50 protein-coding genes, 1 tRNA gene and 1 pseudogene (1 of these 52 running past the window's edge) are annotated in these 57,671 nt (G+C 71.7%); 23 read left to right on the plus strand and 29 right to left on the minus strand.

Features of this window, described 5'->3' with window-relative positions:
• Window positions 1-102 precede the first annotated feature (102 nt).
• Genes L1785_RS02545 through L1785_RS02555 form a run of 3 tightly spaced genes read right to left on the minus strand, consistent with a single transcriptional unit; the run spans window position 103 to window position 2,360 of the window.
• Window positions 103-993, minus strand: coding sequence for a bifunctional helix-turn-helix transcriptional regulator/GNAT family N-acetyltransferase (locus L1785_RS02545; RefSeq protein WP_236087564.1), 891 nt, complete (start codon window positions 991-993; stop codon window positions 103-105).
• A gap of 57 nt (window positions 994-1,050) precedes the next feature.
• Window positions 1,051-1,374 carry a nuclear transport factor 2 family protein gene (locus tag L1785_RS02550; protein WP_236087565.1) on the minus strand — a complete coding sequence of 108 codons (324 nt, stop codon included), beginning with the start codon at window positions 1,372-1,374 and terminating at the stop codon, window positions 1,051-1,053.
• A gap of 8 nt (window positions 1,375-1,382) precedes the next feature.
• The gene (locus L1785_RS02555) at window positions 1,383-2,360 is read right to left on the minus strand and encodes a L,D-transpeptidase family protein (RefSeq protein WP_236087566.1); all 978 of its coding nucleotides are present in this window, start codon (window positions 2,358-2,360) and stop codon (window positions 1,383-1,385) included.
• 141 nt (window positions 2,361-2,501) lie between these two features.
• Here L1785_RS02555 and L1785_RS02560 point away from each other — a divergent pair, with 141 nt between their 5' ends.
• Window positions 2,502-3,452, plus strand: a complete 951-nt coding sequence (locus tag L1785_RS02560; protein WP_236087567.1) for a DUF2637 domain-containing protein — start codon at window positions 2,502-2,504, stop codon at window positions 3,450-3,452.
• Between the two features lie 44 nt (window positions 3,453-3,496).
• Here the strand turns inward: L1785_RS02560 and L1785_RS02565 are convergent, their stop codons facing one another.
• Window positions 3,497-4,747, minus strand: coding sequence for an MFS transporter (locus L1785_RS02565; RefSeq protein ID WP_236087568.1), 1,251 nt, complete (start codon window positions 4,745-4,747; stop codon window positions 3,497-3,499).
• Between the two features lie 737 nt (window positions 4,748-5,484).
• Here L1785_RS02565 and L1785_RS02570 point away from each other — a divergent pair.
• Both L1785_RS02570 and L1785_RS02575 read left to right on the plus strand, forming a co-directional pair.
• Window positions 5,485-9,564 carry a PDDEXK-like endonuclease domain-containing protein gene (locus L1785_RS02570; protein WP_236087569.1) on the plus strand — a complete coding sequence of 1,360 codons (4,080 nt, stop codon included), beginning with the start codon at window positions 5,485-5,487 and terminating at the stop codon, window positions 9,562-9,564.
• Between the two features lie 58 nt (window positions 9,565-9,622).
• Window positions 9,623-9,895 carry a hypothetical protein gene (locus L1785_RS02575; protein ID WP_236087570.1) on the plus strand — a complete coding sequence of 91 codons (273 nt, stop codon included), beginning with the start codon at window positions 9,623-9,625 and terminating at the stop codon, window positions 9,893-9,895.
• A gap of 103 nt (window positions 9,896-9,998) precedes the next feature.
• Here the strand turns inward: L1785_RS02575 and mscL are convergent, their stop codons facing one another.
• The 3 genes from mscL to L1785_RS02590 form a co-directional block, all read right to left on the minus strand.
• The gene (gene mscL, locus L1785_RS02580; protein ID WP_236087571.1) at window positions 9,999-10,403 is read right to left on the minus strand and encodes a large conductance mechanosensitive channel protein MscL; all 405 of its coding nucleotides are present in this window, start codon (window positions 10,401-10,403) and stop codon (window positions 9,999-10,001) included.
• A 108-nt stretch (window positions 10,404-10,511) separates the two neighbouring features.
• Window positions 10,512-11,240: an SAF domain-containing protein gene (locus tag L1785_RS02585; protein WP_236087572.1), complete on the minus strand. Its 729-nt coding sequence runs from the start codon at window positions 11,238-11,240 to the stop codon at window positions 10,512-10,514.
• Window positions 11,241-11,372: 132 nt separating this feature from the next.
• On the minus strand, window positions 11,373-11,729 hold the full coding sequence (locus L1785_RS02590) for an FmdB family zinc ribbon protein (protein WP_236087573.1): 357 nt from the start codon (window positions 11,727-11,729) through the stop codon (window positions 11,373-11,375).
• 109 nt (window positions 11,730-11,838) lie between these two features.
• Here L1785_RS02590 and L1785_RS02595 point away from each other — a divergent pair, with 109 nt between their 5' ends.
• On the plus strand, window positions 11,839-14,517 hold the full coding sequence (locus L1785_RS02595) for a penicillin acylase family protein (protein WP_308113232.1): 2,679 nt from the start codon (window positions 11,839-11,841) through the stop codon (window positions 14,515-14,517).
• Window positions 14,518-14,540: 23 nt separating this feature from the next.
• Here L1785_RS02595 and L1785_RS02600 read toward each other — a convergent pair whose 3' ends face one another.
• Window positions 14,541-15,185, minus strand: coding sequence for a 5-formyltetrahydrofolate cyclo-ligase (locus tag L1785_RS02600; RefSeq protein WP_236087574.1), 645 nt, complete (start codon window positions 15,183-15,185; stop codon window positions 14,541-14,543).
• Between the two features lie 347 nt (window positions 15,186-15,532).
• Here L1785_RS02600 and L1785_RS02605 point away from each other — a divergent pair, with 347 nt between their 5' ends.
• The 7 genes from L1785_RS02605 (at window position 15,533) to L1785_RS02635 (ending at window position 20,071) form a co-directional block, all read left to right on the plus strand.
• Window positions 15,533-16,156, plus strand: a complete 624-nt coding sequence (locus L1785_RS02605) for a GNAT family N-acetyltransferase (RefSeq protein WP_308113233.1) — start codon at window positions 15,533-15,535, stop codon at window positions 16,154-16,156.
• 145 nt (window positions 16,157-16,301) lie between these two features.
• Window positions 16,302-17,390: a hypothetical protein gene (locus tag L1785_RS02610; RefSeq protein ID WP_236087575.1), complete on the plus strand. Its 1,089-nt coding sequence runs from the start codon at window positions 16,302-16,304 to the stop codon at window positions 17,388-17,390.
• Window positions 17,391-17,460: 70 nt separating this feature from the next.
• Window positions 17,461-17,533, plus strand: a tRNA-Ala gene (locus L1785_RS02615).
• Window positions 17,534-17,712: 179 nt separating this feature from the next.
• Window positions 17,713-17,973, plus strand: a complete 261-nt coding sequence (locus L1785_RS02620; protein ID WP_236087576.1) for a helix-turn-helix domain-containing protein — start codon at window positions 17,713-17,715, stop codon at window positions 17,971-17,973.
• Window positions 17,974-17,978: 5 nt separating this feature from the next.
• Complete coding sequence (locus tag L1785_RS02625; protein ID WP_236087577.1) at window positions 17,979-19,331, plus strand: tyrosine-type recombinase/integrase; 1,353 nt, start codon at window positions 17,979-17,981, stop codon at window positions 19,329-19,331.
• Window positions 19,332-19,436: 105 nt separating this feature from the next.
• Complete coding sequence (locus tag L1785_RS02630; protein WP_236087578.1) at window positions 19,437-19,652, plus strand: type II toxin-antitoxin system VapB family antitoxin; 216 nt, start codon at window positions 19,437-19,439, stop codon at window positions 19,650-19,652.
• Between the two features lie 2 nt (window positions 19,653-19,654).
• On the plus strand, window positions 19,655-20,071 hold the full coding sequence (locus L1785_RS02635; RefSeq protein WP_236087579.1) for a PIN domain nuclease: 417 nt from the start codon (window positions 19,655-19,657) through the stop codon (window positions 20,069-20,071).
• 288 nt (window positions 20,072-20,359) lie between these two features.
• Here L1785_RS02635 and L1785_RS02640 read toward each other — a convergent pair whose 3' ends face one another.
• On the minus strand, window positions 20,360-20,719 hold the full coding sequence (locus L1785_RS02640; protein WP_236087580.1) for a hypothetical protein: 360 nt from the start codon (window positions 20,717-20,719) through the stop codon (window positions 20,360-20,362).
• A gap of 100 nt (window positions 20,720-20,819) precedes the next feature.
• A pseudogene (locus L1785_RS23370) lies at window positions 20,820-21,551 on the minus strand (HAD family hydrolase); the annotation flags it as partial.
• A 119-nt stretch (window positions 21,552-21,670) separates the two neighbouring features.
• Between L1785_RS23370 and L1785_RS02650 the strand changes: the two are divergent.
• Window positions 21,671-22,654 (plus strand): hypothetical protein, encoded by a 984-nt coding sequence (locus L1785_RS02650; protein WP_236087582.1) that lies wholly within the window; start codon window positions 21,671-21,673, stop codon window positions 22,652-22,654.
• On the opposite strand, the gene L1785_RS02655 is transcribed toward L1785_RS02650, so the two are convergent.
• The 3 genes from L1785_RS02655 to L1785_RS02665 all read right to left on the minus strand — a co-directional run bounded on the left by L1785_RS02655 (window position 22,639) and on the right by L1785_RS02665 (window position 24,956).
• A complete protein-coding gene (locus L1785_RS02655) occupies window positions 22,639-23,556 on the minus strand; it encodes a 1-aminocyclopropane-1-carboxylate deaminase/D-cysteine desulfhydrase (RefSeq protein WP_236087583.1) in 918 nt (305 codons plus the stop codon). The genes L1785_RS02650 and L1785_RS02655 overlap by 16 nt on opposite strands.
• A gap of 360 nt (window positions 23,557-23,916) precedes the next feature.
• Window positions 23,917-24,486: a hypothetical protein gene (locus L1785_RS02660; protein ID WP_236087584.1), complete on the minus strand. Its 570-nt coding sequence runs from the start codon at window positions 24,484-24,486 to the stop codon at window positions 23,917-23,919.
• Window positions 24,483-24,956 carry a hypothetical protein gene (locus tag L1785_RS02665; protein ID WP_236087585.1) on the minus strand — a complete coding sequence of 158 codons (474 nt, stop codon included), beginning with the start codon at window positions 24,954-24,956 and terminating at the stop codon, window positions 24,483-24,485. The genes L1785_RS02660 and L1785_RS02665 overlap by 4 nt, the downstream gene beginning before the upstream one ends.
• Before the next feature lie 93 nt (window positions 24,957-25,049).
• Here L1785_RS02665 and mobF point away from each other — a divergent pair, with 93 nt between their 5' ends.
• On the plus strand, window positions 25,050-28,520 hold the full coding sequence (gene mobF, locus L1785_RS02670; protein WP_236087586.1) for a MobF family relaxase: 3,471 nt from the start codon (window positions 25,050-25,052) through the stop codon (window positions 28,518-28,520).
• Window positions 28,521-29,351: 831 nt separating this feature from the next.
• Here the strand turns inward: mobF and L1785_RS02675 are convergent.
• The 7 genes from L1785_RS02675 to thiO form a co-directional block, all read right to left on the minus strand.
• Window positions 29,352-30,515, minus strand: coding sequence for a hypothetical protein (locus L1785_RS02675; protein ID WP_236087587.1), 1,164 nt, complete (start codon window positions 30,513-30,515; stop codon window positions 29,352-29,354).
• Window positions 30,515-31,363, minus strand: a complete 849-nt coding sequence (locus L1785_RS02680) for a serine/threonine-protein kinase (RefSeq protein WP_236087588.1) — start codon at window positions 31,361-31,363, stop codon at window positions 30,515-30,517. Before L1785_RS02680 ends, L1785_RS02675 begins: the two co-directional genes overlap by 1 nt.
• Before the next feature lie 1,078 nt (window positions 31,364-32,441).
• Window positions 32,442-32,597 (minus strand): hypothetical protein, encoded by a 156-nt coding sequence (locus tag L1785_RS02685; RefSeq protein WP_236087589.1) that lies wholly within the window; start codon window positions 32,595-32,597, stop codon window positions 32,442-32,444.
• Window positions 32,598-32,835: 238 nt separating this feature from the next.
• Window positions 32,836-34,023 (minus strand): ThiF family adenylyltransferase, encoded by a 1,188-nt coding sequence (locus L1785_RS02690; RefSeq protein ID WP_236087590.1) that lies wholly within the window; start codon window positions 34,021-34,023, stop codon window positions 32,836-32,838.
• Between the two features lie 58 nt (window positions 34,024-34,081).
• A complete protein-coding gene (locus L1785_RS02695; RefSeq protein ID WP_236087591.1) occupies window positions 34,082-34,918 on the minus strand; it encodes a thiazole synthase in 837 nt (278 codons plus the stop codon).
• A 1-nt stretch (window position 34,919) separates the two neighbouring features.
• Window positions 34,920-35,171 carry a sulfur carrier protein ThiS gene (gene thiS, locus L1785_RS02700; protein WP_236087592.1) on the minus strand — a complete coding sequence of 84 codons (252 nt, stop codon included), beginning with the start codon at window positions 35,169-35,171 and terminating at the stop codon, window positions 34,920-34,922.
• Window positions 35,168-36,370, minus strand: coding sequence for a glycine oxidase ThiO (gene thiO, locus L1785_RS02705; RefSeq protein WP_236087593.1), 1,203 nt, complete (start codon window positions 36,368-36,370; stop codon window positions 35,168-35,170). The genes thiS and thiO overlap by 4 nt, the downstream gene beginning before the upstream one ends.
• 32 nt (window positions 36,371-36,402) lie before the next feature.
• On the opposite strand from thiO, the gene thiE reads away from it, so the two are divergent.
• Window positions 36,403-37,071: a thiamine phosphate synthase gene (thiE, locus tag L1785_RS02710; protein WP_236087594.1), complete on the plus strand. Its 669-nt coding sequence runs from the start codon at window positions 36,403-36,405 to the stop codon at window positions 37,069-37,071.
• 5 nt (window positions 37,072-37,076) lie between these two features.
• Here thiE and thiC read toward each other — a convergent pair whose 3' ends face one another.
• The 3 genes from thiC to L1785_RS02725 all read right to left on the minus strand — a co-directional run bounded on the left by thiC (window position 37,077) and on the right by L1785_RS02725 (window position 40,799).
• Complete coding sequence (gene thiC / locus L1785_RS02715; RefSeq protein ID WP_268914764.1) at window positions 37,077-38,855, minus strand: phosphomethylpyrimidine synthase ThiC; 1,779 nt, start codon at window positions 38,853-38,855, stop codon at window positions 37,077-37,079.
• A gap of 118 nt (window positions 38,856-38,973) precedes the next feature.
• Window positions 38,974-39,828, minus strand: a complete 855-nt coding sequence (gene thiD / locus L1785_RS02720) for a bifunctional hydroxymethylpyrimidine kinase/phosphomethylpyrimidine kinase (protein WP_236087595.1) — start codon at window positions 39,826-39,828, stop codon at window positions 38,974-38,976.
• Between the two features lie 431 nt (window positions 39,829-40,259).
• Window positions 40,260-40,799, minus strand: coding sequence for a hypothetical protein (locus L1785_RS02725; protein ID WP_236087596.1), 540 nt, complete (start codon window positions 40,797-40,799; stop codon window positions 40,260-40,262).
• A gap of 88 nt (window positions 40,800-40,887) precedes the next feature.
• Between L1785_RS02725 and L1785_RS02730 the strand changes: the two genes are divergently transcribed.
• Window positions 40,888-41,949 carry a C2 family cysteine protease gene (locus tag L1785_RS02730; RefSeq protein ID WP_236087597.1) on the plus strand — a complete coding sequence of 354 codons (1,062 nt, stop codon included), beginning with the start codon at window positions 40,888-40,890 and terminating at the stop codon, window positions 41,947-41,949.
• Between the two features lie 35 nt (window positions 41,950-41,984).
• Complete coding sequence (locus L1785_RS02735) at window positions 41,985-42,293, plus strand: hypothetical protein (protein WP_236087598.1); 309 nt, start codon at window positions 41,985-41,987, stop codon at window positions 42,291-42,293.
• Window positions 42,294-42,377: 84 nt separating this feature from the next.
• On the opposite strand, the gene L1785_RS02740 is transcribed toward L1785_RS02735, so the two are convergent.
• Window positions 42,378-42,842, minus strand: a complete 465-nt coding sequence (locus tag L1785_RS02740; protein ID WP_236087599.1) for an MFS transporter — start codon at window positions 42,840-42,842, stop codon at window positions 42,378-42,380.
• 146 nt (window positions 42,843-42,988) lie between these two features.
• Here L1785_RS02740 and L1785_RS02745 point away from each other — a divergent pair, with 146 nt between their 5' ends.
• Window positions 42,989-43,612: a TetR/AcrR family transcriptional regulator gene (locus tag L1785_RS02745; protein WP_236087600.1), complete on the plus strand. Its 624-nt coding sequence runs from the start codon at window positions 42,989-42,991 to the stop codon at window positions 43,610-43,612.
• Complete coding sequence (locus L1785_RS02750) at window positions 43,609-45,216, plus strand: CocE/NonD family hydrolase (RefSeq protein ID WP_236087601.1); 1,608 nt, start codon at window positions 43,609-43,611, stop codon at window positions 45,214-45,216. Before L1785_RS02745 ends, L1785_RS02750 begins: the two co-directional genes overlap by 4 nt.
• 321 nt (window positions 45,217-45,537) lie before the next feature.
• Here the strand turns inward: L1785_RS02750 and L1785_RS02755 are convergent, their stop codons facing one another.
• Window positions 45,538-46,323: a GbsR/MarR family transcriptional regulator gene (locus L1785_RS02755; protein ID WP_236087602.1), complete on the minus strand. Its 786-nt coding sequence runs from the start codon at window positions 46,321-46,323 to the stop codon at window positions 45,538-45,540.
• 237 nt (window positions 46,324-46,560) lie between these two features.
• Between L1785_RS02755 and L1785_RS02760 the strand changes: the two genes are divergently transcribed.
• From L1785_RS02760 to L1785_RS02780, 5 genes are all read left to right on the plus strand, one after another.
• Window positions 46,561-47,220, plus strand: coding sequence for a DUF4097 family beta strand repeat-containing protein (locus L1785_RS02760; protein ID WP_236087603.1), 660 nt, complete (start codon window positions 46,561-46,563; stop codon window positions 47,218-47,220).
• A gap of 44 nt (window positions 47,221-47,264) precedes the next feature.
• The gene (locus L1785_RS02765; protein ID WP_236087604.1) at window positions 47,265-48,092 is read left to right on the plus strand and encodes an ABC transporter ATP-binding protein; all 828 of its coding nucleotides are present in this window, start codon (window positions 47,265-47,267) and stop codon (window positions 48,090-48,092) included.
• Complete coding sequence (locus L1785_RS02770) at window positions 48,089-48,853, plus strand: ABC transporter permease (protein ID WP_236087605.1); 765 nt, start codon at window positions 48,089-48,091, stop codon at window positions 48,851-48,853. Before L1785_RS02765 ends, L1785_RS02770 begins: the two co-directional genes overlap by 4 nt.
• A gap of 403 nt (window positions 48,854-49,256) precedes the next feature.
• Entirely contained in the window at window positions 49,257-51,077 is a 1,821-nt protein-coding gene (locus L1785_RS02775; RefSeq protein WP_236087606.1) for a hypothetical protein, read from the plus strand.
• 56 nt (window positions 51,078-51,133) lie between these two features.
• Window positions 51,134-52,237, plus strand: a complete 1,104-nt coding sequence (locus tag L1785_RS02780; protein ID WP_236087607.1) for a winged helix DNA-binding domain-containing protein — start codon at window positions 51,134-51,136, stop codon at window positions 52,235-52,237.
• Window positions 52,238-52,412: 175 nt separating this feature from the next.
• Here the strand turns inward: L1785_RS02780 and L1785_RS02785 are convergent, their stop codons facing one another.
• The 4 genes from L1785_RS02785 to L1785_RS02800 all read right to left on the minus strand — a co-directional run.
• On the minus strand, window positions 52,413-53,186 hold the full coding sequence (locus tag L1785_RS02785; RefSeq protein ID WP_236087608.1) for a methyltransferase domain-containing protein: 774 nt from the start codon (window positions 53,184-53,186) through the stop codon (window positions 52,413-52,415).
• Window positions 53,183-53,773, minus strand: a complete 591-nt coding sequence (locus tag L1785_RS02790; RefSeq protein ID WP_236087609.1) for an OsmC family protein — start codon at window positions 53,771-53,773, stop codon at window positions 53,183-53,185. The genes L1785_RS02785 and L1785_RS02790 overlap by 4 nt, the downstream gene beginning before the upstream one ends.
• Window positions 53,774-53,873: 100 nt before the next feature.
• Window positions 53,874-57,029, minus strand: a complete 3,156-nt coding sequence (locus L1785_RS02795) for an ATP-binding protein (RefSeq protein ID WP_236087610.1) — start codon at window positions 57,027-57,029, stop codon at window positions 53,874-53,876.
• Window positions 57,030-57,182: 153 nt separating this feature from the next.
• Window positions 57,183-57,671 carry the final stretch of a PA domain-containing protein gene (locus tag L1785_RS02800; RefSeq protein WP_236087611.1) on the minus strand. Its footprint extends 1,371 nt past the window's final position, so only the last 489 of its 1,860 coding nucleotides appear in the window; the start codon falls outside the window, past its right edge; its stop codon occupies window positions 57,183-57,185.

The following is a 57,671-nucleotide window of genomic DNA, read 5'->3' on the forward strand; positions in this document are numbered from 1 at the left end:
CCCCCCCCCCCGCCCCCGCCCCCCCCCCCCCCCCCCCCCCCCCCCCCCCCCCCCCCCCCCCCCCCCCCCCCCCCCCCCCCCCGGCCCCGCCTCGTCGGCGGGTCAGGCGCCGTGCGTCTTCTCGAAGAAGTCCGTCGCGTACGGGTTGTCGTTGTAGCGCTCGATGCGGCGGTACCCGGCCCGCTCGTACATCGCGATCGCCTCGGTCAGCGTCTCGTTCGTGTCCAGCCGGACGACGCGGTGACCGAGGTCGTGCGAGACGCCCTCGAGGTGGCGCAGGAGGCGCGAGCCGAGCCCGGCGCCGCGCCAGCCGTCGTGGACCCACATCCGCTTGATCTCGCCGACGCCCTCGGCGACGGTCCGTACGCCGCCGCAGGCGACGGGTTCGCCGTCGCTGACGGCGACGACGAAGGCGCCGCCGGGCGGGCTCAGCTCGGAGGCGTCGGCGGGGGAGGGATCGCCGGGGGCGAAGCCGGCGGGGAAGCGGCGGTCGAGCTCGGCGACGTACCGGCCGACCGCGGCGCGCGCGGCCGCGGCGAGCGGGTCCACCGTCTCGATCGTGACGGTCGCGGCGCGGACCAGGAGGTCCGCCTCGGCGAGCGCGCGGGCCAGGCGCTCGCGCTGTCGCGCGGTGAGCGGCTCCACGAGGGCGCGGGCCCGCTCGTCGGACCGCGCCTCGAGCTCGGCCCAGCGCTCCCGGCCGGACACCGTGAGCTCGACCCGGCGACGGCGGCGGTCCTCCGGGTCGGGCGTGAGGGCGACGAGCCCGTCGGCCTCGAGGTGCCGCAGCAGCCTGCTCAGGTAGCCGGAGTCCAGGCCGATCCGCGCCCGCAGTGCCTGGACGGTCCCGGGTTCGGCGCCGATCTCGAACAGCAGGCGCATCGTCCCGAGCGGGGCTCCCATCCCGAGGAACGAGTCCTCGAGGGCGCCGATCCGCTGGGTGTAGCTGCGGTTGAAGCGGCGCACCACGGCGCTCTGCTCGGCTATCGACATTTCGCTGACTTTAGTCAGTTGTTCGACGCGGCGCCAGAGAGCCGGCCCAGGAGCGGCTCAGCCGATGACGAGGCTGGCGATGAGCCCGTCGCGCACCCGGAAGCGCATCGGTCCGGTCCCGTTGTACCCGTTCCCCGTCACGCGCAGCAGCACCGTGACGGTGTCCGGCACGTCGTCGACCGCCATCGAGACCACGTCGAAGTGGCTCTGCCGGCCGATGTTGTCGGTGTGGTCCCAGGACCGGACACCGTCGCGACCGTGGAACTCGCGGCCCCAGTCGTTCAGGTAGGCGTCCTCGGTGAACGCCGCGACGAACCGGTCGGTGTCGGCGGCGTTGGTCGCGTCCACGAACTCACGGACGGCGGCGGGCAGGTCGTGCATGACCCTCCTCAGGGGCGGACCAGGATCGGCGCGCCGACAGGGAGCGCTCGCATCGCCTCCAGGCCGGCCGCCGTGAGGCGCAGGCAGCCGTTGCTCACCTCGCGCCCCTGGCCCGGTCCCACGTGGAACGCCACCATGGCTCCGCCGCTGCCGAGGAAGGAGTCGATCGCCTCGCTCTGCAGCGACGTGTACACCGCCAGTCCGACCTGCGACTCCGCGATCGTCAGCACCTGGCCCAGCCCCGGCGGGGTCGGCGTGACCGGGGCGCCCACACCGGCCGGGATCGTCTCGGCCCCGCCGGACGGAGCGGTGACGGTGACGCTGCGATCGGAGAGGTCGACGACGGCGGAGCTCGGCTCGGGCGTGAGCGTCACGTCCGCGGAGCGCACCCAGCCCGCCGCGTGGTTCACGCGCGACGGATCCTGCGACGGGAGCGCGAGGCGGCCCTCGGGGAGGAGCACCTGCACCCAGTCGCCCTGCGACTGCGTCACCACCCAGCGCGCCGGGTCCGCGTAGTTGTGGTCGCGGAGCGCGAGGACCGGCGGGACGGTGTCGTCCGGCGCCGTCCAGACGGGGATCGCCACCGCGACGGGCGTCGCCGAGAGGCGCGGCAGCTCGGCCACGTCGGCAACCGTGGCCTGGGGGAGACCCGCCGGGAGCAGGTCGATCGGGCTCGGGAACGGGAGTGCGGTGAGGTCGTACTCGGCAGCGGCGGGGGCCTGGGCGGGTGCCGGGGCCGGACGTGGCCACGGGTCCGGGCGTACGGCCACCGCGGCCGGCGGCTCCGGCGCCTCCGGCGTGAGGGCTGCGCTCGACGGGTCGGGAGCGCGCCAGCTCAGGACTGCTGCGACGAGCAGGGCCATGCCCACGGATCCGGCCACGAGACCCGCGCGGCGCGAGGTTGGCGCGGGCGGAGCGACCGAGGACCGGTCCGCCGTGGCGGCCGGGGCCGGGTCGGCCGTGGCGGTCGTGCGGTGATGGAGCATGGCGGCCCCCCTCGGCTCCGGGCATCCGCCTTCCATCGTGCCCCGCCCGACCCAGGCCCGCGATCCCGTCTTCACGTCCGTGTCACACACGTCCGATATGTTCTGCCCCGTCACCAGCCCCAAGAACCAGGAGATGCCACCGTGGCCCGCGCAGCCCGGCTCGACCCGGACACCCTGCCTTCCCTGATCGTCGCCGTCATCCTCACGGGGACGCTCGGCGCCGTCAGCTTCACGCTGTCCTTCTCGGGACTGGTGGAGGTGGCCGCCTGGGCGTCCGTCCCCGACTACCTGGCGTGGACCGTCCCGGTCACCGTCGACGCGTCGATCCTCGTCTACACGCTGGCCGTGTTCATCTTCCGGGCGCGTGGTGAGTCCAACGTCGGCGCGTGGACCTGGCTCATCATGTTCACGCTCGTGTCCGTCGCCGCGAACGCGGCGCACGCCTGGGACGCGTCGGTACGCGACTGGCACGGCTACGCCGGCGCCGCCCTCTCCGGCCTCGCGCCCGTGTCGGTGCTGCTCACGACGCACACCCTGGGCGAGCTGATCGTCGCCAAGCCCGAGCAACGTGCGTCCTCCGCGCGCAGCCGGGTCGTGCGGGCGGCGGAGCGCTGGGACGCGGCAGAGCAGGTCGACGTGCCAGGTCTGGCGCCGTCCGGCACGATGGCCGCGCTCGAGACCGGGGACGACGGCCGCGAGCCGGCGCTCGCCGGGATGCCCGGGGCGGGACCGGGGGAGGCGTGGGACCTGCCGGAGACAGGCTCCGGCGTCGGGCAGCGGACTGCCGCGCTCGACGCAGCGCGCGCGACCACCGTGACGGCCCCTGTGCCGCCGGCGGTGGCCGCGGAGCAGGCCACGGCCGCCGTGCAGGCGAGCACGCCCCGGCCGCGCACCCCGCGACCTGACATGCGCCTCGGCAGCGACCTCGGCGAGCAGATCCTCGACCTGCGCGCCAAGGGGGAGACGCTCAACATGATCGCCGACACGCTCGGCGTCAGCCGCGCCACCGTGAGCCGGCGGCTGAAGGAGTACCACGAGACCGGGGCGATCCCTGTGGTGACGCCGGAGCAGATCGCGGCCGCGGCGCGCTGAGCCGCGGCGCGCTGAGCCTGCGGCGCGCGCTCGCCGCGGTGCGCTCAGGAAGCCGCGGGCTCCTCGTGGGGCGCCTCCGCGTGCGCCACGTTCGAGAGCTGCCGCCACACGAGCGCGAGCGTGATCCCGGCGCCGACGAACGCGAACCAGAACGGGGCCGTCAGGCCCCAGTGCTCGGCGATGATGCCGCCGAGCGCGTTGCCGGCGACCATCCCGCCGTAGACGCACATCATGTAGACGGAGCCGACCCGCCCCTGGAACTCGGTCGGCACGGCGCGCTGCCGCACCGTCGACGACACCGTGCCCCACACGAACGCGTAGGCGCCGAACTGGACCATGATGACCATCGCGACCCAGCCGACGGTCGTCAGGGCGAGTGCGAGGTGGGTCAGCACCTCGAGCAGGAGGCAGGCCCGCATCAGCGTGGCGAGCGAGAAGCGCCGGTGCAGTCGCCCGAACGAGGCCGTCCCGGCCAGACCGCCGATGGCCGCCGCCGTGGTCAGGAGCCCGTACCCGACCTCGCCGAGGTGGACGTGGTCGCGGGCGTAGAGGACGAGGATGCTCCACCCCGCCGCCCACGTGACGTTGAACGCGAGGATGACGACCGCGAGCGTCCGCACCGGGGCGTGCGACCAGATCCAGCGCAGGCCCTCGGCGATGTCCTGGCGCACGTGCGTGTCGACGGCCTCGCGGACGCCGCCCCGAGGCGTCGCGATCCGGCCGATCAGGACGGCTGCCAGGCTCACCGCCACGACCTGGACGAGGAACGGCCACGCCATGCCGAGCGTGAACAGGAACGCGCCGACCGGCGGGCCCACGAGCTGGTTCGCGGTGAGGAAGCCGGCCTGCAGGCGGGCCTGCCCGACCGCGAGGTCCTCCCTGCGCACGAGCATCGGCATGAGCGTGCCGGCGGCCGAGTCTGCGAAGACCTCCGCGACGCCGTAGAGGAACATCGCGGCCAGGACGACGCCGATGCTCACGTGCCCGGTGAGGATCACGACCGCAAGCACGGCGATCACCGTTGCGCGCAGCAGGTTCGTGACGATGACGAGGACGCGGCGGTCGAGCCGGTCGGCGATCGCGCCCGCCCACAGGCCGAACAGGAGCCAGGGGAGCTGCTGCAGCAGCGCGGCGAGGGCGACGAGGAACGGCGAGCTGGTCTGGGAGGCGACGAGCAGAGGGCCGGCGGCGAGCGCGATGCCGTCGCCGATGTTGCTCACCCAGGACGACCCGAGGAGCCAGCGGAACGAGCGGCCCATACGGGCGGGGGCGATGGTCTCCAGGAATGCACTCACAGTTGCTCGAGTCTATTGACGATGGCTGAGGCTCACACGGGATTTTCGGGCCGCGCGGGCGTGATGCATGACGCTCGGGCCGACCTGCTGTGACGGCCGCAGTGAGGCATTTCTTCGGATTTGCGGACCAACCGGTCAATGCTCTCCGGAGATGGTCTTTCCAGGGTTGCCCTTGGCGTGCCGTAGAGGGTCGGGGCAAGGCGCGAGCGGGTGATCTTCGAGTGTGCCGAGCGTCTCTCTCGTGGTCTGCGGGGGGTGCTGACGGGCGCGTTCGCCACCAGGCGCCGAACGCCGGGCGAGCCGACCGCTCGCAGGCCTCCGGCGTATCTCCGCAGGTCATCGAGGCGCACTCTGGTGCCGTTCCCGGGAAATCGATAACGATTTCGTGACTGGCATCCCAAGTACTGGACGATCGTCCGACTCTGTGTTGACGGGCGCCCCACGAGGGTGCAAACTCTCACCAGACGGTGCGCATCGCCCGCCCCCTGCGCGGTGCGCACCGTCATACCCCGTCGGGCTCCGGCCCGTCTGCGACGCCCTCTCGGACCCCCTGCCGAGAGGGCGTCCGCATTGGGGGTGGGAGCGCGCTCACTGTTGCCCGTGATCGGCCAAGACTGTTGCCCGCGGCCTCGTCCCGTTCCGTTCATGGTGTGTGCGGGAGACGCGAGGCGGCTTCCCCGGCGCGCCGTCGGCGCGCCGCGCCCGCTCACGCCGGGCATGGCGGTTAGCGTGATGCGGTGAACGCTGCACGACGTCAGACCGCAGCCGCCCCGGAGCTCTCGGCCGACCTGCCCGCGGAGCTCTCGGCCGCGCTGTCCGACCAGAACCCGCAGGCGGCCGGCGACCTGACCGCGGCAGAGGCCGCCGAGCCCCCGAAGGCCGGCCCTCTCGACGAGGCGATCACCGGGTGGCGCGCCTCTCTCGTCCGCCTCGCCGGGGGCTCGTCCCTCACCGACATCGGCCTGCTCGGCGAGGCCGTCATCGACCTCTCGGCCGCCCACCCGTCGGGCGTGGCCCAGCTCTTCGCCGGGCGCCCCACGCGCCTGTCCAACCTCGTGCGCGAGGCCGCAGCCCTGCCGACGGCCCGCCGTCGAGCCCGCGCGGTCGCCGCCCGCTCGGCTGAGCACGCGCAGCGCTACGGCGTCGCGCCCACCTACCTGGCCATCGGGGTCGCGACCTGGATCGAGCGCCCGGCGCCTGACGGCGCCCCCGGCGACGACATGGAGGCCCTGGCCCGCATCCTCGGCCCGACGGCGTCCGCCGCGCCTCACCCCGCCACCTCGGCCGACGCGGAGGCCGGGCCGGGCGACCACGGCGCCGATCCCGAGGGCGCGCTGACCGGTTCGGTCCCGGTCGTCACCCTGGCCGCGCCCCGCGAGGCGACGGCGTCCGCCCGGGCGACCGGGCCGGCGTCGGACAGCTCGGAGCCGCGTGTGGTGCGCGCGCCCGTGCTGCTGCGCCCCGTGACCATCACGCCCCGCGGCGACGGCGAGGCCGACTACGACCTGACGCTCGAGCCCGCCGCCGAGATCAACCCCGTCGTGGCGCGGACGCTGCGTGCCCACGGGGCGCTGCTCGACCCGGCCGCGCTGGCGAAGGCGACCTTCACGCTCGCCGGCTTCGACCCCACGGACGTCCTCGACCGGATCTCCGACCTCGGCCGTGCCGTCCTCGGCGAGTTCGACCTCGACCGCCGCGTGCTCGTCGGGACGTTCGTGCACCCGGGGCAGGTGCTGGTCGACGACCTCGACGAGCTGGCGCCCTCGCTCGGGCGGCACGAGGTCGTCGCGGCGCTCGGCGGCATCGAGGACGCCGTGCGGGGGCTCGACGCCCTCGAGCTGCCCGAGCTGCGTGTCGGCGACGCCGAGCCTGCGTACGAACGCGGCGTGGGCGACCTCGATCCGCACCAGAGGCACGTGGTCGACGCGCTCGCCACGGGCAGCCACCTGTTCGTGGACGCGCCCGTCGGGTCGGACGTGGCGGGCACGCTCGCGGCCGTCGTCGCCGAGGCGAACGCGTCCGGGCGGTCCGTGCTCTACGTGCCCGGCCACCGCCGGGCGGCCGACGCGCTCGCCGCGCGCCTCGCCGAGCTGGGGCTGGAGGGCCTGCTGCTCGACGTCGCACCGACACCCACCTGGCGGCAGACCGTCTCGCGCCGGCTGCTCGAGGCGATGGCGCCCGCGCACGAGGAGATCGACGTCGACGGCGTGGCGCGCGTCCGCGACGCGCTGATCGGCGCGCGCGCCCAGCTCGCCGGGTACATCGAGGCGCTGCACCTCGTCCGGGACCCGTGGCGGGTCTCCGCCTACGACGCCCTGCAGGCGCTCGCCCGCCTCACGTCCGAGCGGCCCGCTCCGGACACGACCGTCCGGCTGCCGTCGGAGACCCTCCTGTCCCTCACGACCTCGCGCCGCGAGGAGCTCGCCGCCGATCTCGGGCGGGCCGCGGGGCTCGGCGCCTTCACGCTGCGGGCGACGTCCACGCCCTGGTACGGCGCGTCGCTCGTCACCGACGGAGACGCGCGCGAGGCACTCGCGCGCGTCAACCGGCTGCGGGAGCAGACGGTGCCGGAGCTGCGCAAGCAGATCGAGTACGTCGCCGAGGTGACCGGCCTGGTCCGCGCCACGAGCGCCCGGCAGTGGGGCGAGCAGCTCGCGATGCTCGGCGGGATGCGGGGCACGCTCGACGTCTTCCAGCCGATGGTCTTCGAACGCACCGCCGCCGACATGGTCCAGGCCACCGCCTCGCGTCGCTGGCGCGCCGAGCAGAGCGTCGAGATGGGCTGGTTCGAGCGGCGCCGGTTGCGCCGCCGGGCGCGCGACATGGTCCGGCCAGGGGTGCGCGTGCCGGACATGCACGCGGCCCTCGTGGAGGTGCAGCGCCAGCGAGAGGTCTGGCAGGCACAGTGCCCGCGTGGCGGCTGGCCGACGCTGCCCGAGGGGCTCGCCGTCGTCGAGGAGACGCACGAGGCGGTCCGGATCGACCTCGAGGCGCTCGAGCCGGTGCTCGCGACCTCGCACGCCGGGGGCTCGCTCCTCGACCTGGATCTCGACGCCCTCGGCCAGCGGCTCGCTGCCCTCGCCGGGGATGCCGACGCACTGCAGACCCTGCCCGAGCGGACGTCCCTGCTGCGCCGGGTGCGCAGCTCGGGCCTGTCCGACCTCGTGGACGACCTCGCCGCCCGGCGGGTCGACGGCGCACTGGTCGGGGCGGAGCTCGAGCTCGCCTGGTGGAGCTCGGTGTTCGAGCAGGTCCTCGCCGTGGAGCCGTCGCTCGCCGGGCAGGACGGGGCCGGGCTCGATGCCCTCGCCCGGCGCTTCCGCGAGCTCGACCTGCGGCACGTCGCCGCGCTGGAGCCGCCCGTCCGGGCGGCCGTGCGGACGCACCTCGGGGCCTCGATGCGGGAGTTCCGCGAGTCCGCGGAGGAGCTGTTCAACGAGCTCGTCGAGGGCCGGCTCACGTCGCTGCGCGAGCTCGCGGAACAGCACGGGACCGTGCTCCGGCGCCTGCGCCCCACTGTGGTCTCGACCCCGACGCTCGTGCCGCACCTGCTTCCCGCGGCGCGGTGCATGGACCTCGTGATCCTCGACGCCGTGCAGCACGTCCCGGTCGAGGTCGTGGTCTCGGCGCTCTCGCGCGGGCGTCAGATCGTCGTGGTGGGTGACCCGCGGTCCGCCTCCGGCACTGCCGTGCGGGAGCTCGCCGGCCTCCTGCCCACGGTCTCGCTGCAGCCCGTGCCCGGTGCACGCGACTCGCACCTGACGGCCCTCCTCGCCGCCCACGGGTACGCCGGCGTGCTGCGCCCCGCGCCCTTGCCGCGCACGGAGGCGCTCGTGCACTTCTCCGTCGTCGACGGTACGGGGATGCCGGACGCCGACTCGGGGACGGTGGAGTCGACGCGGGCCGAGGTCGACCGGGTCGTCGACCTGGCGATCGAGCACGCGATCACGCGCCCCGACGAGACCTTCGGCATCGTCACCGTCACCGCCGTCCACGCGGACCGCATCCGCGAGGCGCTGCTCGCCGAGGTCCGGTCGAACCCGGCGCTCGCCCCGTTCTTCGCCGGGTCGCGGCCGGAGCCGGTCGTCGTCGCCGACGTGACCGGCGCGGCAGGCCTCCAGCGGGACACCATCGTGCTGTCGCTCGGGTTCGGGCGGACCCCGCACGGGCGCGTGCTGCACCGGTTCGGCGTGCTCGGCGAGGCCGGGGGCGACGCGATGCTGCTCGGCGCGCTCGGCGCGACGCGGCGGCGCCTGCACGTCGTGTCCTGCTTCCCCGCCGGCGACCTCGACCCCGAGCGCCTCCGGGGGCCCGGGCCGCAGTTCCTGTCCGAGGTGCTCGCGTTCGCCGAGGCCCGCTCCGGGCTCGCCGACCAGGTCGAGATCGGCAACGGCGTCGACGTGGCGCGCGCCCCCGACCGTCTCGTCATCGACCTCGGCGAGCGGCTGTGGCGGTCCGGCCTGGTCGTCGAGACCGACTACGGCGTCGGCGACGGCGACCGCATCCCGCTCGTCGTCGGACACCCCGACCTGCCCGGCGAGCTGCTCGTCGCCGTCCTCACCGACGACGCCGCGTACGTGGCCGAGCCGTCCATCCGGGTGCGGGACCGTCAGCTCGCCGAGCGGCTCGAGCGGCTCGGGTGGGTCGTGGCCCAGGTGTGGTCCGCGGCCGCGTTCCTCGACCCCGACGGCGAGGCCGAGCGGGTCCGGCGCGTGGTCCAGGCGGTCCGCGACGAGCGCGTCGGGATGGCCGGGGGCGTCGCGCCCGCGGCGGACGTCGTGGTCCCCGCGGTGCTGGACGACGGGCCGGAGGACTGAGCGTCGCCACCCTGACTCTCCGGGCGGGGCCCTGCGGCGGGCGCGGGACAATGGGTGCGTGAGCGACGAGACCGAGCCCGGGACGGAGCCGGGTGCTGCCGAGGTGGAGCCGGGCGTGGGCCGACGGCGGCGTGGGCCCCGGCGGGCCGTGCGCCGCGGGGCCGAGCAGGAGGCGGTGCTCGGCGTGAGCTCCGACGAGCGGCCGGACGGCTGGGGAGAGGCGCGCGACGGCTCCGGCGCGACGGACGCCCGGGGCGAGCGTCCGGCGTCCGGCAGCGGGTTCGGGTCGAACGACGAGCGGCTGCGCCAGGACGTGCCGCCGCACTGGTGACGGCCACGCCGGGCGTGCCGGAGCCGGCGGGTCTCCAGACGCGGAGAGGGCCGGGATCCACGATCCCGGCCCTCTGTCGACCCACGGCGTGGGCGACGTCCCGTCAGCGCCGCTGCTGCTCCTGCACCTGGGCGCGGAGCAGGTCGCGGATCTCCTGCAGGACCAGGACGTCCTCGGCGGGCGCCTTGGGCTCCGGCTCGGCGCCCTTCTTGCGCAGGGCCATGAGGCGGTTCACCGGCACCATGACGACGAAGTACAGCGCGGCGGCGACGAGGACGAAGTTCAGCACCGCGTCAAGGAACAGGCCGAGACTGAACTTGGCCTCGTTGATCGTGAAGTTGCCGACGCCCGAGAGATCCGGCGACGCGAACATCGCGGCGATCAGCGGGTTGATGATGCCATCCATCAGGCCCGTGACGATCCCGGTGAACGCGGCGCCGATGATCAGGCCGACCGCGAGGTCGAGAACGTTGCCGCGCGTGATGAAAGCCTTGAAGCCCTGAAGCATGGGTGTGAGTCCCCCTGGGGTCGTCGGTACGAGATCTGCGGGGCTAGGTTCCCACGCCTGCCCGGTAGGGAGGTATGCGGCAGGCGATCGGGGATCGCTCGCCCCGGTTCACGGGACCAGGACCGCCGTCACCGCGCCGCCCCACGCGACGCCGAGGCCGGCGACAGCCGAGAGTGCCGCTGCGTCGGCGGCAGGGACTGCCACGAGCGTGATGCCCGGGTCCTGCGCCTCACCCCCGCCGAGCAGCCCGCTCGCGGGCGCCGCAGCGGACCGTCCGGCGGGCACCGGGAGCACGAGAGCGCGCCGGGCGAGGTAGACCGGGCCCTCTCCCGCGCGCGGGTCGGCCGTGAGCAGGTCCACCCGGTCGCCGGGACGCAGCAGCCCGCCGACGGCGGCATCGGCGAGGCGCACGGGGACCACGACCGTGCCGGGCGGGACGGACGCGGCCACGCCGTCGGAGACCAGGCCGGTCAGGAGCGGCATTCCCGCGGGCAGGCCGACGGCGGCGACCCGGCCGAGCACGCCGCTCACGGACCGTGCCGCGCCCTCGGGGACGAGCGACTCGGCGACCGGGCGCGTCACGACGTCGTCGGCGGTCAGCTCGGCACCCGCGAGAACCGCGCGTGCGGTGACCACGACGTCGACCGTAGGAGGCGGGGGAGGGCGCAGGAGCTGCACCGTCGTCGTGGCCGCGAGCCCGCAGCACAGTGCGGCGGCGGCGTACCGCCAGTGCCAGGCGAGCCGCCGCAGCCGGCGTAGCCGTTCCCGGCGGGCGGCCATGAGCCGGGCGCGGTCGGGTGCCGCGGTGCGGGGGAGGAGCGCGTCGGGAAGCCTCATGCACCCGACGCTAGGGACCCGTGGGGTCGGGTGGACGCCCGCGGGGACCGCCTGTGCACGAGGACCGCGCAGCGGCGCCTGTGGTCACGGTCCGCCCGGCGCAACGCCGTCGGACGGCCGCACCCGGAAGGGTCAGGCCGAGGCGGCCTTGGAGCCGCCGGTCTTGGAGCCGCCGGACGAGGAGGACCCGGACGAGGTCGAGCCGGAGGAGGAGCCCGACGAGGAGGACGTCGAGGGCGCGGGGCTCGACGACGTGCCCGACGAGCCCGACGTGCTCGACGCGGACGCCCCGGTCGTGCTCGACGACTTGGCGCCGCGCGAGTCGTTCCGGTAGAAGCCGGAGCCCTTGAAGGTGACGCCCACGGACGCGAAGACCTTGCGCAGGCTGCCGCCACACTCCGGGCACTCGGTCAGTGTGTCGTCGGTGAAGGCCTGGTGGATGTCGAAGGCATGGCCGCAGTCGGCACACCGGTAGGCGTAGGTGGGCACGGGCACTCCTCAAGGGGGCTGGCACTCGGGATTTCCGACTGCCAATCATAACGGCCGAGAGGCCGGTGATAGTCCGGGAAGGTCTGACGACCGCGGTAGTCTCGCCTGCGTGTCGACCACCACACCGGACCAGTCCACGGCGCCCGACGAGGTGACCCCGCCCGAGCCTCCGGCGAAGCATCGCAGCAGGTTGCGCCGCATGGTTGTCGGCACGGCGGTGGTCGTGGTCCTCGTGCTCGTCGCGGGCACGACCTTCGGCGTGGTGACGGGCCGCCGGCCCCTGCCGCAGTACGACGGCGAGCTCACGCTCGACGGGCTCTCCGCCGAGGCGCACGTGTTCCGCGACGCCCAGGGCGTCCCGCAGGTGTACGCGGAGACCCCGGAGGACCTGTTCCGGGCGCAGGGCTACGTCCAGGCGCAGGACCGCTTCTTCGAGATGGACTACCGGCGGCACGTCACGGCCGGTCGCCTGTCGGAGCTGGTCGGGGACCAGGAGGCGGCGATCAACGCCGACATGGTCCTGCGGACGTTCGGCTGGCGCGAGGTCGCCGAGCAGGAGCTGAACCTCCTGGCGCCCGAGACGAGGTCGTACCTCGAGGCGTACGCGGACGGCGTGAACGCGTACCTCGAGGGCCGGCACCTCGGTGAGATCGCCGTGGAGTACACGGTCCTGGGCGTGAACGTGAACCTCGACGACCCCGAGCCGTGGGAGCCGGTGGACTCGCTCGCCTGGCTCAAGGCGATGGCCTGGGACCTGCGCGACAACTACGACGACGAGCTCGACCGCGCCCTGGCGTACAGCACGCTCAAGGACCCGGCGCTCGTCGACGAGCTGTTCCCCGCCTACGCGGCGGCCGGCAACGCGCCGATCGTCGACCCGGCCGAGCTGGAGCTCGCGGCGCCGCTCGAGGCGACCCAGACGTCGTCGGGCACGACGGCGGAGCTGCCCCCGGGGGACGACGCCGCCTTCGAGGACCCGCACCTGGCCGAAGCGCTCGAGGCCGCCCGGCAGGCGCTCGCCGCCGTCCCCGTGCAGATCGCGCGGGGTGAGGGCACGGGCTCGAACTCGTGGGCGATCGCCGGCGACCTGACCGAGTCCGGGGAGCCGCTCCTTGCGAACGACCCGCACCTCAAGCTGACGTCGCCCGGCGTGTGGGCCCAGGTGGGCCTGCACTGCACGGAGGTGGGGGAAGCGTGCCCGTTCGACGTGGCGGGCTTCTCCTTCGCCGGGTTCCCGGGAGTGATGATCGGGCACAACGCCGACCTCGCATGGGGTCTGACCAACATGGGCGCCGACGTCACAGACTTCTTCATCGAGCGCGTGCGCGACGACAACTGGCTGCGTGACGGAACCCCGGGCGCCGAGGTGTGGGAGCCGATCGAGACGCGGACGGAGACGATCCGCGTCGAGGGCAGCAGCCCGATCGACTTCGAGGTCCGGTCGACGGCCCACGGCCCGATCATCTCGTCGGTCATGGACGAGACCGAGATGGAGGCCGTGCGCCACGCGCCCACGGAGTACCAGACGGAGCTCGGTCAGTACGAGATCTCGCTCGCCTGGACGGCGCTCGAGCCGGGCCGGACGGCCGACGCCGTCTTCGCGCTCAACCTGGCCGCGACGCCCGAGGACGTCCAGGCCGCGGCCGCAGTCTTCGACGTCCCGGCCCAGAACATCGTGTTCGCCACCACCGACGGGCACATCGGATACCAGGCGCCGGGAAGCATCCCCGTGCGGGCCGACTTCCCTGCCACGCCGCGGCCTGACGGCACCTGGCCGCGTCCCGGCTGGGACGCGCGCTTCGACTGGACCGGCTACGTCGACCCCAGCCAGATGCCCCGGGTGCTCGACCCGGCCGAGGGCTTCATCGTGGCCGCCAACCAGGCGGTGCTGCCCAGCGGCACCGGGCCGTTCCTCACCAACGACTGGGACTACGGCTACCGGTCCCAGCGGATCCGCACCCTGATCCAGCAGCAGGTCGACGCCGGCCGGAAGTTCAGCGTCGACGACATGGCGAGCATCCAGACCGACGCCGACAGCCGGTACGCCGAGATGCTCGTGCCGGCCCTGCTCGACGTCGACCTTCCCGACGGCTACCAGTCCGACGGCCAGCGGCTCCTCGAGGACTGGGACGGCTCGATGGACGCCGACTCCGCCGCCGCTGCCTACTTCGCGGCCGTGTGGCGCAACCTGCTCAAGGAGACGTTCTGGGACGAGCTTCCGGAGAGCATGCGACCCGACGGCAGCAGCCAGTGGCTCACCGTCGTCCAGGGGATGCTGGGCAACGTGAGCGACCCGTTCTGGGACGACAAGTCCACCGTCGCCGTCGTGGAGAGCCGCGACGAGATCCTGTCCCGCGCGCTCGTCACGGCCCGTCAGGACCTCACTGTCGAGCTGGGCAAGGACGCCGAGGACTGGACCTGGGGCACCCTGCACCAGCTCCAGCCGCCGCACCCCCTGGGCGCGGGCGTGCCCGGCGCTCTCCAGCAGTTCTTGGAGCCGGCGTCGCGCAAGGTCGGCGGCAGCTCCTCCGTCGTGAACGCGACGTCCTGGGACGCCGGGACGGGCAGCTTCGCCGTCTCGAGCGGCCCGTCGATGCGGATGGTCGTCGACCTGGGCCACCTCGACCGCTCCACCTGGGTGACGGTGAGCGGCGTGTCCGCCCACCCGGCGTCCTCCCACTTCGAGGACCAGCTCGACGCGTGGGTCGATGGCGAGACGTTCGGCTGGCCCTTCTCGCCGACGGCCGTCGAGGGCACGGCGGAGGACGAGCTCACGCTGGTTCCCTGACGAGCCGGTCCAGACGCGCGGGGTCAGGGCAGCTGGCGCCAGTCGACGGTCGTCGCCACGGCGTCCACCAGGATGTCGTGCGTCTGGACGGGCAGGGGGCGCGTCGCGGCGTCGTACACCTCTTCCGGGAACACGACCGCGATGACCCGGGAGCCGGGCCGCAGGCCGGTCAGCACGCGGTCGTACCAGCCGCCGCCCTGGCCGAGCCGGACCCCGCGGGAGTCGACCGCGAGGGCCGGCACCACGACGACGTCGGCCAGCTTGATCGCGTCCGTGCCCAGCGTGGGGCCGCCCGGTTCCGGCGGCCGGCCCGGCGCGCGCTCGCGCAGGTCCTCCGGGCCCGTGTACTCAGCCCAGTCGCGCGCGAGGCCGGAGCCGAGCACCGGCAGCAAGACCCGCGCCCCGCGGCTCGCCAGGCGCTCCAGGAGCGGGCCGGTGCCGGGCTCGAAGGAGCGGGCGGCGTACGTGGCGACGCACGACGCGTCCCGGACCTCCGGGATCGAGGCGATCACGTCCGCGAAGGCCTCGGCCGCGTGGGCGCGCAGGCGCGCCGAACGGTTGCTGCGCTGGGCGCGGATCGCGCGCCGCAGCGCGTCCTTGGCGTCTGCCGCCTCCATCCCGGCCTTGACGGGGTACGGCTGGGTGATCGGGGTCCAGGCGCCGCTCATGGCCGCCATTCTTCCAAACTTTCCACCCGGCGAGCGCGGGCGTGCCGCGAAGGGGGGACAAGAGTGCGGATCAGGATGCCGATCCGGTCCGCTGGAGGACTACTGTGCCCTTCTGCGCATGTGCCGCGCGGAGCCGACGAAGGAAGTGGGGTGTCGCCGTGAGGCTGCTCGGCGCGTCGAGGACGTCCGACCGTGATAGACCCTCCATCGAGGGGGCGGCGCCGGGCGGGCCTGACAGGGGGCGAGAGATGACGTACCAGCCGTTCGGCTCGCCGTCGCCCGTTGGGCCGGAGACGCCGGACGAGTCGACGAGCTCGACGACCCGACGGTTTGCAAAGGGGTGGACCGTGGCCAAGCCCTGGCCGGTCACGCTGCGGGAGGACACGCCCTCGGGCGTCGTCGTGCTGCGGCCGCTGCGCCGCAAGGACAGCTCCACGTGGATGCGGCTGCGTTCCGAGAACGCGGCGTGGCTCGAGCCGTGGGAGGCGACGTCGCCGGGCACGGGCCACGGACAGCAGGGGACCGTCGCGACGTTCGGCGAGTATGTGCGGGCACTGTCCGCACAGGCGCGCGCAGGGACGACCCTGCCGTTCGCGGTGGAGCTCGACGGGGCGCTGGTCGGCCAGCTCACCGTCGCGTCGATCACCTACGGCTCGCTGTGCTCGGCGAGCATCGGCTACTGGATCGGCCGTGAGGCCGCCGGTCGCGGAGTCATCCCCACGGGCGTCGCGATGGCGGTCGACTACTGCTTCTTCGTGCTCGGCCTGCACCGCATGGAGGTCAACATCCGCCCGGAGAACGGCCCCAGCCTGCGTGTGGTCGAGAAGCTCGGCCTGCGCGACGAAGGCCTTCGCGAGCGGTTCCTGCACATCCAGGGTGCCTGGCGCGACCACCGCACCTTCGCCATCACCTCGGAGGAAGTTCCGGGCGGCCTGCTCGCCCGCTGGCAGGCGACGCGCGACGCGATCTGATCAGCAGGGCTCTCCCCGCCCGCCGGGCGGCCGGGGCGATGCACCCGGGGCGCGCGACCGGCGTCGGGCAAACGCGCGCGGGCGGCGGCGGACACGCCGGGGTGATGTCCCCTGAGGGCATGTGCGCGTCGCCTACCGTCGTGCTGTGGAATCGCCCGCGGGACTGACAGCCGTGGCGCTGTTCGTCCTCTGGCTGGGCTACGGCGTCCCGTATCTCGTGCGCCACCGGCACCGGCTCGCGGAGGCGCGGATCGGTGACCGATTCTCCTCGGGGCTGCGGGTGGTCGCCGTCGGTGGCACCGAGAAACTTATGGCAAATCGGGCGGATTCGACTACAGTTTCGGCCAAGATCGAGTCTGGGCAAGGGGGGGCGATGGCCGCCAGAACTCCGGTCAGCAGGGCGCAGACCGGCACGCCCCGCACGGGCGCCGCGGTCGAGGTCCGCCGCACTATGCACGTCCCCGACCGGCTGGTCCGGCTCGAGGCACGCGCGCGACGCGCGGCCCGGGCACGCCGACGACTCATCGTCACCCTGCTCCTGCTGCTGGCGAGCGCCGCCGCGTGGGCAGGCGTGGTACTCGACACGCTGCACTGGGGCGTCGCCTCGGTGCCGTCCGTGCTGCTCGTGCTCGTGCTCGCGCTCGGGCGTCGCGCCGCCGTCGCGGCCCGCCGCGCGGACGCGATGTGGGCGGCTGCACGGCGGGCCGCCCGGTCGCGCGCCACCGAGGCGCGCGTCCTCGCCGGCGGTGGCCCGCACGCGCCTCGGAACCGCCTGCGCGTCACCGGTGTGGCCGTCCACGGGTCCGACACGACCACGCAGGTGATCCCCCGCGTCGAGAAGAAGAAGCGCGACGTGCTCGACGAGATCCTCGAGCCGGAGCCCGAGCCCGTCAAGGTGGTCGAGGTCGACGAGCGCGGTGTCGTCCCGGCGCCGGTCGAGGAGCCGGGCGGCCTTGCGTGGAACCCCGTTCCCGTGCCGCTGCCCACCTACGTCACCAAGCCGCCGGCCCCGCGCCGCGAGCCGGTGCCGCTCACGGGTGGCACCCCCGTGGTGCCCGCCGCCTCGGCACCGGACGCAGCGCCGGGCTCGGCACCGGCCGAGGGTGCCGTGGCCGACGACGCGGCGCGCCGCGCCGAGGACGACCTGCTGCGCGGCGACGTGCCGCACACGCGGACCGAGACCCTGGCCCAGCCGCTCGAGGAGATCCTCGCGCGGCGCCGGGCCGCGGGGTGAGTCGCCGGCTCACCGGCGCGATCGATTTGCGGACCCCGGCCCCCGGGGTGCTAAGGTTTGAACCGCTCAAGGGGCCATGGCGCAGTTGGTAGCGCGTCTCGTTCGCAATGAGAAGGTCGGGGGTTCGAATCCCCCTGGCTCCACCCGGTGAAGGCCGCTGAACCGCACGAAAGTGCTGATCAGCGGCCTTCGGCATTCCCGCCGAGGCGCCCTGACGAAGGGCGAAATCATGGTTGTGCCACGGATCGTGCCACGCGTAGCGTGTGGGGCGCTGCGCGCGGTTGGGCTCGGACGCCAGGTGTGCCACGCGCACCTGACGGTCATGGAAGCCCGTGACGAGAACCCCAAGGCCCTCTCCCACACCCCGATGTGGACGGTGGACGAGCTCTGCGCGAAGCTCCACACCACCCCTCGGGTCATCCACGCCTGGCGGCGGCGCGGCACCGCGCCCAAGGCGTACAAGATCGGTCGGCACCTGCTATTCGAGGAGTCCGACGTCCTGGAGTGGCTCCGGTCCCACGAGTCGACGTCGACGGACGACGACGCGCGTCGTGCGGACGACGACGGCGGGTCGGGGTGGTGAGCGCGATGACGTCCACCCGACGGCTACGGCCTGGCCAGCACGGCGAGATCTTCGTCTACCGGACCGGCAAGCAGTGGCGCGCTAAGGTGCGCCTGCGGCTCCTGGACGGCTCCGACACCCAGGTCTCACGGGTACGGGCGACGGCGACGGAGGCGCGGCTCGCGGTCCAGGAGGGCGTCACCGAGCGACTGGGCGCGGCGCAGGGCTCGGTGGACCTGAAGCCGGACTCGAAGGTCGGGCTGGCGTGCCGCCAGTGGGTGACGGAGATGCGCTCCCGTACCCGATGGCCGAACGCGCCCGTGCTGCCGCAGACGGTCGACGAGTACGAGCGGCTGCTCGGCAACCACGTGGTCCCGCACCTCGGGAAGCGGCGGCTGAACGAGCTCACCCCCGCCGGGTGCCAAGCGTGGCTCGATGGGATCCTCGACCGGGGCCGGGCGGGCGGGAAGCACGACATGCTCGCGACGGCGGTCCAGGCGCGGAGCGCGCTCGTCGCGGTGCTGGACCGTGCGGTGATCCACGACGCCCTGCGGGACAACCCTGCGCGCAAGACGATCGCGCCAGCCAAGAAGAAGCCCGAACCGCGGGCGATGTCGGCTGTGGGCGTTGCCCGTCTGCGGGCTGCCGTGCGGGCGTGGGAGGAGTCGCGTCGCGGCAGGCCGGGGCCGAGACCGACCGGGCACCTGCCCGCGGTCATCGACGTGATGCTCGGGACCGGGATGTGCATCGGGGAGGTCATGGCGCTGCGATGGGGCCAGGTCAACCTGTCCCCGGACGGGCTGCCGACGATCGCCGTGGAGGCGACGATGGTCGACATCAAGGGTCAGGGAACGGTGCGCCAGCCGAGGCCGAAGTCGGAGGCGGGGGAGCGGACCATCATCATCCCGCCGTTCACCGCCGAGTCTCTGGCATCGATCCGTCCCGAGGTCACGACCGCTGAGACTCCGGTGTTCCCGTCGCGTCGGTTCCGGGACGAGCGCAACGTCCTCAAGCCGCAGACGCCTGCGAACGTCCGCCGGACGTTGCGCGAGGCGCTGGACGAGGCACAGATGACCGGCGAGGTGTACCCGCACCTGCTGCGCAAGACCGTCGGCACGGTCGTGGCGCGGAGGATGGGCGTGGCCGACGCGGCGTCGCTGCTGGGACACCGGATCGACGCCGGCGTCACCGGGCGGCACTACATCGAGAGGCTGCGCCTTGCGCCCGACACGTCGGCGGTGCTTCAGGCGATGGTGGAGATCGGCGACGAGGAGCTCGCGAAGGCGCTCGGTATCGAGGTGCCCGACGGCGGGGCGGTGGTCGCCCCGCGTGAGTCGGTGACGGTCGGGGCCGCAGACCAGGACGCGACGGGTTGGTGAGGACCAAGGGCTTGCGTGGTGCCGTGACACCACGCAAGCCCCTGCCGCTTGTCGGTGATATCTACTATCCTGGATCCTGATATCAACCAGTGGGAGGTGGTCGTGATGACTCGGACTGTGATCGACGTAGACGACGAGAAGCTCGCAGCGGCGGCAGAGATCTTCGGGACGACGACCAAGGTTGCGACGGTGAACGCCGCCCTGGAGGACGCGATCAAGCGGCGCAAGCGCCAGGCGTTCTTCGACAGGCTGGAGGCCGGCGGGATGCCGGACCTCACCGGACCGATCGAGCACGGCGACCGCTCCGCCGGAGCGGCCTGACGGTGGCGGAGCGGTTCCTCGTCGACAAGTCGGCATTCGCGCGGTTCGCCAAGCCCGCGGTCCGCACTGCGCTCCAGCCGCTCCACCTGGCCGGAGTTCTGGCGGTCTGCGGGGCGGTCGAGGTCGAGATCCTGTACTCGGCACGATCGAAGGCAGAGGCGCAGGAGATCCGCGACGAGCTGTCCGGCTTCGACTGGCTGCCCACACCGGACGAGGTGTGGGACCGGGCGCTGGAGATCCAGTCGGGACTGATCTCGGCGGGCACCTGGCGCGCGGTCTCCCTGCCGGACCTCGTGATCGCGGCCACGGCTGAGCGCCACGGGGTCACCGTGCTCCACTACGACGGGGACTTCGACATGATTGCGGCCGTCACGGGCCAGCGAACGCAATGGGTCGTACCTGCGGGCACAGCGGACTGATCGTACGAGGGGCTCAAGCCGTCCGGTCCCGGACCGCGTCCCGGACGCAGTTGCCTCGGCTGACCGCGAGTGCCGGTTGCCGAGATTCTCCGGTTGTGTTGAGTCAACCCAACCCAAGTTGTCCGGATCCTCTGGTCCCGTTGAATCAACGGAACCCAATTTGACCGGATCCTCCGGCAGGCAATTTGCCAGAACCGTTGATGTCCGGCAGTCGCGCCGTCGTCAACGACGGGTGCTGCCTGAATGACACACCTGTCATTCCAGGGTGCGCCGCGTACCCGTCCGCCGTCAAGGTGCCAACGGATGAGGCCCGGCGTCGTTCAACGTGATGTCGAGGGCGTAGATGCCGCCGTGGTTGGCGTCGAATCTCCAGGCGGGGCGGCCGTCCCGGGTGAGCGCGTAGCAGTAGCCGGTGGCCAGGACCGCCTGCTCGACGTCCGGCATCGTCGCTCCTGCTGTCACATCGATCGTGGCGCGTCGTGCCCAGAGGAGGTCGGCGTCGCCGGTCCAGAGCTCGCACGAGGCGAGCGTTGGGCCCGTTCCCGCATACCTGACCCGCAGCGCCACGGGGTAGGTGCGCGGGTGGATCCTGCTGAGGGCGTCGCGGATCTGCGCGAGCAAGTCCGCCGGAACGGTGTCGATGCTCACGCAGCGTCCCAGCCGCGGTGGGCGCGTTGAGGAGTGCCCGCAGGACAGGCACGACGCCGTCCTCGTCGATGGTCCCGGCGATCTCGTCGGCGGCCTCCCGCACAACAGCGGGCGCATGTCCCATCGCGACCCCGTGCGCCGCCCAGCGGAGCAGCTCGAGGTCGTTGGGACCGTCCCCGACGGCAATCGTCCGGCCGGGCGGGACAAGGTGCCGAAGGCGGATGGCTTCGAGCGCCGTTGCCTTGGACAGGTTCGGCGGGGTGACGTCGAGCCAGTCGTCGTCGGCGTGTGTCACCGTCGCCCCGAGCGTGCGCAGGGGCTCGACGGCGGCGCCAACGTCGGGTGCTCGGAGGATGATGCGTGGCGTGGCCCGCGGGAGCGGTTCACCAGGACCGAGGACACGCTGAGCACCATTGATGTGCCCGTCGGGGAAGAGGCGGCTGACCGCGTATCCCCAGCCGATCAGCTCGATCCCGACCTGGACCGCCGGGATGAAGGCGCGGGCGAGGTCCAGGATCGGGGCCGGGTCGAGCGTGCCGGCGGTCTCCACGATGTAGCCACCGCGCTCGGCCGGGTCGAGGCGCGCGACCACGGCGCCGTTCGAGCAGACGATCCAGCCGTCGAGGAGGCCGAGGCAGCGAGCGATGGGCAGGGCACCGACGAGGGACCGGCCGGTGGCCAGGACGACGAGGTGCCCGGCCGCCCGGACTGCCGCGATGGCGTCGACGGTGGGGGCTGGGACCGTTGTCCCACCCTGGGACGTCAGGGTCCCATCGATGTCGAGCGCCAAGAGGTGGGGCCCGGGATAAGGGGTTCGCGTCATGCTCCTCATCGAACGTGCGACGCGCCGCGCCAGACACCCCGCCTGGGCGTGAGATGACTGGCAGCATTTCCCTGTCCGACTGGGAACTCTCGTGTCCCGGCGTTCCGTCCCCGGGGGAGGCGGCCGTGGTGGCTCGGAGTCTGAAGGCGCGGCAGGCCGCGCTCGTCGCGGAGGTGCGAACTCGGGGCGGCTCGTGGGTGCAGGTTGCTGCGGCGGTCCAGCGACAGTTCGGCGTCAACCGGCGGGCGGCACTCCGGATCGCGCACGGCTGGTCGCAGGGGGAGGCGGCGGACCGGTGGAACCTGCGCTGGCCGGACGACCCCAAGACGTTCAAGAACTTCTCGTACTGGGAGCAGTGGCCCGCTTCGACCGGCTACGCGCCGTCGCTGGAGGTCCTGGCGCGACTGGCCGAGCTGTACGAGTGCTCGGTCGCGGACCTCGTTGCCGACGTCGCCGACTTTGGTGCAGGCGTTCCGGGGGCGCACCTCGCGGGCGTGCTCGAGCCAGGCGGCGCCGTCGCGATGCTGGAGGGCATGGACGTGAACGACGTCGCCCGCGTCGCCTCGTCCTGGGCCGCGCAGGCAGGGTCCGTCGTCGCGGGACGCTCCATGCTGCTCAAGCTCTCCGCCGGGCTGTCTCTCGCTGCTGCCTCCGCACATCTACTGCCCGACGGGGGTGGCACGTCGGCGGCGGCCGGCGCCGCGCAGGAGGGGTTCAGCGGGATCTGGCACTCCCGGTACGTCTACCGACGCCCCGGGACCGTCGAGGAGATCGTCGGCGAGCACTACGTCGTCGCACGTCAGCAGGGCTCTCGGTTCGTCGCACAAGGGCTGCCTCATTCGACCGGTTCGGAGTTGCGGCTGGAGCTCAACCTCGATCCGCCGGTCGCGACTGGGACCTGGCGGGAGACGACCTCACCGACCGGCCAGTACCGCGGAGCCACCTACCACGGCGCGCTGCAGATGGTCATCGACCCATCTCGCCAGAACCTGTCGGGCATGTGGCTCGGTTTCGGCCGCCGGTTCACCGTCAACGCGGGGGAATGGACGCTGACTCGACAGGAGACCTCGACGAGCAAGGCGGTCCAGAAGGCGTATCACGAGCGCGTCTGAACGGTGGCCGTCTCGAAGTCGGGTCCGGTGACCATTGCGACGATCGTCGTCCCGGGCGGGTAAGCGTTGTCGGCGATCTGGGCGAAGAGGCCCGCGAGCATCTTGCCGACGTAGACCCAGTCGAGCCGGAGCCCGTGCCGGGAATCGAATTCGTCGAGGAACGCGTCCAGGTCAGCGTTGCGCTTGGCGTACCCGCCAAAGTGGAAGTCGAGCTCAATGGACCAGTTTCCGGTCGTGTGGCCGAGCGCGGCGGTCTGGAGGCGGGCGACGTCGTCGGACAGGAAGCCGGCGCCCTTGAGGGCGGCGAACCCGACCGCTCTTGCTCCGGGTGCGACTTCCTCAAGCCCGGCCGCGATGCCGGCCAGTGTCCCGCCTGTCCCAACGGGACAGCAGATGACGTCGAACGGCTCGTCGATCTCAGCCACGAGTTCCGCGCACCCGCGCACTGCCGGGATGTCGCTACCACCTTCCGGGACGACGAACGGGTCGTCGAACTCGGCGCGCAGCGTGTCGAGCACATGCGGGTCGGCTTTGCGGCGGTAGGTCTCGCGGTCGAGGTACGTCAGGCGCATCCCGTGGTCGACGGCGTACTGCAGCGACGGGTTCAGCGGGTCGTGCGGCTCGCCGCGCACGACGCCGACCGTCTCGAAACCGAACAGCGCACCCGCCGCTGCCACGGCGCGCAGGTGGTTGGAGTACGCACCCCCGAAGGTGAGCAGCCGGGCCGCACCCGCCTCACGGGCGGCGACGAGCGTGTACTTCAGCTTCCGCCACTTGTTGCCCGGCAGGTCGGGGTGGATCAGGTCGTCGCGCTTCAGCACGAGGCGCACCCCCGCGGTCGTCAGGCGCTCGTCGGCCAGCTCCTGCAACGGAGACGGCAGCACCAGACCGGGAACGTCCACCCGGGCAGTCTGGCACGCCGTGTGCCGGGGCCGTTCGACGGAAGGCGGCACGACTCGAAACAGATGCACCAGCATCAGCAGCACGAGCACACAACGAGAGAAGACCACCTACGAGCCAGACGACGACAGCCAGGCAGGCAGATAACACCCACACAGACCAGATCCACGAATCAGATCCAGACCAGATAACGCATCACGCCTCTTGCAGATCGCGGCCATGGTCCGGTGTGGCGCCGCAGTTCGGCGATTGGGTGAGCGCACCCGCGTTGTCTAGCCGGACGGGGGTCGGGAGCCCGGCCCACCCCGGTACGCCGCTGTCCGCCCGTCGTCGTAGCGGCCCGCAGCCGGTTCCGGTCGTAGTCACGTCCCGGTGGGTGGGGGCTGCCGCGCTTCGGCAATGGACCTGAAGCGCTGAGCCTCTACATCGGCCCCGGCGACCAGCGACGCAGTCCCCCCTGACAGAATCCGTGCCAGATCGTCCTCCTGGCACTTCGACTCCAATTCGGCCAGGCTGGAGAACGGCACCAGTCCAACTGGCCAGGGCCAGAGGCGAGCTGTTTCCATCGCCCTCTTCAACGTGACCTTTAGGACACTGCCACCATCGCCATCCCTCGCCGTCATCATTGCATAATCCGCGACGACAATCCCTTGTGTCAAGAATGTGGCAAGCTCGCCCTTCTCAAATAGTATCGTGCCAAGTAACCAGCTTGCTGCGTGACCTTCTGAGATCACGTCGCGCTGAAACTCGCCGCCTTGATGCCTTGACAATGCGGCACGAACACCGCGATCGACGAGATTGTAATCGCTCCCGAGCTCGAATCCCTCTGCAATTGCACCCAACGCGCCACCCCAACGAATTGCAGTGGCGCAGCACAGTGCGCCGGCATCACCCGCACTCAGAGAATCAATATCATTACGACCTGGCTTCAATGTACTCCACCCTTGGAATCGCATTCGGAACCACTGTTTGTTGTGCTTGTAGAAGAGCCGTCAGGATGGGCGCGGTCATTCTTCAGCCCGATGCCATAGCCATCGACGCTGTCCCACAGGACGTGCGCGGCTCCAGCGATGACGGCGCCACGCACGACGTCCATCAGTCCGGCCTCGCTCGTGTGCGGGTACCACTCGACGAACGAATCGGGCAGGAACGAGACGTCGACGCCAGCCTCCTCCGCCGCGGCGATCATCAGGTCGACGACGGTGTCGAACTGATGGACTTCGAGCGACGGCGAGCCGCCATCGGGCAGCTCGAACCTCGCGCTCGCCCACCGATCGCCGGCGGAACGGTGCACGGAGCGCGCGCCGAGTTCCTGCGCTGTCAGGCGCTCGATAGCACGTCCAATGACATCGTCGGGGGTCTCGTCCCGGAGCGCGGAGAGCCAGCCGATGGAGTAGACCACGGCGGCACCGTACCGCGGACCCTCGGTGCCATCCTGGCTCGACGCGGAGCCTCGGTGCTGGCTGCACACCTCCCTGGTGGAGGTGTGCGCACCATGACCGTCTCGATCAACGTGATGTCCGCAGGCGCGGGCTATCAGTACTTCATGTCGTCGGTCGCCGCTGGCGACGGGGACCGGTCGATGTCGACGCCGCTGACGCGTTACTACACCGAGACGGGCACGCCGCCCGGGCGGTGGACCGGGTCGGGGGTCGCGGCGCTCGGCGACGATGCACACCGGCTGCGGGAGGGGGACGTCGTCCTCGAGGAGCAGATGGCTCACCTCGTCGGCAAGGGCGTCGATCCGATGACGGGCGCCCACCTCGGGCGGGCGTTCCCGGTCTACGGGGTGGGCGACGGTGCCAAGCGTCGCCCGGTCGCGGGGTACGACTTCACGTTTTCCGTCCCCAAGGCGGCCTCGGTCCTGTGGGCGGTGGCCGACGCCGGGACGCAGCAGCTCATCGTCGACGTGCATCACGCTGCGGTGCGGGACGTCATCGACTTCATGGAGCGTGAGCTTGCCGCGACGCGGGTCGGGGTGGCTGCCGGGGACGGTGCGGTCGCGCAGGTCGACGTCGCCGGGCTCGTCGGGATGGCGTTCGACCACTACGACTCCCGGGCAGGCGACCCGCACCTGCACACCCATGTCGTGATCTCGAACAAGGTCATGACCGTCTTGGACGGGCGGTGGCGGTCTCTCGACGGACGCCCGCTGTTTGCTGCGACCGTCGCCTTGTCGGAACTGCACGAGGCGCTGTTCGCCGACAGGCTCACCAGTGCCCTCGGGGTCCAGTGGGAGGCGCGGGACCGGGGCCGCGACCGTAACCCGGTCTGGGCCATCACCGGGATGCCCGACGAGACGCTCCAGGAGTTCTCCACCCGATCCCGCCGGATCGATGAGCGCGCGGACGAGCTGATCGACCAGTACACGGCCGATCACGGGCGGCGCCCGGCGCGGAACACGATCACGAAGCTGCGCGCCCGGGCCACGCTCGAGACCCGGCCTGCCAAGCATGTCCAGTCCCTGGCCCACCTGACCGAGCGGTGGCGCGCCCGGGCCTCGCGCGTGCTCGGCCGCGACTCGACCCAGTGGGCGTCGGACCTCGTGTCTGGCCCGCCTGCCAGGGTGTTCCGGGCCGACGACGTCCCGCTCGACATGGTCACCAAGATCGGGCACGCCGTTGTGACCGTGGTGGGAGAGAAGCGCTCGACCTGGCGCCGCTGGAACCTGTACGCCGAGGCCGCCCGGCAGACGATGGGCTGGCGGTTCGCCACCACCGCAGACAGGGAAGCGGTCCTCGGACTCATCACTGACGCAGCCGAGAACGGCTCCTTGCTCCTCACCCCGCCCGACCTCGCCGCCACGCCGGTCGAGTTCCAGCGTCCCGACGGGTCGAGCATCTTCCGCCCGAAGGCGTCCGCCCTGTACTCCAGCGAACGGCTCCTCGCCGCGGAGGTGCGGCTCCTGGAGCGGGCCGGCACGCGCACGGCCCCCGTCGTCGGGCTGTCCGACGTCGAGCGCGCGACCAGCCGCCTGTACGACCGGCGGGCTCTGTCGGCCGAGCAGACTGGCGTCCTTGCGAAGATCGCCTTGTCCGCACGCCAGGTCGACCTGCTCGTCGGCCCGGCCGGAGCCGGTAAGACGACCGCGATGCGCGCCCTGCACGCCGCCTGGACCTCCCTGCACGGCGCCGACTCCGTCGTCGGACTTGCGCCCTCGGCCGCTGCGGCCGCGGTCCTCGCCGAGGAACTCGGCATCCCTTGCGAGAACACCGCCAAGTGGATCCACGAGCACGCCGAAGGCCGTATGCGGTTCAAGCCGGGGCAGCTCGTCATCATCGACGAGGCGACGCTGGCCGGCACCCTCAGCCTCGACCTCATTACCACCCGCGCAGCCCAGGCAGGGGTGAAGGTCCTGCTCGTCGGCGACCACGCCCAGCTGCAGTCCGTCGACGCCGGAGGTGTCTTCGCACTCCTTGCCCAAGCGCGCGACGCCGAAGACGGCGTGCCAGAGCTCACGCACGTGCACCGGTTCACCCACGAGTGGGAGAAGACCGCGTCGCTCGACCTGCGGCACGGGCGGGTCGAGGTCATCGACACCTACCTCGCCCACGACCGCGCCCGCGACGGACACCACGACCAGATGACCGACGCCGCCTACGCAGCCTGGCGCACCGACCTCGCCGCCGGGCGCCGCTCGATCCTCGTCACCGACAACAGCCAGACCGTCCGCGACCTCAACGAGCGCGCCCGCGCCGAACGCCTCCTGACGGGTGCCAGTGACCCAGGCCGGGCGGCGCGACTCGCCGACGGGACCGCCGCGTCCGCAGGAGACCTGGTCATCACGCGCCACAACGACCGTCGGTTGCGCACCCGCAACGGCGCCTGGGTCCGCAACGGCGACCGGTGGACCGTCCAGCGCGTCCACCGCGACGGGTCGATGGTCGTGCGCCGTGACGGCGCCGCCTATGGCGCCAGCGTCTTGCTGCCAGCCCGGTACGTGGCCGAGTACCTCGACCTGGGCTACGCCATCACCGCCCATCGCGCCCAGGGCGTCACCGTCGACACCGCTCACGTCCTGGTCACTTCCACGACCACCAGGGAGAACCTGTACGTCGGCCTCACCCGCGGCCGTGACGCGAACCTCGCCTACATCGCCACCGATGCGCACACCGACGGTCCGACGGCGGACGACCACGCGGAGCCGACGGCGGCCCATGTCCTGGCGCGGGTGCTCCGCACCAGCGGCATCGAGCTCTCGGCGACCGAGACCATGCGGGCCGAGCAGGACCGGTACCGCTCGATCGCTCAGCTCGCCGCCGAGTACGAGACCATCGCGGCCGAGGCACAGCGTGACCGCTGGGCGGACCTGGTCTACGCCAGCGACCTGGAACCCGACAAGGTCGACAGCATCGTCGGTTCACCGGCGTTCGGCGCGCTGACCGCCGAACTCCGCCGCGCCGAGGCGGTCGGCTACGACGTCGACGCGCTTCTGCCTGACGCAGCCGCCGGCGCCCCGCTCGACGACGCCGCCGACCCCGCCGCCGTGCTCCACTATCGCGCCGCGCGCCTCACCAGCGGACCTGCGCGGAACAGCCCCTGGCGGCAGGCATACCCTCAGCAGCGGCTCATCGCCGGGCTCGTCCCAGAGGCGCAAGGCCAGATGACGCGCGAGATGCGCCAGGCGCTGGCCGACAGAGCCCAACTCATCGACCAGCGCGCGCGGTCCCTCGTCGACCACGCGATCCGCGACCGCGAACCCTGGATCGTCGCGCTCGGAGTGCCGCCCGACCGCCTGGGCGACCGCCATGCGTGGACCGCGGCGGCGGTCACAGTCGCGGCGTACCGCGACCGCTACGGCATCACGACACCCCGGCCGCTCGGGGGCGAGGTGGCTACCGATTCCCAAGCGCTCGACGCGGCCCGCGCCGCCCGAGCGCTGCAGGTGGCCCGCACGAGTGAGCCCGCCCAGCGGGCGACGCGCGAGTACGACCACGGTCGCGGTCACAGTCGGCCGTCCCTGTAGCCGCTGGCTCACGATCGGAGTCGCCCGGTCATGCGAGAGGAGCCCCCGAGCGGCATCCGTCAAATAGACTTGCGTTGCGAGGAACTGCAGAATGAACCGTCATGGCGATTGGGTGACTGCGCGGAAGGACCGTAGGATCTCCACCGTGCGCGCTGGGAAATCGAGTGGACCGGGGGAACGGGCCGATGTCCGTGAAGGGGCACGGCGTGTTGGCGTACCGCTCGAAGAGAAGAAGCTGACCGATGCATTGGTCCGCCAAGCTCGGACAGTTATCCGGCCGGGCGCAGGGCGATCCATTTTTGTAATCGAAGAAGTACCTATCGGCGCGGGCAGGCCTGATATCGTGCTTGCTTCCGTCAGCCCCGCCGCATTTGCTGCGTTTAGACGTTCTGGGCTCCGTATATCGTCCCCGACGGCGGCCCGAGTGCTGGATCCGCAACTACTCGATCATCAGGTCGGTGTGAGCGAGGCCTACGTCAGATCGCTCCGCAAACAGCTAACTGATGCCGGTTGGGGAGACGCGTCAGCGATTAGATTCTCGCAAACTGTCGGGGAAAGCCTTGCGATCGAGGCAAAAATTAAGGACTGGCGGCGAGCGGTTCATCAGGTATCCAAGTTTAGAGGCCTATTTGACCGCGCCGCAGTGCTCATGCCAGAACGGGACATGCCAGCGGACTCGGCGGCCGTTTTCGAATTCTATGAGTGTGGCCTACTGTTTGACGCTGGTCAAGGCGTGGAATGGCGTCGGGGATCGGTGGCTAGGCCCCCAGGAACTTGGGCCCGACTGTGGCTGTTAGAACTCATGGTTAGGGGCCTTGAAACGGGAACTGCCTATCTGGCCACCTCGCGCCGAAAAGCTGATACGGCGAGTTCATAGCTCTCAATCCGAGCCCGGTGGCGCGGATCCAGTGCGAGACCGGCACTTGCGAGCATTTCAAACGTCCTTCGAGCGTGCTGCAAACGTGCCTGAAGGGCGTCGAGTCGTTCGCTGGTGGATGTAATACTGCCGAGCGCAAACACGTCCCTTGAGAGGCCTACAAGGTGCAATACCTGCGCCTGTGGATTCGTGAGTGACGAGAAGTCACGATTTTCAAACTCGGCGAGGATGGGCTGTGCAAACACCTGCTCACGCAGCTGAGTCCGGTTGTAGATGTCCCCAGCTTCATTGTAGCGAAGGTCCGACAATAGCCCAGGGGCGTAAACTCGTGGTACGGCGGGCGCGCCGCCAGCCCGCTGCTCGCTGTACCGCTCGACGCCAAACTGGCGCAGACCATATGTCCAACCGGCGGCCACGGCCGTTGCTCCAGCCGCGATTCCTAGTAGACCGTCGACGTCAGCGTAACCCCAATAGAGTTGGTATTCATTCACGACCGCAAGCGTATAGATCAACCGCAGCAGGTTTGTCAATGCCAAGTTCTCCCAAGGGAGAGGCGGGTAGGAAGGGAGCCGGCGGCTGACGATCACGTAGAACCCTTGAACATCCAAGGTTGTTAAGGCGTCGAGCCAGTCGGCTACGCGGTCCCAATCGGAGAGTGTTGACTCGTCTATCGCAAGAGTTGCGATTGCGCCTGAGACCCACTCTTGCTGAGCGGTGCGGGCAAGTTGGACCGACAGTGGCACCCAATAGTCGACCAACGATCGATGGAATGGTGCCGGTGCGATCCAGGGCCCAGGTACTCCGGATCTCTCGTTGATCGATCGGACGTCTCCGACGATGCTCGCAAGGTCAGATGCGGTTAGCGCCCAGTGCAAATTGGAAAAGCGAAGCCCTTGGGCTTCGTGATGCCGAAGTTGCCCCTGCGGGTTCGTTGAGTAAATGTAGGACTGCGGGTCGATGAGGACCCTCGTTCCTGTCATCGACACCGTCCTGGCGGTGTCGATGAGAGTCGCAACATCCTCATGCCCCGGGCTCAGGATTACGCCGGAAATGGCGCCGTCCCTTATGCATTCCCAGATTTTGGTGGATTTCCCATAACCATGTTGTATGTAGAACATCAGCTTCCTGAACCTAGCGCCTTTAGGGCTCGCTGGACGGACCGGTAGCGGCCGCTCTGATGGGGTGCAAGTAGGCGCGGGATCAATTCCCGCAGTCCAGCGGGGAGATTGAACGAGTCTAGGACCGTCGCGTCAAAGGAGGTCAACTGTTCGATGTGCCCGGTGCCAGGCTGCCTGAAGGGGTGGTAGCCCATGACGGATTCTGCGACTACTATGCCGACCTGAAATAGATCCGTGCGAAAGTCAATCGTGGTATTTCGCCGCATCTGATACTGTTCGGGTGCTGCGTAGTATTGTGTTCCCGGTCCGACGAGTTGAGAGTTGGTTACCGGATACATTTCCGTCAAGAGTGCTATCCCGAGGTCCGCAAGGACGACGGTCCCGTCCGACAAGTAGCCGATGTTGTCTGGCTTGATGTCCCGGTGGACAATGCCCTGGGCCCACATCGCGTCCACCGCAAGAAGGAGCGACCTCGCGAGATCGGCGGCCTCTGTGTGTGAGAGAGGTCCGAGTCGAAGCCGTTGCTTGAGTGTGCCTCCCGCGAGGAGCGGCTCGGTGTACCAATAGCGCTCGGTCTCGCCGATCGTTCTCAGCTCGGGTCCGCTAACGAGCGTTGCCACATGAGGGCAGGTGGTTGCCTGCATTGCGGACATCTCGCGCTGGAAGCGCTCGATGGTGGTCGCCGCCTCGTCGTCGACCGAGTCAGGGTCTTGGAGGAGTACCTTCAGGGCGACGTCGGACGCCTTGTATGCGACTTTCTGTTGGCCCGCGCCAAGTGCCGGAACCTCAATCGCGAACTCCGGGAAGGCGCGGATGACGTCGTCATCAGTCCAGGGGATCACGGGCATCCGTGCCACCGATGCTTCACGTTGCGAGGCTAGCCATCCCGCACGCGTCTGTCCCCGTCGTTGAGGAAGGGGCGGGGTGAAGTTGCTTCCCGAGTGTCGGAGGATCGCTGTGTGCGCATCCGTGCCGGAGCCCCTGCGCGGGCGTCGAATGCACGGGCCGGGCCGCTAGGCTGCCCCAGTGCACAACCACACGAAGGGTCATGCCGCGTAGGCGTCCCTCACAGCTCCGAGTGGAGCACCCGTCGCTGTTCATGCGCCCGCCGATCAAGGTGCGGGATCTCCACCTGAGCGGCGGAGCGCGAGCAGCGGTTCGCCGGTATGAGCAGACCCACGGTCAGTGGCCAGGATTCACGTTGCGAGCCCTGGCTCGCTGGCAGGACGTCTCCAGACGCCCGCGGCTTGGCACCTGGGACGCGAGCGTGTGTCCGTGCCCGGCCTGCGAGTCTGGGGATCCGCCGGCGATTCGCGCCGAGATCGAGTTCCTGCTCCGTTCGGTCCCTCCGCGGGCCGGTCGTGAGCTGCGCCGCTTCGTCCAGGACTGCGACGATCGGATCGTCAGTCTTCCAACGGCGCTGGCCAGGGGCGCTTGGTGGGGTGATCGGCTCCGTAGCGCCCCGTGGTGGACGAGGCGGAGCCTCTGGTATCCGTCGTGACGGGCAGCAGGGGAAACAGCGCCCGCAATTGCGGTTCGAGTCGTGCCACGGATGTGCCACGGATTGGCCCTCGTGCCACGGGTACGCCACGCGTTGAGCGAGTTCGGATGAGCGTTGTTGCGCGCCGTTGAGGAGCCTGCGAGACTGGCGCCGCGCGCACCCCAGGAACGGCAGGAACTCAACACTCCTGCAGCCTCCGGGAGGGTCGCGCTGAACCGTAGAACCGCGCCTCGGCGGGTGGCCCGGGAGAGCCAATCTCCTGGAGAAGGTCGGGGGTTCGAATCCCCCTGGCTCCACCCGAGAGAAACCCCGTCTGATCAGGCTTTACCGCCTGGCAGGCGGGGTTTTCCGTTGCCCTCGTGCTGCGCCCTCTTCCTGATCGCGCACCCCCGGCGTACCCCCGCCCTCGGTGAGGCGATCCAGACCTAGCGCCGCTCCAGCTCGGCTTCGGTGAACGGGTTCATCTCGACCTTCTCCTCAGACGACTTGGGCACGAGAACCGCCGTGACGGGGCTCACCGCAATCAGCTTCTCCCGGACGCACCAGCCGAAGAACGCCGACAGGCTCGCCCGGTAGCGCACCACCGACCCGTAGGTCAGAGGGTCCGGCGCACGGCCCTTCGCACCCCGAGCCCAGCACCTCACCCGTCGTGGTGTCCACGGTCATGGACGAGCCGACCAGGCGCACCGGGTGGGAGCAGTACACGACCGGAGCCGGGGCGGGGGTGTGGGTTCGGCCGGCAACGCGGCTGGGGCGTCAAGACCACCTCGGCGGGTCGCTGAGGCGGGCCGAGGCCGCTCACCGGCCGGTGCGCTCGGCTCAGTACCTCGGCAGCGACGGGTCGACCTCGCGCGCCCACGCGTCGAGGCCACCGGCCACGTCGACGGCGGGCAGACCTGCCTCGCGCAGCACCTGCGCGACCCGCGACGACCGGGCGCCCGACTTGCACAGCACGTGCACCGGGCGCCCGTCGGCGGCGTCCGCCACGAGCGGCACTGCGTCCGCCGCGGCGTCGCCGAGGAATGCGCCGGCCGGGACGAGCGCGACGTCGGACAGCGTGGCGACCTGCACCTCCCACGGCTCGCGCACGTCCAGCACGAACGGCGCCGCGCCGCCCGTCGCCTCCGCCTGCTCACGCAGCCGGGCCAGCTCCCGCACGGTGACGGTCGCCACGGCCGGGGGCTGCAGTCCGCAGAGGACGGCGTAGGCGTGGTCGTCCGGCAGCGAGGTCGCGAGGGTACGGGCCGGGTCGCGGCGCACGGCGAGGTGGCGCCAGGACGCGTCCAGCGCGTCGTGCACGGCGAGCCGGCCGAGCAGCGAGCGGCCGAGGCCCGTGATCAGCTTGATCGCCTCGGACGCCATGACGGAGCCGAGCGTCCCGCACAGCGCGCCCAGCACGCCGCCCGTGGCGCAGTCGGGGGCGAGTGCGGGCGGAGGCGGTTCGGGGAAGACGTCGCGGTAGGTGACGCCCTCGCCCGCCGGGGGCCTCGCCCAGAACACCGACACCTGCCCCGTGAACCGGTGCAGCCCGCCCCAGACGACGGGCAGGCCTAGCAGCTCCGCGGCATCCGAGACGAGGTAGCGGGTCGCGAAATTGTCCGAACCGTCCACCACGAGGTCGTAGCCGCGCAGCAGGTCGAGCGCGTTGGCAGCGCGCAGGCGCACCCGGTGCTCGACGACGCGCACGTCCGGGTTCACGCCCGCGACGGTCTCGCGCGCCGAGGCGGTCTTCGGCCGTCCGACGTCGGCCGCCCCGTGGACCACCTGCCGCTGCAGGTTCGACGCGTCGACGACGTCGTCGTCCACCACGCCGAGGGTCCCCACCCCGGCCGCGGCGAGGTACAGCAGGACGGGGCTGCCGAGTCCGCCCGCCCCGACGACGAGCACGCGCGCCGCCGCCAGCCGCCGCTGCCCGTCCGGGCCGACGCCGGGCAGCACCAGGTGGCGCGCGTAGCGTGACAGAGCGCCGGGGGAGAGGTCCGGCCCCGGCTCGACGAGCGGCGGCATGGCGGGTCCTTCCCCGCCCGCCCGGCCGGGAATCGGCTCACCGGTCATACCACCCACCTCACAGCGCCAGGTCCAGGTTCCCGGGCAGCGCGCCCGTCGCGATCCGGCCTTCCGGCGGCGACGACGCCACCGCCCGGTCCCGCCGCGGGATCCGGCCCGCCCGGGCGGCCTCGTACCCGGCCTCGACGGCGAGCCGCATCGCGCGCGCCATCCGCACCGGGTCCGCAGCCCGCGTCACCGCCGTGGCCAGCAGCACCGCGTCGCAGCCGAGCTCCATCGCGAGCGCCGCGTCCGAGGCCGTGCCGATCCCCGCGTCGAGGACCACGGGCACCCGTGCCGCGGTGGCGATCGCCTCGATGTTGCGCGGGTTGAGCACGCCCAGGCCCGACCCGATCGGTGCGCCGAGCGGCATGACCGCCGCGCAGCCGACGTCCTCCAGCCGCCGCGCGAGGATCGGGTCGTCGTTCGTGTAGGGGAGCACGACGAAGCCGTCGCGCACCAGCGTCTCCGCGGCTTCGACGAGCCCGAGGGGGTCGGGCAGGAGCGTGACGTCGTCGGCCACGACCTCCAGCTTGACCCAGTCCGTGCTGCAGGCCTCCCGCGCCAGCTGTGCCGTGAGCACGGCCTCGCGGGCCGTGAAGCACCCGGCGGTGTTGGGCAGCGCGCGGATCCCGAGGCGGTCGAGCAGACCCCACACGGAGGCCTCGCCCGCGGGCGCGCCGGGCCGGGGCCGCGCCACCCGTCGCATCGCGACCGTGGTCAGCGCCGTACCGGACGCGACCAGCGCCTCCTCCAGCGCCAGCAGGCTCGGCGCGCCGCCCGTGCCCATGACGAGCCGCGACCCGAGCGGGGTCCCGGCGACGACGAGCGGCTCGACGGCGGTCTCGACCGTCATGTCAGCCTCCTTGCACGGCGGTGACGACCTCGACCCGGTCGCCGGGCGCGACGTGCGTCGTCGCCCAGGACCCGCGCGGCACGACGGCGTCGTTCACGGCGACGGCGACGCCCTGCGGCGCGCCGTCGACCACGCAACCCGGGACGAGGCTCACGACCAGCTCGACAAGCGACAGGCCGTGCGCGGCGGCGCGTGGCTCGCCGTTGACGGTGGCGGCGGCGGGGGCGAGGGCGGCGGACGGGTGGTCGGTCATGGTCGGCTCCGGAGGGTGAGGTCGGGGGAGGAGGGATCGAACCGGCGCGGGTCGGCCACGCGCAGCGCGTCCGACGGCGGCGCGCCCGTGAGCAGCGCGACGACGGCCTCCGCGGTGACAGGCGCGAGCAGGATGCCGTTGCGGTGGTGACCGGTCGCGAGGAGGAGGCCGGGCACGCCCGTCGGCCCGACCAGCGGCAGGTTGTCGGGCGTGCCCGGCCGGGCACGCGACGTCTGGTCGACGACGGCGGCCTCGTCGAGCGCAGGCAGCAGGGCACGGGCGTCGCGCAGCAGGGCGAAGGTCCCGCCCGCGGTGGGACGACCGTCGTCGGGCCCTTCGTCGCTGGTGGCGCCGACGACGACCTCGCACGTCCCGTCCGGCCGCGGCGCTCGCGGCACCACGTACACCGGCCGGCCCTGCACGAGCCCGCGTACCACGTGCGCCGGCGCCCCGCCGGGGGCGGCATCCAGCCGCACCGTCTGGCCCCGCACCGGGCGGACGGGCACCGGGACGGGCAGGTCCGTGACGAGCTCGGGCGTGCGCCACCCGGCGGCGAGCACGACGGCGCCGCCGGGGTGCTCGGCCCCCGTGTCGTCGACGATGCCGGCGGCCCGGCCACCCTGGATCAGGACGCGGGTGGCGGTGCTGCGCACCACGACGGCCCGCGGCTCGGCCGCAAGCGCGGCGAGCAGCGCGGCGACCGTGGCCCGCGGGTCCGCCGAGCGGTCGGGCGCGATCCGGGCGGCGCCGGAGACGCGGGGGCCAAGCAGTGGCTCGGACCGCCGGGTGTCGGCGACGGTGAGCTCGACCGAGCCCAGCCCGTGGCCGTCGTGCAGCGCGACGAGGCGGCGCACCTCCGCGAGGTCGCCGACGTCGTACGCGACGAGGAGCGAACCGCCGTCGCGCAGCCCGGGTCCGGGCGACCTGGCCCCGGTGCCCGCCGCCAGGTCGGTGGCGAGGTCGGTCGCGAACGCGGGCCAGGCCGCCAGCCCGGCGAGACCGACCCGCGTGGCGTCCTCCTCCCCGAACCAGGCCTCGGCGGCCGGCGCCAGCATCCCGGCCGCGGCGTGGGTGGCGCCGCGGCCGGGGGTCGGGTCGAGGACCGTCACGGTCAGGCCCGCGCGGGCCGCCCGCCAGGCGACGGCCGCGCCGACGATGCCCGCGCCCACGACGACGACGTCCCTCCGGCCGCCCGTCACCGTGCCGCCTCCGGGTGGTTACGCTGACGCCCGTGACCGACACGCAGCCCGCCCCCGATCCGCGGACCCGCCTCGCCGACGCCCGTCTGTACCTGTGCACGGACGCGCGCGAGGAGCGCGGGGACCTGGAGGGCTTCCTGCACGCGGTGCTGGAGGGCGGGGTGGACGTGGTGCAGCTGCGCGACAAGACGCTGGACGTGGCCCGCGAGCTCGAGCTGCAGGGGCTCGTCGCGCGGGTCGCCACGGAGCACGGCGCGCTGTGGGCGGTCAACGACCGGGCCGACGTCGCCGCGCTGACCAGCGCCCCGGCGGTGCACATGGGTCAGCGCGACCTGCCGGTCGCCGGGGTGCGCACCCTGGTCGGGCGGCGGCCGGTGCTCGGCCGGTCCACCCACTCGCGCGAGCAGGCCGCGGCCGCCGAGGCGGACGCGGACGTCGACTACTTCTGCGTCGGACCGCTGTGGGCGACGCCGACGAAGCCGGGTCGCGACGCCGTCGGGCTCGATCTGCTGCGGGAAGTCGCCGCGACCGAGCCCGCCACGCCCTGGTTCGCGATCGGCGGCATCGACGCGGTGCGGCTGGACGAGGTGCTGGACGCCGGGGCTCGCCGGGTCGTCGTCGTGCGGGCCCTCACGCAGGCCGAGGACCCGCTCCGGGCGGCGGCCGAGCTGAGCGGCCGGGTCCGCGAGCGGGTCGGCTGACCGCCTCACCGTGCCGGGACCGTGGGGTCCGGCAGGTAGACGGTGCCCCCGAGCCGGACGAACTCCTCGGACTTGGCGGCCATGCCGTCGCGGGCGATGCGCTCCTGCTCCCCGGCGTCGCCGTAGGCGTCGCGGATGTCCTGCGAGATGCGCATGGAGCAGAACTTGGGGCCGCACATGGAGCAGAAGTGCGCCGTCTTGGCGGGCTCGGCGGGCAGGGTCTCGTCGTGGAACGCCTCAGCCGTGGCGGGGTCGAGCGACAGCGCGAACTGGTCGCGCCAGCGGAACTCGAAGCGGGCCTTGGACAGGGCGTCGTCCCGGTCGCGCGCGCCGGGGTGCCCCTTGGCGACGTCGGCGGCGTGCGCGGCGATCTTGTAGGTGATGACGCCGGTTTTCACGTCGTCGCGGTCGGGCAGCCCCAGGTGCTCCTTGGGCGTGACGTAGCAGAGCATCGCGGTGCCGTAGCGGGCGATCTCCGTGGCACCGATCGCCGAGGTGATGTGGTCGTAGCCGGGCGCGATGTCGGTGACGAGCGGGCCGAGCGTGTAGAACGGGGCGCCGTCGCACAGCTCCTGCTGCCGCTCGACATTCTCTCGCACGAGGTGGAACGGGACGTGGCCCGGACCCTCGACCATGACCTGCACGTCGTACTCCCACGCGCGGCGGGTCAGTTCCGCGAGGGTGTCGAGCTCGGCGAACTGGGCGGCGTCGTTGGCGTCGGCGAGGGAACCTGGGCGCAGGCCGTCACCCAGCGAGAACGCGACGTCGTACCGCGCGAAGATCTCGCAGAGCTCGTCGAAGTGCTCGTAGAGGAAGTTCTCGCGGTGGTGCCCCAGGCACCACCCGGCGATGATCGATCCGCCGCGGGACACGATCCCCGTGACGCGGTCCGCCGTGAGGGGGACGTGTCGGAGCAGCACGCCCGCGTGGATCGTCATGTAGTCCACGCCCTGCTCGCACTGCTCCACGACGGTGTCCCGGAAGACCTCCCAGGTCAGCGCCTGGTGGTCGCCGCCGACCTTCTCCAGGGCCTGGTAGATCGGCACGGTGCCGATCGGCACGGGGGAGTTTCGCAGGATCCACTCCCGCGTGGTGTGGATGTCGTCACCCGTGGACAGGTCCATCACGGTGTCGGCGCCCCACCGGGTGGCCCACTCCAGCTTGGCCACCTCCTCCCGGATCGAGGACGTGACCGCGGAGTTCCCGATGTTTGCGTTTACCTTCACGTGGAACGCGCGCCCGATGATCATCGGCTCCGACTCGGGGTGGTTCACGTTCACCGGGATGATGGCGCGTCCCGCGGCCACCTCCGAGCGGACGAGCTCGACGTCGCAGCCCTCGCGCAGCGCCACGAACCGCATCTCCGGCGTCACGACGCCCTGCCGGGCGTAGTACATCTGGGTGACCGTACGGCCCTCGCGGGCGCGCAGCGGCTCCCGCCGGGCGCCGGCCCACTCCTCGCTGGCGCCGCCGCGCCGCACGGCGGCACGGCCGTCGTCGTACAGGTCGCGGTCGCGGCCCGGATAGGTCTCCACGTCGCCGCGCCCCGCGATCCACTCGGCCCGCAGCGGCGGCAGGCCCGTGGTGGGGTCGCTGCCGGGACCTGCGGTGCGGTAGAGGGTCACGGGCTCGTTCGGGCCCGACGGCGAGTCGTCCAGGGAGACCCGCGTGACCGGGACGCGGATCCCGTGCTCGGCGTCGGCCAGGTGGTCGAGGCGGTGCGTGGGGTAGTTCTCGGCGCGGTGCGAGAGGGTTTCCTGCGGTGAGGTCTGGGCAGCGGACAGCGCGACCAACTCCTTCTTCCTTCGCCGGCATGACCCGGACAGGTTCAGACGGTGCTCAGGCGGCGTCAGCCCGATCTCAGCCCCTTGCCGTGGGGCGCCCGTGGGATTGGCCCAGAACCTACCCCATCCCGCGCAGATGGTGGAAGTGGTCCACCGGCCCCCGTCCGGAGCCGACGTCGAGTACGGCGCCTTGCTCGATGGCTCCTGCGAGCCACGCCTTCGCCCGGCTCAGCGCCTCCACCCAGGGCAGGCCGGTCGCGGCGAGGGTCGCCACGGCCGAGGACAAGGAGCAGCCGGTGCCGTGGGTGCTCGTCGAGTCCACCCTGCGGCCGGGCACCGTCCGGACCGGCGCCGCGTCGTCGGGCCGGACGATCGCGTCGGGGCTGTCCTCGCCGCCCAGGTGGCCGCCCTTGACCAGGACGGTGGCCCCGGTCCGGCCCGCGAGCCGGCGGGCCTGGCCGACGGCGGCGTCCCAGCCCTGCGCCTCCGTCTCGCCGACCAGGACCGCGAGCTCGGGGAGGTTGGGGGTGACCAGGTGGACGCGGGAGCACATCGCCCGCAGCGCGGCGGTCGAGGCGGTGTCGAACAGCCGCCCCCCGCCGGGGCCGGTCGTGCTGGTCGCGGCAAGGACCGGGTCGAGCACCACGACGGGCGGGCGTACGTCGTCGAGCCAGGCGGCGACGACCTCGACCAGGGGCGCGGAGTGCAGCATGCCGAGCTTGACCGCGTCGATCGTGACGTCGTCGCTCACCGCGCGCAGCTGCGCGGCGAGGAACTCCGGCGGCGGCACGTGCACTGCCCGCACCCCGCGCGTGTTCTGCGCGACGAGGGCCGTGACGACCGCCATCCCGTATCCGCCGTGCGCCGCGATCGACTTCAGGTCCGCCTGGATCCCGGCCCCGCCGGTGGGGTCGGTGCCCGCGACAGCGAGGACCCGTGGCACCCGCGAGCTGACGTCCTTGGCTTCGTCCATGGCGCCATCCTGCACGGGGTGCTCGCGGTGCTGCCCGGCTCGCTCACCGCGACGATCCACAGCGAGAAGACGTGGCCGTCCGGGTAGGTCCCGGAGTGTCTGCCGCACCGTGCTACGACCGTCGCCTTGTCGGAACTGTCACGAGGCGCTGTTCGCCGACAGGCTCATGCGTGCCCAAGGGGTCCAGTGGGAGGCGCGTGACCGGGGCCGCAACCGAAGCCCGATCTGGGCTCTCGTGGGGATGCCCGACGAGGTGCTCCAGGCCCGGGTCGTCCCGCAGTGCCTCGCCGGAGGCCGAGCTCGCCGAGCTCGCGGGTGAGCCCGGTGTCAGTCCGGGGCTGACCTGCAGGAACGGTGCGGGACCCCATGTAGGGTGCCGTATCGGGAACGGGTCGTGCCGTGCCGTGGAGAGGGGGGCGGGTGGAGAGGTCTCAGTCCGCGGGCAGCGTGCACTCCCCGTCGGTGGACACGAGCGCGCCGTCCACGTCGACGTCGGTCAGGCCCTTCGAGCGCAGGTCCAGCACCGCGCCCGACGGGTCCTGCGCGCTGAGCGACAGCCAGCCGCCCGTGCCGTCCCCCGCGACCGGGTCCGCGAAGCCGTGCCGCGCGAGCACGGGTGTCACCGCCTCGGTGACCTCGGCCCAGGTGGCCTCGTCGATCGTGACGTCCGCCCGCAGCCGCTCCGTCGAGAACGTGCAGTCCTTCACGGTGCCGGAGACCGACGCGGCGTACTCCGGGACCCACTCGGACGAGACGCCGGTGGCGGCGTCCACCGCCGCTGTGACATCCCGCAGCAGGCCCCCGTAGTGCGCTTCCGCCTCACCCACGCCGACCTGCGGCTCCAGGTGGGTCGGGCGCGGCAGCGGGGTGACGACCTGTCCCGGGTCCGGGCTCCCGGCACACGCGGTGAGCACGCTGGCGCACCCGAGCGCGAGGACGGCTGTGCGACGGCGGCGTGCGGGCTTCGGCACCGGTCTCTCCCCTTTTGACATCCAGACGAACCAACCCAAAAGTAGACCACGGGCGGCCCGGGGGGCGCCCGTCCGACCTGGAGGCGACATGAGCGAATTCTGGGGGGCTGACGTCCAGCAGCTCCGCGACCTGGCCAGGGTCCTCAGGACCGGCGGGGACGAGCTGACCGACATCACCAGCGCGGTCGAGCGCGCCGTGACCGACGTCGCCTGGACCGGCTTCGACCGAGAGTCCTTCCTCTCCGAGTGGACCACGAGCCACCGCCAGACGATGACCGCCGCCGCGACGGCCCTGCACGGCCTCTCCGACGTCATCGTTGCGAACGCCGACGCGCAGCAGAGCACCAGCGACGAGCTCGGCGGCGGCGGCGCGAGCGGGGACGGCCCGGGCGGCGGGGGCGGCGGGGGCTGGAACCCGAGCGGCGGCGGCGGCGAGCCGCAGAGCGGCCAGGGCGGGAACCCCGACGACAACGGCGAGCACACGACGATCCCCCCGGTGGACCTCGACGAGGACTCCTTCACGCCGGACAACATCTCCCAGGGCCAGATGGGTGACTGCGGCCTCCTCGCGAACCTCGCCGCCGTCGCGAAGGCGGACCCCGAGTTCCTCCAGGAGCACATCTCCTACGACGAGGAGTCGAACACCTACACCGTCACCCTGTACGAGGACGGCGAGCCCGTCGAGGTCGAGGTGGAGGGCAGCCTCATCGACGCCGCCGCGCACGAGGGTGACGGCACCACTCCGGGCTGGGTCAGCATCTACGAGAAGGCTGCCGCCCAGCACCGCGGCGGCTACGAACACATCCAGGGGCAGCCGCCCGAGGATCTGTACGAGATGATCACCGGCGAGAGCGCAGGCCGGTACGACACCGACGCGTTCTTCCCGTGGAACGAGCGCAGCGTCGACGAGATCCGCGACGACCTCGCCGACGGCAAGCCCGTCACCGCCTGGACCCCTGGAGACCTCGACGACCCCGACATCGTCGGCGGGCACGCGTACATGGTGGAGAGCGTCGACGAGGACGGCAACGTCCGGGTGATGAACCCCTGGGGCCCCAACGCCGGCGAGCCCCACTACGTCACGCTCACCGCCGAGGAGTTCAAGTCGAAGTTCAGCGAGGTCGCCGTCAGCGACAAGCCCGAGCACTGACGACCCCGCCCGCCCCGAGCACCGAGGAGCATCGCATGACCGAGAACACCCCCGACCAGGACGACCTGGTCATTCCCCTGGCCTCGCGCATCCAGGTCGGCACCACGACCGTCGGCGTCATGACCGCCGTGCGCCGGGACACCGGCCTCGTCGCCCGCCTCACGATCCAGGGCGCCGACGGCGAGGCGGCGAAGGTCGTCCTGTCGCCCGGCGAGGAGTTCAGCCTGTTCGCCGAGGGGCGTGCCCGCCTCGTAGACGTCCGCATCCCTGCCGAGGTGTCCAAGGCTCCGGGCGGCAACACGACGAACGCCCCGTCCGTCGTGATCCGCCGGCTGCCCGCCTGACGGACTCCGCCACCGGCGGGGGCCGCCGGGGGGCCGCGTCGGCGGGCCGCCGTCCGCCGCCCGGGCTGGCGTCGCGAGTCCGTGTCAGCTGACTGGCGTGACCGGTGCCAGCCAGGGCTTCACGGTGCAGGCGACCCGGTCGCGGACTCCGGGGTCGTCACCGATCTCGGCCAGCAGCCGCTGATGGATCTGTTCCATGGGTGCGACGTGGCGGCTGACCACGGCCTTGATCAGCTCGGACTTGGTGCCGAAGTGTGAGGCGCCCTTGGAGATGGCCAGCAGGAGCGCGATCAGGGCTGCGGAGAGTGCGATGGCGCCGGGCAGGTCGAACCGGCCGCCGGCCGGCGCCGCCTCGGCGGGCACCTTGGTCAGCACCAGGACGAACGCGACCGCACCGAGCACGGCCGACGTCCAGAACAGCACGTGCCGGTCGGTGGTCTGGGCCAGGAAGGCCGCCACGGGCAGGCCGATCGCGCCGCCGACGCCGAGCGAGGCGCTCATCACCGCGGTCGCCGAGCCGAGGTTCTCCGGCGGCAGCTCGCCGCGCATGTCTGTCCGACCCGTGGTTCGGTGACCTCGAGCTCCGTGCGCCAGTCCGTACGCCATCCAGTTCGGCGCTCTTCGAGGGCTGAGGCGCAGCACTCGCAGTTACGCGACACTTGTATGATAGTTAACATGTGTCTATGTTGGTGCCTATGGAGCTCGATCTGGCACCGGCCGCACCCGCCAGGGACCGCCGCGTGCGGCGGTCCCGTGCGGCGCTCACCCGGGCCGCCGTCGCGCTGGTGACCGAGCGGGGGACCGCCGCGATCCCGATCTCCGACATCGCCGCGGCCGCGGACGTGAGCCGGCAGCTCGTCTACCAGCACTTCGGCGATCGCGACGCCCTGCTGCTCGAGGCAGCGCTCGACCTGGTCAGGACCGAGCTGCTGCCGCGGCTCACGGAGGCCGAGTCGCTGGACGGGCGGAGCGGGGCGCTGGTGGTGACCCGGTACTTCGCGGAGCATCGCGTCTTCTACCGGGCGATGCTGAACAGCTCCAGCGCCTTCGCCCTGAACAAGGCCCTCGGCGGCCTGTTCGTCCCGGTCAACCGGCGTGCGATCGAGAGGCACTTCGCCCGAGATCTCGACCCGCAGCGGGCCGAGGACCTGGCGGTGTTCATGACCGGGGGCGGGGCCAACGTGATCAACGAATGGCTGATCGGAGCGGACGACCCGCTCGACCCCGAGGACCTCGCCGACCGGATCGTCGCCCTGGTCGACCTCTTTGCTACCGCGCTGCCCCAGATCGCCACTTCCACCAAGGAGAACGACCGATGAGCCTGGTAAGCCACGTCCTGCAGCGCCAGCTGCAGCTTCCCGCGCCTCGGACGCGGCGGGTCGCCGTCGACCGTGACCTGCGGGTTCCGATGCGCGACGGTGTCGAGCTGCTGGCCGACCGCTGGGCGCCGAAGGTCGGCGCGGACAGGCTGCCGACCGCGCTCGTCCGCAGCCCGTACGGCCGCGCCGGCGTCTTCGGCCTGCTCATGGCCCGGACGCTCGCGGAGCGCGGATACCAGGTGCTGATCCAGAGCGTCCGCGGGGGCTTCGGCTCCGGCGGCGTCCTGGACCCGATGCGCCAGGAGCGCGAGGACGGCCTGGACACGCTGGACTGGGTGGTCAAGCAGCCGTGGTTCGGCGACTCGATGGTGCTGGTCGGCATGAGCTACCTGGGCTACGTGCAGTGGGCCGTCGCCGACAGCCTGCCGCCCGAGGTCAAGGCCATGATCCCGGTGGTCACCGAGTCGGCGCTGACCAGGGAGTTCATGCGTGCCGACGGCCGGTCGCTGGAGCTGCCCTTCGAATGGGGCGCCATGGTCGCCACCCAGGAGCGGCCGCTGTCGATGTTCCGGAGAAATGCTCAGGCCAAGAAGACCGAGCGCGCGATGCGCGTGCTGCCGCTCCAGGACGCCGACCTCGATGCCATCGGCAGCCGATCGCAGTACATCCAGGACGTCCTGGCGTACGACGCCGACGACCCGCACTGGGACCGCCTCGACCACCGCCACCGGGTCGCCGCGACGAGTGTCCCGGTCAGCTCCGTCACCGGCTGGTACGACATCTTCCTGCCGGGTCAGCTCCGGGACTTCAGGGTGCTGCAAGACGCCGGCAAGGCCGCCCGGCTCACGGTCGGGCCCTGGACGCACGCGGAACCCATGGGTTCGGTCGTGACCGAGGCGATCGACTTCGGCCTGGCCCACGCGCGCGGCGAGGAGCCGCCGGAGCGCGCGCCGGTGCGGCTGTTCGTGATGGGCCAGGACGAGTGGCGCGACTTCGAGAGCTGGCCGCCAAAGGGCTACGAGCCGCAGCGGCTCCACCTCCAGGCCGACGGCGCGCTGTCCGTCGGCATGCCGGACGAGTCGGAGCCAGACACCTACCGGTACGACCCCGCCGATCCGACCCCCGCCGCCGGAGGTATCAGCATCAGCCACGGCGGACGTGTCGAGAACGGGACCCTGGAGGCACGGCCGGACGTCCTCACCTACACCACCGCTGTACTCGAGGACGACGTCGAAGTCGTCGGCGAGGTGAGCGCCGAGGTCTGGTTTCGGTCGAGCCTGGCCCACGCCGACGTGTTCGTGCGGCTCTGCGACGTCGACGAACAGGGCCGCTCGCACAACGTCTGCGACGGGCTGACGAGCCTGGCGTCCGCCGAGGAGCTCACGCGGGCGGAGGTGGGGCTCTGGCCCACGGCGTACCGGTTCAAGAGTGGCCACCGCATCCGCGTCCAGGTCTCCAGCGGCGCCTTCCCCCGGTACGCCCGTAACTCCGGCACAGGCGAGCCGATCGCTACCGCGACGACGCTCCGGGCCGCCGACCAGGCGGTATACCACGACCCCGAACACCCGTCAGCGCTGTTCCTGCCGGTTCGCTCGCTTCCCTGACGGCGACCACCGCGCCGTCGGTCGGTGCGTGCCCTCCGCGTCGCGCCGGTCGAGCGTGACGATGCCGATCGTCGCCCCCTCGAGATCGACCACGAAAAGGCCAGGCCGCCGCGGGGGCACCTTCCGGCATCGCGCGCTCGAGCTCCTCACGCGGCCGAGGGCCACCGATGTAGGTGCCCACCTCTGGCGAGGCGAACAGCTCGATGAGCGCAGCCCGGTCCCAGGCCTCGGGCTCACGGAGCACGAGCCGCTCGGTCCTGATCGGGGCAGGCGGCCACGCGACGGGTCCCACGTCTGCCATGGGCGCAGGCTAACCGAGTGTCAAACCACCGAGCGGGAGGTTGCGGTGCCGGCCTGGTGGCGTTCTTCGCCTGATGTCGTGGCGGCGCCGGTGGCTGGTTCGCTTGGTGTGGAGAGGATCTCGCGGGCCTGCTCCGCGGCACGGGCGATACTCTCGCCGACGAAGTCCAAGAAGCGGGCCATGCTCTCGAGCCGGGTGCCGGCCGGGGTGTCGCCGCCGAGGAGCCGAACGCCCTGGCGTGCGGTCTCGGCGATCTGGGCGTTGGACCGGGCGGCGGCGGCCATCGACTGGTACCAGACCTCGCCGTCGGCGACGTAGCGCTCGCGCCGACCCTCGCCGCGCTCCCGGCTGACGAGACCGTGGGTCTCGAGCACCGTGATCGCCTTGGAGATCGAGGCCGGGCTGACCTGGAGGCGTTGGACGAGCTCGGCAGCGGTGAGGCTGCCCGCATCGGAGATGTAGAGACAGGTCAGCACCCCGGCGGCGATGCGTGGCACGCCCTGCTGCATGAACAGTGCGGTGAAGGTCTCCTCGAACTCGCGGACGGCCTCGGCGTCGGCGTGGGCCTGCGCGGGCGGTGAGCCGCCCGCGGGCACCGCTTGACGGCGTCGGCGGGTACGGCGTTCGGTGGCGTGCTGGGCCAGGTCGGCGCGGTAGGCGCCCGGGCCACCGTTGCGCATCACCTCGCGCGTGACCGTCGACGTGGGACGGTCCAGGCGACGGGCGATCTGCGCGTAGGCGAGGTCGTCGGCCAGACCCAGTGCGATCTGCTGGCGCTCCTGCTTGGTGAGCCTGCCTCCCGGCATCGCGATTCCCCTTCCGTGCGTCCTGACGTGCCCACGGTAGCGTTCAGCGCCCGACGTTGCAACGCGATCCGCCATCGACGTTGCGTTGAGCGCACGTCCGTTGCAACACTTTATGCGCCCTGACCTGGCCGAATGCTGCGTCAGCGCAATCTTGGTGTTGCCTACCTCGTGAACGCTACGTAGCGTTTCCCAAGTCAGAAAACGTCAGCAAGACCGAGCGCCCAGGAGCTGAGCACGATGCACACGTTCAACACCCACACCCCGATCCGCGCCGTCGTCGACGTCCCGGGAGGGCAGGTCCGGTTCATCGCCGCGGACCGCACCGATGCCACGATCGAGATCCGGCCCGCCGACGCCGCGAAGGGCCGCGACGTGAAGGCGGCGGAGCGGACCACGGTCGAGTTCCGCGAGGGAACGCTGCAGGTCGCGACGCCGACGAAGCACGAGGCCTTCGGCCCCTCCGGGTCCGTCGAGGTCACGGTCCAGCTGCCCGTGGGGTCCAGCGTCGAGGTCACGGGCGTCGCCGAGCTCCGGGGCGTCGGCCGGTTCGGCGACGTCGTCGCCAACAGCTCGTACGGCGCGATCAAGCTCGACGAGGCCACGAGCGTCCGGCTCACCACCCAGGCCGGGGACGTCTCGGTCGGACGCCTCACCGGCCCCGCCGAGATCAGCACGGCGAAGGGCGATATCCGCATCGCCGAGGCCGTGCGCGGCACGCTCGTGCTGAGCACCCAGATGGGCAACGTGGCGGTCGACGCCGGCGCCGGGGTGTCCGCATCCCTGGACGCAGGCACGGGCTACGGCCGGATCACCAACGCCCTCAAGAACGACGGCACCACCGAGCTCGAGATCCGCGCCACCACCTCGCACGGCGACATCACCGCCAGGAGCCTCTGACCACCGCCTTGCCACCAGCACGCCCAGGGAAAAGGAGAACCCCCATGACAACCGACCAGGCCCTCGAACCCGCGATCCGGGTGCGGGGCATCGAGAAGTCGTTCAAGGACCTGCACGTGCTGCGGGGCGTCGACTTCGACGTGCAGGCCGGGAGCATCTTCGCGCTGCTCGGCTCGAACGGCGCGGGCAAGACCACGCTCGTGCGGATCCTGTCGACGCTGCTGAAGGCCGACGCGGGCACCGCCACGGTCCACGGCTTCGACGTGGCCGCGAAGCCGGGGGACGTGCGCGAGTCGATCAGCCTGACCGGCCAGTTCGCCGCGGTCGACGAGGTGCTCTCTGGCCGGGAGAACCTCGTGCTCGTCGCGAAGCTGCGTCACCTCAAGGACCCGGGCGCGATCGCCGACGACCTGCTCACCCGCTTCTCGCTCACCGACGCGGGGGACCGCAAGGCATCGACGTACTCGGGCGGCATGCGACGCCGGCTCGACATCGCGATGAGCCTGATCGGCAACCCGCGGATCATCTTCCTCGACGAGCCCACCACCGGACTGGACCCACAAGCCCGGATCGAGGTGTGGCAGACCGTCAAGGAGCTCGCCCAGGGCGGCACGACCGTGCTGCTCACCACCCAGTACCTCGACGAGGCCGAGCAGCTCGCCGACCGGATCGCGATCCTGCACCAGGGCACGATCATCCAGAACGGCACCCTGGCCGAGCTCAAGCAGCTCCTCCCGCCGGCCAAGGTCGAGTACGTCGAGAAGCAGCCCTCGCTCGAGGACGTCTTCCTCACCCTCGTCGGTGACACCGTCGAGCCCGACACCGCCGGCCGCACCGACGACACCCTCCCGGCAGGAAAGGAATCCCGATGACCACGCACGTCCTCGCCGACACCGGCGTCCTCACCGGCCGCTCGTTGCGGCACATCCTGCGCAGCCCCGACACGATCATCACCACCGCAGTCACCCCGATCGCGCTGATGCTTCTGTTCGTGTACGTCCTCGGCGGCGCGATCAGAACGGGAACCGACGAGTCGTACATCAACTACATGCTCCCCGGCATCCTGCTCATCACGGTCGCGTCGGGCGTCGCGTACACCGCCTACCGGCTCTTCCTCGACCTGCAGGGCGGCATCTTCGAACGCTTCCAGTCCATGCCGATCGCACGATCGAGTGTCCTGTGGGCGCACGTGCTCACCTCCCTGGTCGCGAACCTCGTCTCGGTCGCGATCGTCATCGGCGTCGCGTTCCTGATGGGGTTCCGCACCGGAGCATCCGTGGGCGCCTGGCTCGCCGTCGTCGGCATCCTGGTCCTGTTCACCCTGGCACTGACCTGGCTCGCCGTCATCGCGGGGCTCTCGGCGAAGACCGTCGACGGTGCGAGCGCGTTCAGCTACCCCCTGATCTTCCTGCCGTTCATCAGCTCGGCGTTCGCGCCCACCGACTCGATGCCCGGCCCGGTCGCGTGGTTCGCCGAGAACCAGCCCGTGACCTCGATCGTGAACAGCATCCGAGACCTGTTCGCCCAGGAACCCGTCGGCGCTGACATCTGGATCGCCCTCGCGTGGCTCGCCGCCATCCTCGTCCTCGCCTACGCCTTCGCCATCGCCGCCTACCGTCGCAAGATCAGCTGAGCCGCAGCACCTCCCACACGGCGCGGCGACCGCGCCGCACGACGCCGCCCGCTCCCCAGCACCGGGGAGCGGGCGTCGTCGCGATCACGCCAGGTCGCAAGGTTGCGATTTGCTCTCGGCAACCCTTGCTCTCAACAATTCACCTGCCGTTGGAAGCATTCACTGCCGATTTTATGCATTCAAGCGAATTGTTTCACCCCGCGCAACTAGTGACGACGCTTTGCGCCGGCTGCGACCGTCGAGGTGAGAGCCGGGTTTTCCCCCCCCCAGCAGGCAACGACACGTTACCGATCGCCCGGCTTTCTTCCGACAGGGAGATTCCATGCGACACCCCGGGATCGGCCGCGCCCAGAAACGCCGCCGAGAGACGACGAATTGGGGCGGGCGGCTGCTGTCCGCGGGTTTGGCAGCGGCCATTGCCGCTGCGACGGGCGGTCTGACGATCAGCGCCGCGGTGGGCACCGCTCACGGGTCCCAGCCCGTCGCGAACCAGCGGATCACGGTCGCCGCGGAGGCGCCGATCACGGGCGTGGGCAGCACCACCGACCCGATCACCATGGATGCGGGCTTCGGTGAGCCGCAGCACGAGGACGGGGCGATCTACCGCTACCCGAACCTGCTGGACTTCGGGCCGGTGAACGAGCCGCCGCCGGTTGTGACGACCAAGTCCTCGCGCAACCTGGACCTGATCGCGCACTGGTACAACGACTTCGGCCTGGACAAGCAGGCCCTGGCCGCCAACCAGGCCGCCGGGGCGTACGCCTGGTACGACTGGCGGTGGAACTTCCCCACGAACACCGGCGACGGCCAGACCTCGTACGGGTACGACCCTCAGCGCCATCCCCTGCAGGGCTTCTACAAGGGCGACGACCCGCGGGTGCTGGGCTGGCAGTGCAAGTGGCTGGCCGAGGCCGGGATCAACGCCGTCTCGCTTGTGCAGTCCGACGGGTTCAAGCGGGCAAACGGTGCCGGCGTGGACTGGTCCAACCCCGCCAGCGGCGCGTACTGGATCTACCGGCTGTTCAACCAGACGCCCAACTTCCAGGCGCTGCGCTGGGTGGGGTGGCTGGACTCCAACGGCACCCCCGAGCAGCTGGCCGCCCAGGTCGACGAGCTGGTCTGGTTGTGGCAGAACTACCCCAACGGGTACACCCATACCGAGAACGGGCGCACGTACGCGGTGCTGTACCTGTGGGACGGGGAGATGCTGCGCGGCGCGCTGGACAACTACAACGGCGCCACCAAGACTCTGGCCCACCTGCGCACGGTGGCGGGCAAGTTTCAGGCCCTGGGGTACGACGGGGTGATGGTCATGGCCCGCAACGCGGGCGTGGTCAACACCAACTACGACGCCTACGGCCTGTACGACGACGGGGTCCTTTACGGGTACGCCAACTACTCCGAGATGTACTCCCCGCCCGCCGGCGCGTCGTACAACAACGACTACTCCCAGTACGCGGCCAAGGTCCAGTTCCCTGTCGACACCGCGGGCAAGGGTCGGCGCGTGATCGGCGTGCAGACCGCGCACGAGACGGTCCACCCCCACCCGTCGAACTTCTCGATCGCCAACTCCACCCCCGCCGCGTTCGGACTGGCGCTGCGCCGCGCCGCCGACCACGTCGTCGAGCACGACCTGCGCCGCATCATCACGATCGGCAACGTCTCGGAGTGGGCCGAGCAGGGCCCGGGTCTGCTGCCGACGGTGGCCGACGGCTTCGGCTACCTCGAACAGGTGCGGTCCCTGCCCTCCTACGACGCGCCCGGGCGGTCGACCGTCTCGGTCACGCCGCACGTGCAGAACCTGGGCTGGATGACCCCGGTATCCGGGGGGATGACCGCCGGGACCGAGGGACGGGCACTGCGTCTGGAGGCACTGCGCCTCGGGCTGAACAACACCGAGCTCCCTGGCGGGATCGAGGCGTCCGGGCACGTGCAGAACGCTGGTTGGCTGCCGTATGTCCCGGGCGGCGGGCTGGTCGGGACGGAGGGCCGGAGCCTCCGGATGGAGGCCCTCCGGATCAGGCTGACGGGCGATGCGGCGACCGCGTACGACGTCTACTACCGGGTGCACGTGCAGAACCTCGGTTGGCTGGGCTGGGCGATCAACGGCAAGCCTGCCGGGACTGCCGGTTACGGCTACCGGGCGGAGGCGGTGCAGGTCTCTCTCGTCGTCAGGGGAGACCCCCACCCGCCGACGACGAGCCCGGCCTACTTCGCGCGCTGACCGCGGACTGCCGGGTGGGGGCCGCACGGGCACCGCTCTCCGGATAACGTTCGAGGGTGACCCGCGAGCCCCTGCTGCTCACCGCCGACGCCGCATGCCGCCTCCGGCTGAGGTCGCAGGGGCTGGCGCCCCAGGTGCCGAGCGGCCCCGGTGACGATCGCGGCGGCCCGAACCCGGTCGACGTCGTGCGGCGCATGGTCGCCCTCCAGGGCCAGGACCTGCCCTCGGTGCTGCGGGCGATCGCGATCCGGTCCCGCCCGGGAACCACCCTCGACGACGTGCGTGCCGCGTTCGACGCGGGCGATCTGGTCCGCGGCTGGACGCAGCGCGGCACGCTGTTCGCGACCACGCCGCGCGACCTGACGGCGCTGGTCTCGCTGACGGCCGAGCGGATGATCCGCGCCGCGAGGCGCGTCCGCGAGTACGAGGGCATCGACGACGCGGTCATCGCCCGGGCGGAGGGGGTCGCCCGGGAGGCGCTGTCCGACAGCGGGGTCACCCGCGCCACGATGATCGACCTGTGGCAGCAGGCGGGCGTGCCGATCGAGGGCCAGCGGGGATATCACCTGATCGCCGCCCTGGCGTTGCGGGGCGTGCTGCACTGGGGTCCGTTCGCCGGGGCGCAGCAGCTGATCGTCGCGACGCCGGTCGCGCACGGCGCCCCCGAGGATCCAGCCACGCTCCTGCGCCGCCTGGCGCGCGCCTACTTCGCGAGCCGTGGCCCCGCTACGGCGGAGGATCTCGCCTGGTGGCTCGGCCTGCCCAAGACCCCGGTCCGCGCCGCGGTCGCATCGCTCCAGGCGCTGCCCGACGGCGCCCCGCTCACCCCGGTCGCCGTCGACGGGAAGGCGATGCTCGCCGTCGGGCGCGAGGACACCGCCGGGCTGGAGCGGGCCGGGGTGGTGCTCGTGCCCGGGTTCGACGAGATCGTGCTGGGCTACCGGGACCGCAGCCTGGTCGCGTCCGAGGAGGCGATGCGGACGGTGGTCCCGTTCATCAACGGCGTCTTCCGGCCGGCCGTGCTGGTCGACGGGCAGGTCGTGGGGACGTGGCGCCGCGCCCCCGCGAAGGGCGAGGCGCCGTTCGACCTCGTCCCGGGCGTCCCCGCGCGGACCCGCAGAGAGATCGCCGCCGCGATCGAGGCGTGGCGCCTCGGCTGACCCACGCAACCGGCGCTCGGGACGGATTCACAGGGACGATGCGTGCGACGAGAGCAGCCGATCGAGCGCGGCTTCACCGGCGGGCTTCCAGGTCGGCTTGCCGCGGCGGGCACGGACATCCCCATCGAGGTACCGATCGGCTTCGGAACCGCGGCCGTGTCGGCGCTGGTAGGCGTCAGGCGGGCCCGCGGGCGAGGATCGACAGGCTCTTGACCCCGTACGTGTGGCTGGCGTTGCGCGCCCGCGTGGAGATGAAGTGGTAGTCGTTTGCGCGGATCTCCACCACGGAGAAGCCCGCCGCTGTGATCGCGCCCTGATACGCCTCCTCCTGGGCCGCCCCGCCGATGCACGACGCCCACAGGTCGGTGTTGCAGACGATCTTCTCGGTCAGCGGTCTCTCGGTCACGATGTCGGCGACGGCCAGGCGCCCGCCGGGCCTCAGCACCCGAGCGGCTTCTGCGAAGACTCTCGGCTTGTCGGGCGAGAGGTTGATGACGCCGTTGGAGATCACGACGTCGAACGTCCCGTCGGTGTACGGAAGCTCGTCGATGCGTCCTTGCGTGAACTCGACCGCGCCGAAGTCCCCCTCGTCGCGGAGCCGCTCGGCCTTGTCGAGCTGGGCCGGGGTCATGTCGATCCCGGCAACTCGTCCGCGCTCTCCGACTGCCAAGGCCGCGACGAAGGCGTCCATGCCGGACCCGGAACCGAGGTCGAGCACGTGTTCGCCCTCCCGGAGGTCGGCGAGGTCGAAGAAGTGCCCGACGCCGGCGAACGACTCGATCGCTCCGGACGGGATGCGGTCGAGAGCCGAAGGCTGGTAACCGAGCCGTTCGGCCAGCGCGCGTCCCATCTCGAAGTGGAAGCGTCCGCCGGGGTTCTCGGCCACCGCCTTGTACATCGCCTTGACCTTGTCCTCCAGCTCCTGGCGGTCGATCGTGGTGGCGGTCATGTGTTCACCTTCTCGACCCGATCACCTACCACCTCGAGGGTGCTGATCACTGTGGTCGGGTTGGCGAGCGCGTCGCGTACCGGCGAGGTGTCCTGGACGTACCGGAAGAGCTCTTCGAGGTCCGCCGTTGTGGTGTTCGGGCTCGACACCCGCGCATGGGCCCGGATCTCCGTGAACCCAGACCGGGGCCCGTCCAGGCCGAGGAACCGCCGCACGTCGAAGTCGCCCTCGATCTCGTACTCCATCGAGGAGATCTCGATCCCTCGCGCCGCAGCGTTGGCGACGTAGCCGACGGCGTAGCAGAAAGCGAGCGCCTGCAGAAGCAGCTCGACGGCGTTCGGGCCGGCGTTCTCACCCAGGAGTACCGGTGGCTCGTCGCCCTGCAGGACGAAGGCCCGCGTGCGGGTGGTGTCCTCTGCCCCGTTGTGGATGAATCGCCCGATCTCGCCCGTGCTGTGGGTGCCCTGCTCCCACACGCTCTTGGCCCGCCACGTGAAAGCGGCCAGCCGATGGTCGTCCTTGATCGCGTTGATCGTCCCCACGAGCTGGTCGACGTCGATCCCGTTCCGCACTGTGCCAGTAGTCATGGCACACCTCCTCGAGCAGGGTGCGGTCCCGGTGACCGCACTCTGCTGACGACGCTACGAACGGTGCGTTCCTCCGGCGTTCCCCGCCCGACCGAGGGGTTCAGGCGGCAGCGGCCAGACGGCATCGTTCGGCATCGAGGCGCTGCCCGGCCTGATCGAAGGTCGCCGCCGCCTGCTCGAGCAGCCGGGTCGCGGCGTCGGCGTCGCCCTCCGCGGCCGCGACGGCGGCCCGCGCCTCCAGCGCTGCCGCGTGCCACCCGCCGCCGGGCCAGTGGGCAGACACCCGCTCCGCCCTCGCCAGGTACCCGTGTGCTCGGACCAGATCGTTCACCCGAGCGGTGGCCATCGCCGCCGCGACGAAGAAGCCCATGGCGCACGGCTCGCACAGCGGCTGGTCGCTCATCCGGGCCTCGGCCCGGTCGACGACCGTGATCGCCCGACGGGGATCCCGCTGGGCCAGCACCATGGTCCCGTACACCTTCCCCAAGAGGTGCCGCTCCAGGGTGGATCCCTGCGAGACGCGCTCGGCCTCCTCCAGGAGGGTCGTCGCCCGCTGCGCATCGCCCACGGCGAGGGCCGCCTCACCCAACCGCTGGAGCGACAGGGCCTGCCCGGCCGACGCCGCGACCGCCTCGTGCAGGCGGGCCGCTCGCTCCAGGTGGTACTGCGCCTCGTCGAGCCGGCCGCTGAGGAGCTCGGCCTCTCCCAGCAAGCACGTCGCGAAGGCTTCCCCACGCCCGGCGCCGCTGCGGACGGCAGTGGTCCGGAGCTCGGAGGCGAACTCGATCACCTGGTCGTAGGGCTGCTGCCCGTAAAGGAGGTACTCGGCCAGGCACAGGTGCGCGTCGAACACGCTGCTCGCGACGGCCTCGGGGCGCCGCGCCGTGTCGTTGAGCTCATAGCGGACCCGCTCCCGCCACAGGCCGCGGCTGTGCGCGACCAGGCCGAGGAGCTCGGTCGCCTCGCCCAGGCCGGCCGTGTGCCCGGACGCCATCGCGAGGTCGCGCGCCGCCCAAGCCGCATCCTCGGCCACGTCGACCGCCCCGCCCGCCCACGTGACGAGCCCGCGCACCACCGCGGCGGCGATCCGGTCCTCCGCCGTGACCGGCTCCGCGTGGTCCGCCGTCCGCCCGGCCCCCTCGATGTCCCCCGTCGCGAGAAGGGCGCGCGCCTTCATCAGCGACAGCCGGGGGCGGGTCTCGGCCGGCGCCTTCGCCAGTGCGATGTCGTAGGCGGTGACCGCCGCCGGGTCCCCTGTGACGTAGAGCAGGTCCGCACGGAGCGCCAGGAGCCGGGCGACATCTTCGGGCGCGGCGACGTGCGCGCTCGCATCGGTCGCGAGGCGGAGGGCGTCCGCGTAGGCGCCGAGGGCGGCAGCCTGCAGGGCCGCCTTCTCCAGCCACGGAGCGGTCGCGCCCGCCTGGCCGGCCTCGACGAGGTGGTAGGCCACCCGTGCGGGGTCGGACCCTGTCGCGCCGAGTCGCTCCGCCATCTCGGCGTGGATCCGTCGACGTCGGTGGCGCGGGAGCGAACGCTCCAGCGCACGTCTCAGGAGGGCGTGCCGGAACCGGTATCCCGTCCCGTGCTCGTCGATCACGCCCGCGAGGATCGCCTCATCGAGGTACTCGAAGGCCGTGGCGTCTTCGACACCGACGACGGCGATGAACTCGTCCGCGGTGAACCGGTCCTCCGTAACCGCCACTCGCTGCAAGGCCTCGCGGACCGGCTGGCCGAGGCGGTCGAGGCGGGCCGTGACCACCTCGTAGAGGCGATCCGGGATCCTGAGGTTCCCGTCGGCGTCGGTGGCAACGGCCAGCTCCTCACAGTAGAAGGGGTTCCCCTCTCCCAACCGCCAGATCGACTCGACCGTCGCTTTCGACGCGTGGCCTGCCGAGGCTGCCGCGACCAGGTCCACCACCGCATCCGGCGCGAGTCGGCCAAGTCGCAGATCCGTGCAGCGCGGGTTTCTCAACAGCGTTGACCGGAGGACGGCCAGCTCCGGCACGAGGGGCTCCGAGCGGTGGCTGAGCACGAGCAGCACCCGGTGGTACGGCGCGATCCTGCCCAGGTAGGTGAGGAGCTGGAGGGAGCCGTCGTCGGCGTGGTGAACGTCCTCGAGGACAAGCATCAGGCCATGCTCCGACGCTGCGGTGGTGACCGTCCGGGCAACCGAGGAGAACATGCGCTGCCGCTCGACCCCGGGCATCGCCGCCTCCAGCCACGACAGCCTGGCCGGCTCACCCGTAGGCACTGCGACTCGGCCCCTGGCGTCCTGCCCGAGCGCACCAGCCAGGGCGGGATGCTCTGCGAAGGCCGCGTCGAGGGTGGTCAGAATCGCGGCGAACGGCGACGACGCCTCTTCCACCTGGGCAGCGCCGACGACGACGACCGCGCCGTCGGCCCGTGCCACGCGTGCCAGCTCCTCGCAGAGCCGGGTCTTGCCGATCCCGGCCTCACCGGAGATCAGGACGACCCCGCCGCGCCCGGCCTGGGCCTCGTCCCACCGCCCGAGCGCGCGCTCGATCTCTGCGTTGCGACCCACCAGCGGTGTCGTGGCGACCGGGAGAGGCGGTGGCGCCTTCTTGATCTCGTTCCACAGGGCGATCGTCTCCGGGCTGGGGCGCACACCGAGCTCACGGAGGAGCAGGTCCTGGAGCCGGTCGAACGCCCGCACGGCCGCGTGGCGATTCCCCCGGTCCAGCCACATCCGCATCAGGCCGCGGTGCGCCTCCTCGTCCAGCGGCTCCTCCTCGGCCAGCCGCTCCCACATCCCCAGCCGCCGTAGTCCCTCCAGGTACTTCAGACGCAGGCGCTCGCGAGGGCCTGCCGCCCACTCGTCGTAGCGGTCGTCGGGCAGCAGGTCTCCTCCGTAGAGCCCGAGCGCGGCACGCCACGCGGCGTCGTCCTGGGTTCTGGTGGCGGCGTCCACGGCGCGTTCGAACGTCTCGGCGTCGACCTCGAGGTCGCCTCCGGGGAAGAGCGCGACGACGCCGTCGCTCAGCCTGACCGCGTCGGCGGACCCGAGGACAGTCCGGGCGAAGTGCGCAGCCTTGCGCAGGTTGGCCCCGCCCGCCTGCAGCGGCAGGTCCGGCCACAGCAGGTCGATCACCTGGTCGGCGGCGAGCCGGTGGTTCCGTGCCAGGGCGAGGATCTTGACCAGCTCGAGCGCGCGACGGTGCCGCCACGCGCCCGCCGGTATCTCCCGGCCACGCACTGTGACGCCAAATCCGCCAAGCAGGGCCACTGTGCACTGCACAGCCGAAGCCTAACTCTGCGTTCTGCGCGACCTTAGGCTCGCCGGTCGGAAGTCGGCGGTCATCGAGACCGACAAACGGCGCAGCCGGACCTACGTCTCCGCAGGTCCGGCTGCTGGAGATGTCAGAGACATCCCTTGCCTGGCGCGTCTGGATCAGGGGGTGTACTTGAAGATCCAGAGCCCGTGGTCGCGGTCACTGGCCGCGACGTACTCCTGGCCGTCCTGCTGGAACACCTGGACGCCCCAGAAGTTGTTGCCGGACCCGTCGATGTAGTGGCCCTTCTCCACCAGCTCGTCGTTCTCGATCTCCACGACCCGGAAGCCGCCGGAGTAGTAGGAGAAGTAGAGCCGGTTGGCGACCGTCTGCGACACCGCCACCTCGTGCACGGAGAGGTCACCGGAACCGGTCGCGTGGTCCTCGTCGTGCGCCTCGGGGATGGCGTACGTGTCAAGCTCGGTCATCTTGCCGTCCTCGTTGGCGAACAGGTGCACGTAGCCCCAGCCGTCGAAGATCGCCTTGAGCGTGATCACGTCCCCGAGCGTGCCGATGGCCACGCCCGGAATGGTCGTCGCGGAGCCCGCCAGGCAGCCGGCGTCGTCGTACCCGGCGACGTCGAAGAGCCCGTACCCGGACTCACGGTC

This window comes from Antribacter soli (assembly GCF_021568775.1).
In the GTDB taxonomy this organism is placed as follows: domain Bacteria; phylum Actinomycetota; class Actinomycetes; order Actinomycetales; family Cellulomonadaceae; genus Antribacter; species Antribacter soli.

Coding starts and splice junctions, on each gene's coding strand:
- L1785_RS02545 (WP_236087564.1), bottom strand. CDS start 993: ATGTCGATAGCCGAGCAGAGCGCCGTGGTGCGCCGCTTCAACCGCAGC.
- L1785_RS02550 (WP_236087565.1), bottom strand. CDS start 1,374: ATGCACGACCTGCCCGCCGCCGTCCGTGAGTTCGTGGACGCGACCAAC.
- L1785_RS02555 (WP_236087566.1), bottom strand. CDS start 2,360: ATGCTCCATCACCGCACGACCGCCACGGCCGACCCGGCCCCGGCCGCC.
- mscL (WP_236087571.1), bottom strand. CDS start 10,403: ATGCTTCAGGGCTTCAAGGCTTTCATCACGCGCGGCAACGTTCTCGAC.
- L1785_RS02585 (WP_236087572.1), bottom strand. CDS start 11,240: ATGAGGCTTCCCGACGCGCTCCTCCCCCGCACCGCGGCACCCGACCGC.
- L1785_RS02600 (WP_236087574.1), bottom strand. CDS start 15,185: ATGAGCGGCGCCTGGACCCCGATCACCCAGCCGTACCCCGTCAAGGCC.
- L1785_RS02620 (WP_236087576.1), top strand. CDS start 17,713: ATGGAAGCCCGTGACGAGAACCCCAAGGCCCTCTCCCACACCCCGATG.
- L1785_RS02625 (WP_236087577.1), top strand. CDS start 17,979: ATGACGTCCACCCGACGGCTACGGCCTGGCCAGCACGGCGAGATCTTC.
- L1785_RS02630 (WP_236087578.1), top strand. CDS start 19,437: ATGACTCGGACTGTGATCGACGTAGACGACGAGAAGCTCGCAGCGGCG.
- mobF (WP_236087586.1), top strand. CDS start 25,050: ATGACCGTCTCGATCAACGTGATGTCCGCAGGCGCGGGCTATCAGTAC.
- L1785_RS02675 (WP_236087587.1), bottom strand. CDS start 30,515: ATGTTCTACATACAACATGGTTATGGGAAATCCACCAAAATCTGGGAA.
- L1785_RS02680 (WP_236087588.1), bottom strand. CDS start 31,363: ATGCCCGTGATCCCCTGGACTGATGACGACGTCATCCGCGCCTTCCCG.
- L1785_RS02690 (WP_236087590.1), bottom strand. CDS start 34,023: ATGCCGCCGCTCGTCGAGCCGGGGCCGGACCTCTCCCCCGGCGCTCTG.
- L1785_RS02695 (WP_236087591.1), bottom strand. CDS start 34,918: ATGACGGTCGAGACCGCCGTCGAGCCGCTCGTCGTCGCCGGGACCCCG.
- thiS (WP_236087592.1), bottom strand. CDS start 35,171: ATGACCGACCACCCGTCCGCCGCCCTCGCCCCCGCCGCCGCCACCGTC.
- thiD (WP_236087595.1), bottom strand. CDS start 39,828: ATGGACGAAGCCAAGGACGTCAGCTCGCGGGTGCCACGGGTCCTCGCT.
- L1785_RS02730 (WP_236087597.1), top strand. CDS start 40,888: ATGAGCGAATTCTGGGGGGCTGACGTCCAGCAGCTCCGCGACCTGGCC.
- L1785_RS02735 (WP_236087598.1), top strand. CDS start 41,985: ATGACCGAGAACACCCCCGACCAGGACGACCTGGTCATTCCCCTGGCC.
- L1785_RS02740 (WP_236087599.1), bottom strand. CDS start 42,842: ATGCGCGGCGAGCTGCCGCCGGAGAACCTCGGCTCGGCGACCGCGGTG.
- L1785_RS02745 (WP_236087600.1), top strand. CDS start 42,989: ATGGAGCTCGATCTGGCACCGGCCGCACCCGCCAGGGACCGCCGCGTG.
- L1785_RS02750 (WP_236087601.1), top strand. CDS start 43,609: ATGAGCCTGGTAAGCCACGTCCTGCAGCGCCAGCTGCAGCTTCCCGCG.
- L1785_RS02755 (WP_236087602.1), bottom strand. CDS start 46,323: ATGCCGGGAGGCAGGCTCACCAAGCAGGAGCGCCAGCAGATCGCACTG.
- L1785_RS02760 (WP_236087603.1), top strand. CDS start 46,561: ATGCACACGTTCAACACCCACACCCCGATCCGCGCCGTCGTCGACGTC.
- L1785_RS02765 (WP_236087604.1), top strand. CDS start 47,265: ATGACAACCGACCAGGCCCTCGAACCCGCGATCCGGGTGCGGGGCATC.
- L1785_RS02770 (WP_236087605.1), top strand. CDS start 48,089: ATGACCACGCACGTCCTCGCCGACACCGGCGTCCTCACCGGCCGCTCG.
- L1785_RS02785 (WP_236087608.1), bottom strand. CDS start 53,186: ATGACCGCCACCACGATCGACCGCCAGGAGCTGGAGGACAAGGTCAAG.
- L1785_RS02790 (WP_236087609.1), bottom strand. CDS start 53,773: ATGACTACTGGCACAGTGCGGAACGGGATCGACGTCGACCAGCTCGTG.